The sequence below is a fragment of the Streptomyces sp. NPDC000348 genome, from assembly GCF_042898795.1.
GTDB lineage: Bacteria > Actinomycetota > Actinomycetes > Streptomycetales > Streptomycetaceae > Streptomyces.
Genome location: NZ_JBIAZD010000004.1, coordinates 1 through 57,671, shown reverse-complemented (window position 1 = coordinate 57,671; position 57,671 = coordinate 1). Strand labels below are relative to the sequence as shown.

At 73.5% G+C, this 57,671-nt stretch carries 39 protein-coding genes, 5 pseudogenes and 1 riboswitch (1 of these 45 running past the window's edge); of the genes and pseudogenes, 19 read left to right on the top strand and 25 right to left on the bottom strand.

Features of this window, described 5'->3' with window-relative positions:
• Together ACFY3N_RS09930 and ACFY3N_RS09925 are read left to right on the top strand one after the other, a co-directional pair.
• Positions 1–1,103 carry the 3' portion of an McrC family protein gene (locus ACFY3N_RS09930; RefSeq protein ID WP_390816112.1) on the top strand. It extends 169 nt beyond the left edge of the window, so 1,103 of the gene's 1,272 nt are visible here — the last part of the coding sequence; its start codon lies off the left edge, out of view; it ends in the stop codon at positions 1,101–1,103.
• 36 nt (positions 1,104–1,139) lie between these two features.
• On the top strand, positions 1,140–2,627 hold the full coding sequence (locus ACFY3N_RS09925) for a 3'-5' exonuclease (RefSeq protein WP_390816111.1): 1,488 nt from the start codon (positions 1,140–1,142) through the stop codon (positions 2,625–2,627).
• 244 nt (positions 2,628–2,871) lie between these two features.
• Here ACFY3N_RS09925 and ACFY3N_RS09920 read toward each other — a convergent pair whose 3' ends face one another.
• Positions 2,872–3,222, bottom strand: coding sequence for a trypco2 family protein (locus ACFY3N_RS09920; protein ID WP_390816110.1), 351 nt, complete (start codon positions 3,220–3,222; stop codon positions 2,872–2,874).
• Between the two features lie 91 nt (positions 3,223–3,313).
• Between ACFY3N_RS09920 and ACFY3N_RS09915 the strand changes: the two genes are divergently transcribed.
• From ACFY3N_RS09915 to ACFY3N_RS09890, 6 genes are all read left to right on the top strand, one after another.
• A complete protein-coding gene (locus ACFY3N_RS09915; RefSeq protein WP_390816109.1) occupies positions 3,314–4,636 on the top strand; it encodes a serine protease in 1,323 nt (440 codons plus the stop codon).
• 46 nt (positions 4,637–4,682) lie between these two features.
• Complete coding sequence (locus tag ACFY3N_RS09910; protein WP_390816108.1) at positions 4,683–6,992, top strand: tetratricopeptide repeat protein; 2,310 nt, start codon at positions 4,683–4,685, stop codon at positions 6,990–6,992.
• Between the two features lie 52 nt (positions 6,993–7,044).
• Complete coding sequence (locus ACFY3N_RS09905; RefSeq protein WP_390816107.1) at positions 7,045–8,445, top strand: hypothetical protein; 1,401 nt, start codon at positions 7,045–7,047, stop codon at positions 8,443–8,445.
• Positions 8,442–9,461, top strand: a complete 1,020-nt coding sequence (locus ACFY3N_RS09900) for a hypothetical protein (RefSeq protein ID WP_390816106.1) — start codon at positions 8,442–8,444, stop codon at positions 9,459–9,461. Before ACFY3N_RS09905 ends, ACFY3N_RS09900 begins: the two co-directional genes overlap by 4 nt.
• On the top strand, positions 9,458–10,723 hold the full coding sequence (locus tag ACFY3N_RS09895) for an ABC transporter substrate-binding protein (RefSeq protein ID WP_390816105.1): 1,266 nt from the start codon (positions 9,458–9,460) through the stop codon (positions 10,721–10,723). Before ACFY3N_RS09900 ends, ACFY3N_RS09895 begins: the two co-directional genes overlap by 4 nt.
• Before the next feature lie 142 nt (positions 10,724–10,865).
• Positions 10,866–11,897 carry a hypothetical protein gene (locus tag ACFY3N_RS09890; protein WP_390816457.1) on the top strand — a complete coding sequence of 344 codons (1,032 nt, stop codon included), beginning with the start codon at positions 10,866–10,868 and terminating at the stop codon, positions 11,895–11,897.
• A 171-nt stretch (positions 11,898–12,068) separates the two neighbouring features.
• On the opposite strand, the gene ACFY3N_RS09885 is transcribed toward ACFY3N_RS09890, so the two are convergent.
• From ACFY3N_RS09885 to ACFY3N_RS09865, 5 genes are read right to left on the bottom strand one after another with little or no spacing between them, the layout of a single operon-like run.
• Positions 12,069–12,737, bottom strand: a complete 669-nt coding sequence (locus ACFY3N_RS09885) for an ABC transporter ATP-binding protein (RefSeq protein ID WP_390816104.1) — start codon at positions 12,735–12,737, stop codon at positions 12,069–12,071.
• Positions 12,730–13,761, bottom strand: a complete 1,032-nt coding sequence (locus tag ACFY3N_RS09880; protein WP_390816456.1) for an ABC transporter ATP-binding protein — start codon at positions 13,759–13,761, stop codon at positions 12,730–12,732. Before ACFY3N_RS09880 ends, ACFY3N_RS09885 begins: the two co-directional genes overlap by 8 nt.
• Positions 13,762–13,799: 38 nt before the next feature.
• Complete coding sequence (locus ACFY3N_RS09875) at positions 13,800–14,687, bottom strand: ABC transporter permease (RefSeq protein ID WP_390816103.1); 888 nt, start codon at positions 14,685–14,687, stop codon at positions 13,800–13,802.
• Between the two features lie 50 nt (positions 14,688–14,737).
• Complete coding sequence (locus ACFY3N_RS09870; RefSeq protein WP_390816455.1) at positions 14,738–15,706, bottom strand: ABC transporter permease; 969 nt, start codon at positions 15,704–15,706, stop codon at positions 14,738–14,740.
• Between the two features lie 20 nt (positions 15,707–15,726).
• Positions 15,727–17,316 (bottom strand): ABC transporter substrate-binding protein, encoded by a 1,590-nt coding sequence (locus ACFY3N_RS09865; protein ID WP_390816102.1) that lies wholly within the window; start codon positions 17,314–17,316, stop codon positions 15,727–15,729.
• 202 nt (positions 17,317–17,518) lie between these two features.
• A riboswitch (cobalamin riboswitch) is annotated at positions 17,519–17,878 on the top strand.
• A 29-nt stretch (positions 17,879–17,907) separates the two neighbouring features.
• Here ACFY3N_RS09865 and ACFY3N_RS09860 point away from each other — a divergent pair.
• From ACFY3N_RS09860 to ACFY3N_RS09845, 4 genes are read left to right on the top strand one after another with little or no spacing between them, the layout of a single operon-like run.
• The gene (locus ACFY3N_RS09860; RefSeq protein WP_390816101.1) at positions 17,908–18,618 is read left to right on the top strand and encodes an energy-coupling factor ABC transporter permease; all 711 of its coding nucleotides are present in this window, start codon (positions 17,908–17,910) and stop codon (positions 18,616–18,618) included.
• A complete protein-coding gene (locus ACFY3N_RS09855; RefSeq protein ID WP_390816100.1) occupies positions 18,615–19,076 on the top strand; it encodes an energy-coupling factor ABC transporter substrate-binding protein in 462 nt (153 codons plus the stop codon). The genes ACFY3N_RS09860 and ACFY3N_RS09855 overlap by 4 nt, the downstream gene beginning before the upstream one ends.
• A gap of 6 nt (positions 19,077–19,082) precedes the next feature.
• The gene (cbiQ, locus tag ACFY3N_RS09850) at positions 19,083–19,832 is read left to right on the top strand and encodes a cobalt ECF transporter T component CbiQ (protein ID WP_390816099.1); all 750 of its coding nucleotides are present in this window, start codon (positions 19,083–19,085) and stop codon (positions 19,830–19,832) included.
• Positions 19,829–20,692 carry an energy-coupling factor ABC transporter ATP-binding protein gene (locus ACFY3N_RS09845; RefSeq protein ID WP_390816098.1) on the top strand — a complete coding sequence of 288 codons (864 nt, stop codon included), beginning with the start codon at positions 19,829–19,831 and terminating at the stop codon, positions 20,690–20,692. The genes cbiQ and ACFY3N_RS09845 overlap by 4 nt, the downstream gene beginning before the upstream one ends.
• 30 nt (positions 20,693–20,722) lie before the next feature.
• On the opposite strand, the gene ACFY3N_RS09840 is transcribed toward ACFY3N_RS09845, so the two are convergent.
• A complete protein-coding gene (locus tag ACFY3N_RS09840; RefSeq protein WP_390816097.1) occupies positions 20,723–26,053 on the bottom strand; it encodes a DNA repair ATPase in 5,331 nt (1,776 codons plus the stop codon).
• A gap of 72 nt (positions 26,054–26,125) precedes the next feature.
• Positions 26,126–28,171: an SPFH domain-containing protein gene (locus ACFY3N_RS09835; protein ID WP_390816096.1), complete on the bottom strand. Its 2,046-nt coding sequence runs from the start codon at positions 28,169–28,171 to the stop codon at positions 26,126–26,128.
• A 385-nt stretch (positions 28,172–28,556) separates the two neighbouring features.
• Between ACFY3N_RS09835 and ACFY3N_RS09830 the strand changes: the two genes are divergently transcribed.
• Positions 28,557–29,615: a PucR family transcriptional regulator gene (locus ACFY3N_RS09830; RefSeq protein ID WP_390816095.1), complete on the top strand. Its 1,059-nt coding sequence runs from the start codon at positions 28,557–28,559 to the stop codon at positions 29,613–29,615.
• 15 nt (positions 29,616–29,630) lie between these two features.
• Here ACFY3N_RS09830 and ACFY3N_RS09825 read toward each other — a convergent pair whose 3' ends face one another.
• The 3 genes from ACFY3N_RS09825 to ACFY3N_RS09815 form a co-directional block, all read right to left on the bottom strand.
• Positions 29,631–30,071: a DUF6299 family protein gene (locus ACFY3N_RS09825; protein WP_390816094.1), complete on the bottom strand. Its 441-nt coding sequence runs from the start codon at positions 30,069–30,071 to the stop codon at positions 29,631–29,633.
• A 190-nt stretch (positions 30,072–30,261) separates the two neighbouring features.
• Positions 30,262–30,660, bottom strand: coding sequence for a RidA family protein (locus ACFY3N_RS09820; RefSeq protein ID WP_390816093.1), 399 nt, complete (start codon positions 30,658–30,660; stop codon positions 30,262–30,264).
• Entirely contained in the window at positions 30,657–31,823 is a 1,167-nt protein-coding gene (locus ACFY3N_RS09815; protein ID WP_390816092.1) for an acyl-CoA dehydrogenase family protein, read from the bottom strand. The genes ACFY3N_RS09820 and ACFY3N_RS09815 overlap by 4 nt, the downstream gene beginning before the upstream one ends.
• A 117-nt stretch (positions 31,824–31,940) precedes the next feature.
• Between ACFY3N_RS09815 and ACFY3N_RS09810 the strand changes: the two genes are divergently transcribed.
• The 3 genes and pseudogenes from ACFY3N_RS09810 to cysC form a co-directional block, all read left to right on the top strand.
• Positions 31,941–33,551 (top strand): AMP-binding protein, encoded by a 1,611-nt coding sequence (locus tag ACFY3N_RS09810; RefSeq protein ID WP_390816091.1) that lies wholly within the window; start codon positions 31,941–31,943, stop codon positions 33,549–33,551.
• A 35-nt stretch (positions 33,552–33,586) separates the two neighbouring features.
• Positions 33,587–34,408: a PaaX family transcriptional regulator C-terminal domain-containing protein gene (locus ACFY3N_RS09805; protein WP_390816090.1), complete on the top strand. Its 822-nt coding sequence runs from the start codon at positions 33,587–33,589 to the stop codon at positions 34,406–34,408.
• 130 nt (positions 34,409–34,538) lie between these two features.
• A pseudogene (gene cysC, locus ACFY3N_RS09800) lies at positions 34,539–35,084 on the top strand (adenylyl-sulfate kinase); the annotation flags it as partial.
• A gap of 16 nt (positions 35,085–35,100) precedes the next feature.
• Here cysC and ACFY3N_RS09795 read toward each other — a convergent pair.
• The gene (locus tag ACFY3N_RS09795) at positions 35,101–37,464 is read right to left on the bottom strand and encodes a bifunctional salicylyl-CoA 5-hydroxylase/oxidoreductase (protein ID WP_390816089.1); all 2,364 of its coding nucleotides are present in this window, start codon (positions 37,462–37,464) and stop codon (positions 35,101–35,103) included.
• Between the two features lie 4 nt (positions 37,465–37,468).
• Positions 37,469–38,296, bottom strand: coding sequence for an enoyl-CoA hydratase family protein (locus ACFY3N_RS09790; protein ID WP_390816088.1), 828 nt, complete (start codon positions 38,294–38,296; stop codon positions 37,469–37,471).
• Positions 38,297–38,612: 316 nt separating this feature from the next.
• Between ACFY3N_RS09790 and ACFY3N_RS09785 the strand changes: the two genes are divergently transcribed.
• On the top strand, positions 38,613–39,056 hold the full coding sequence (locus tag ACFY3N_RS09785; RefSeq protein ID WP_390816087.1) for an ATP-binding protein: 444 nt from the start codon (positions 38,613–38,615) through the stop codon (positions 39,054–39,056).
• A gap of 15 nt (positions 39,057–39,071) precedes the next feature.
• Here the strand turns inward: ACFY3N_RS09785 and argF are convergent, their stop codons facing one another.
• The 4 genes from argF to ACFY3N_RS09765 form a co-directional block, all read right to left on the bottom strand.
• On the bottom strand, positions 39,072–40,079 hold the full coding sequence (gene argF, locus ACFY3N_RS09780) for an ornithine carbamoyltransferase (RefSeq protein ID WP_390816086.1): 1,008 nt from the start codon (positions 40,077–40,079) through the stop codon (positions 39,072–39,074).
• 59 nt (positions 40,080–40,138) lie between these two features.
• Positions 40,139–41,362, bottom strand: coding sequence for an arginine deiminase (locus ACFY3N_RS09775; RefSeq protein WP_390816085.1), 1,224 nt, complete (start codon positions 41,360–41,362; stop codon positions 40,139–40,141).
• A gap of 67 nt (positions 41,363–41,429) precedes the next feature.
• Positions 41,430–43,115 carry an HEXXH motif domain-containing protein gene (locus ACFY3N_RS09770; RefSeq protein WP_390816084.1) on the bottom strand — a complete coding sequence of 562 codons (1,686 nt, stop codon included), beginning with the start codon at positions 43,113–43,115 and terminating at the stop codon, positions 41,430–41,432.
• A gap of 68 nt (positions 43,116–43,183) precedes the next feature.
• Positions 43,184–43,408: a hypothetical protein gene (locus ACFY3N_RS09765; protein WP_390816083.1), complete on the bottom strand. Its 225-nt coding sequence runs from the start codon at positions 43,406–43,408 to the stop codon at positions 43,184–43,186.
• A 743-nt stretch (positions 43,409–44,151) separates the two neighbouring features.
• On the opposite strand from ACFY3N_RS09765, the gene ACFY3N_RS09760 reads away from it, so the two are divergent.
• Entirely contained in the window at positions 44,152–45,477 is a 1,326-nt protein-coding gene (locus ACFY3N_RS09760) for a cation:proton antiporter (RefSeq protein WP_390816082.1), read from the top strand.
• 52 nt (positions 45,478–45,529) lie between these two features.
• Here ACFY3N_RS09760 and fxsT read toward each other — a convergent pair whose 3' ends face one another.
• From fxsT to ACFY3N_RS09720, 8 genes and pseudogenes are all read right to left on the bottom strand, one after another.
• A complete protein-coding gene (gene fxsT / locus ACFY3N_RS09755; RefSeq protein ID WP_390816081.1) occupies positions 45,530–50,125 on the bottom strand; it encodes an FxSxx-COOH system tetratricopeptide repeat protein in 4,596 nt (1,531 codons plus the stop codon).
• Positions 50,126–51,205 (bottom strand): AAA family ATPase, encoded by a 1,080-nt coding sequence (locus tag ACFY3N_RS09750; RefSeq protein WP_390816080.1) that lies wholly within the window; start codon positions 51,203–51,205, stop codon positions 50,126–50,128.
• Positions 51,202–52,749: a hypothetical protein gene (locus tag ACFY3N_RS09745; RefSeq protein WP_390816079.1), complete on the bottom strand. Its 1,548-nt coding sequence runs from the start codon at positions 52,747–52,749 to the stop codon at positions 51,202–51,204. Before ACFY3N_RS09745 ends, ACFY3N_RS09750 begins: the two co-directional genes overlap by 4 nt.
• A gap of 227 nt (positions 52,750–52,976) precedes the next feature.
• Positions 52,977–53,234: pseudogene (locus tag ACFY3N_RS09740) on the bottom strand (polynucleotide kinase-phosphatase); the annotation flags it as partial.
• Positions 53,235–53,375: 141 nt separating this feature from the next.
• A pseudogene (locus ACFY3N_RS09735) lies at positions 53,376–55,214 on the bottom strand (recombinase family protein); the annotation flags it as partial.
• A 104-nt stretch (positions 55,215–55,318) separates the two neighbouring features.
• On the bottom strand, positions 55,319–55,495 hold the full coding sequence (locus tag ACFY3N_RS09730) for a hypothetical protein (protein ID WP_390816078.1): 177 nt from the start codon (positions 55,493–55,495) through the stop codon (positions 55,319–55,321).
• Between the two features lie 54 nt (positions 55,496–55,549).
• Positions 55,550–55,948 carry a hypothetical protein gene (locus tag ACFY3N_RS09725; RefSeq protein WP_390816077.1) on the bottom strand — a complete coding sequence of 133 codons (399 nt, stop codon included), beginning with the start codon at positions 55,946–55,948 and terminating at the stop codon, positions 55,550–55,552.
• A 187-nt stretch (positions 55,949–56,135) separates the two neighbouring features.
• Positions 56,136–57,327, bottom strand: a pseudogene (locus tag ACFY3N_RS09720) (IS701 family transposase); the annotation flags it as partial.
• A 240-nt stretch (positions 57,328–57,567) separates the two neighbouring features.
• On the opposite strand from ACFY3N_RS09720, the pseudogene ACFY3N_RS09715 reads away from it, so the two are divergent.
• Positions 57,568–57,671: pseudogene (locus ACFY3N_RS09715) on the top strand (chloramphenicol phosphotransferase); the annotation flags it as partial.

The following is a 57,671-nucleotide window of genomic DNA, read 5'->3' as shown; positions in this document are numbered from 1 at the left end:
GCAGCCGGGTCGGCGCCGTCCGCACGCCCGGCGGCCCGGTCGTGCGGATCATGCCGAAGACCCCGGTGAGCCAGCTGTTCTTCCTGCTCGGGTTCAGCCTCGACCCGGCCCGCGCCTGGCGCGACGGCCGGGAGGGCACCGTCGACACCGGCGCGTACGACGACGTCGTGCCCGCGCTCGCGCACGCCGTGGATCGGCGAATCGACGCGGCGCTGCGGCAGGGGGTCCTCCAGGGCTACCGGGAGGTGGAGGAGTCCGCGCTGGTGGTGCGCGGGCGGCTGCGCGAGGCCGAGCAGATCCGGCGGCACTTCGGCCGCACGCCGCCCATGGAGATCGCCTACGACGCGTACACCGCCGACACCGCCGAGAACCGCATCCTGCGCGCCGCCGCCGAGCGGCTGCTGCGGCTGCCGGGCGTCCCCGGACCCGTCCGGCGGCGCCTGGCCCACCAGCGGGTCCGGCTCGCCGACGCCCTGCCGCCGGTGCGGGGGCAGGAGCTGCCGCGCTGGCAGCCCTCCCGTCTCAACTCCTGCTACCAGCCCGCGCTGCGGCTCGCCGAGGCCGTCCTGCGCGGTTCCTCGCCGGAGCACCGGCCGCCCCTGCCGGGAGCCGAACCGCTCGCCGTGGACGGCTTCCTGTTCGACATGAACAGGCTGTTCGAGGACTTCGTCACCGTCGCCCTGCGCGAGGCCCTGAAGGAGCACGGCCTGACCGCGCGCCTCCAGGACCCCCACCACCTCGACACCGCGGACCTCGTGCGGATCCGCCCCGACCTCGTCGTCCGCACCCGCGACGGCCGCGTCCCGCTCGCCGTCGTCGACGCCAAGTACAAGGTCGAGAAGGCCGACGGACTCCTCAACGCCGACCTGTACCAGGCGCTCGCGTACGCCACCGTGCTCGGTCTGCGCGAGGCGCACCTGGTGTACGCGGCCGGACGGCGGCCCTCGCGCTTCCACGAGGTGCGCGGGACCGCGGCGGGGCCGGACGGACGAGGCGTGCGGCTCCATCAGCACAGCCTCGACCTCTCCCGCACGCCGGAACAGCTCCTGTCGTCCCTCCGGGACATCGCCGGACGGCTGGCCGGAACCACCGCGCACCCGTGACCACGCAACGCCCCCGTGGCGGAAGGAAGGAACCCCATGCCCCGGCTCGCCTTCGCCCAGAGCTTCTGGGACGGCTACGACACCCTGGAGAAGCCGGTCCGAGCCGGAGTGCGCAAGGCCATGGCCAAGTTCCAGGCCATGGGCGTCGCCGAACTCAACGCGGACAAGGGACTGCACCTGGAGTCCGTCGAGAAGGCCCGTGACCCGCGGATGCGCACCATCCGCATCACCGACTTCTGGCGCGGCGTCGTCCTCGCCCCCGACGACGGCAGCGGCACGTTCCTGCTGGTCAACGTCCTGCCGCACGACGACGCCTACACCTGGGCGGCGAAGCGCCTGTACAGCGCGAACTCCGCGACCCGGGCCCTGGAGGTGCGCGACGCCGTCGCCCTGGACGAGCTGACGCCGCTGTACGAGACGGCCGCCCGTACGGCTCCCCGGCTGCTGTTCGCGGACGTCTCCGACGGCGCGCTGCGCGAGCTCGGCATCGACGACCAGGTGCTGCGCGCCGCGCGCTCCCTGGTGGACAAGGCCCAGCTGGAGGCGTTCTCCACGCTGCTTCCCGAGGACCAGCTGGAGGTGCTGCAGTACCTCGCCGAGGGGTTCGGCCCGGAGGAGGTCTACCGGGACGTCGTGGCCGTCCGCCAGCCCGCCGACGCACCCGCCGAGCCGGTCGAGGACCTGGCCACGGTGATCGCCAACACCCCCGCGCGCATCCGCCTGGTCACCGGACCGCAGGAGCTGGAGGAGGTGCTGGAGAAGCCGTTCGCGGCCTGGCGGGTCTTCCTCCACCCCTCCCAGCGGCGCGTCGCCCACCGCACCTCGTACGGGGGTCCCGTCCAGGTCACCGGCGACCCGCACCAGCGGATCTACGACTCCCGGGTGTCGCTCGGCTCCCTGGGCATCGCCACGGCCGGCCGCAGCTTCCGGCTGCGCGTCAACTACCGCTCGACCGAGGAGATCCTCGCCTGGTCGGCGCGGCTCCTCGCGCCCGTCACCGTCGACGCGCTCGAGGGCGAGGGGACGGACTCACTGGCCGGGTACCGCTCCCTGCTGCACGGGCGCCGCCCCCACGCACAGGGGTACGCGACCCGGCAGGAGGAGACCGAGGCCCTGGTGGACCGGGTCCGGGGACTGCTCGACGAAGGTCTGGCGCCGCACGAGATCGGCGTGTGCGCACGCTTCAACCTCTCCCTGGACACGGCCGAGGAGAAGCTGAAGGCCGCCGGCATACCGGTGCTCCGGGTCAAGGGGCAGGCCGCGCAGGGCGCCGAGGGGGTGCGGCTGGCGACGATGCACGCGATGAAGGGGCTGGAGTTCCGGGCGGTGTCCGTACTCGGCGTCGGCGAGGGCGCCGTCCCGTTCGCCCGGGAGATCACCCCGCGCGAGGCGGACCCCCTGCAGCACGACGCCGACCTGCTCCGGGAACGCTGCCTCCTCTTCGTCGCCTGCACCCGCGCCCGCGAAGCCCTGAGCGTGACGTGGAGCGGAGCCCCGAGTCCGTTCCTGCCGCACGTCGCCTGAGCCGGCCGCGACATCCGCGGAGGCCTCCGCCCGCTCCCCCGCCCCATAGGCACCGCACCCGACCCGCTCTCCGCCGGCGGAGGGCGGCCTGACCCCCGTCGCCGCCCCGCCGACCGCTGGGACCGCGTCCCCCACCCGGCGGCAAGACCGTGACGCCGTGTTCGTTCGGACAGCCGCTGGTCGCCTTGTGGGTGACGTCGTGGTCGTGAGCGCCGGGCCGGACGCCGGCCTCCTCAGGGCCGGGTCACCGGTCCCGCAGGAGGGAGCCGTCGGGCGGGGCCGGTCGGTGGGGGGCGGCGTCCTCACGCCCGACCTCGTGGTGGCGGCCGTCGGGGCGGGGAAGGGGTTTGAGGGTGACCTCGACGCGATGGGTGGAGTCGTGGCTCACCGAGCCGCCCAGGCGGGCCTCGACCACGCCCAGGCGCAGGCCCGCCCCGCCCTCGCCGGCCCGGTGGAACTGCACCGAGAACTCCAGGCTGACCTGCTCCACGTGGAACCGCCAGTCGCTCTCCGCGCCCTCGGCCTGGGCCCGCGCCAGCTCCGCGCGCACCGTGCCGATGGCCTCCGACAGACCGATCGGTTCCACGTTCGTCATATCAACACACCGCCACTTTCGGCTGATTGACCGATCCACCCTGCTCACAAGTCTAGGGACGCCCCACGCTGTGCACGTAATGTGAGACGGCATGGGGGAACTGCGCGCGGACTGGAGACTCAGGCTGCGACGGGAGGACGCGCACGGGCCGATCTGCGGTGCCGGCGTGCTCGTCGACCAGTACACGGCACTGACCTGCGCCCACGTGGTGCGCCGGCCGGACGCCGTGATGTGGCTGGAGTTCGCCGAGAACGGCGGGCTGGAACCGGTCCCGGCACGGGTCATGCCGGGTGGCTGGCTGGCGGAGGGCGCCGACGGCGAGGACGTCGCCGTGCTGCGGCTGGACAGCCCCCGTCCGCAGGCGCGCCGCGCCCCGCTGGACACCCGGCTGTGGGGCGGCATGGAGGTGTACGCGACCGGTTACGCGGAGGGCTTCGACGACGGCATGAGCCTGTGGGGGCGGATCGGCGGCGCCAGCGGTGAGCGGGTGCAGCTCGACGCCGTGACCCGGTCGGAGGTGGTGCGGGCAGGCTTCAGCGGCGCCGGCGTGTGCACCCGGCCCGAGGAGGGCCGTCCCGCCCGGGTGGTGGGCCTCGTCGTCAGCTGGCGCGGGGACCTGGGCGCGGCGCTGCCCGAGGACAACCGGCTCTCCTTCTCGTATCTGATCCCCGTCGACCGCATCGCCGAACTCTCCCCGTTGATCAAGGAGTTGAGCAGTCCGGGGGCCTGGGACCACGGCTTCGAGGAGCGGCTGACCCGGTGGTTCGACGACCCGGACGAGGACCCGGTGAAGATCACCGTGGTGCCCCCGGGCAGCGGCAAGGACCGCTCGCTGCGCCATCTGACGCACCGCGCCCACGTCGTCCACCGCGGCGGCGCCAGCCGGCCCGATCTCATCGACCACGCGCTGGACCAGGTCGCCTTCCCGGCCGGTGAGTACCTGGCGTACTGGGACTGGCTGCGCGGCGCCAAGTCCCGGCCCCGGCGGGCGGCCGACCGTGCGCCCGTGCGGCCGGTCACGGTCCTCGTCGACGGGCTCGACGAGGAGCCGCAGCCGGGACCTCTCATCGACGTCCTCGCCCGATTACGGGTGTTCGGCTTCCGGCTGCTGCTCGTCTTCCGCCACGAGGGCGGCCCCGGCTGGACCGCCTCCCGTGACCTGCTCCTGCGGCCCGCGCTCCTCCACCACGCGGACACGCTGCTCGACCGCCTGCGGCGCGCGGAGTTCAGCCGGGCGATACGGCGTGACGTCGTCGACAGCGCCTCCCTCGGCTCCGTGACCGAGACCGCCGACCGGCACCGCGCCACGCGCCGCCTGCTCGACGACGTACGGGACCCGCAGCAGCAGCTCACCCGGCTGCGCGCGCTGATCAGGACCCTGCGCGCCGACCTGAGCCGCTGCGGGGACCGGTGAGGCGGCGCACCGTCCGCACCGGGCGGGGAAGGAGGGCCGCGAGAGGATGACGGCCTGCCCGCACCGGCGTTTCACCGGGGCCCCCTGCGGCGGCACCGTACTGCCCACCGGCTACTGCGCCGTGTGCGGCCGCGCGCGGCACGACCCCGGACTGCCCGGCCTGCCCCGGGACCCCCGGGAACTCGGCCCCCGTGAGCTCCTCGACCTCCCCGAGCGCGAGCCGCGCCCCGCCGGGGAACGCCTCGTCCGTCCCGATGCACCGCCGCGCATCCGCATGAGCTGCTCGTCCGCCGACTGCGGCATCGCCTTCGCCCCGCCCTACACCGAGGGCCCGGTGCCGATCGAGGGGTTCTGCCCGGCGTGCGGCGAGCGCTACTCGTACCGGCCCGAACTCGCCGAGGGCGACCTGCTGCGCGACCAGTACCGCGTCATGGGACCCATCGCGCACGGCGGCCAGGGCTGGGTCTACCTCGCCGAGGACACCCATCTCGGTGACGTCGTCGCCGTCAAGGGACTGCTCAACCGGTACGAGCACGACGGCGCCCGCCTCGCCGACGTCGAACGCCGCAACCTCGTCGCCATCCGCCACCCCCGCATCGTCCAGATCCGCGACTTCGTCGCCCGCAGGGACGCCGGCGGGCAGGTCACCGGCGGTTACATCGTCATGGACGACGTCGGTGACGGCACCCTCGCGAAAATCACCGAGGAGGTCCGGCGCGGGGAGTCCGTGCTCGACATCGAACACGTCGCGGCGTACGGCTGCCAGATCCTCGAGGCCTTCGTCCATCTGCACGCCGACGGCGAACGGGTCTTCGTGTACGGGGACATGAAGCCCTCCAACGTGGTGCACCACCGGGACGGCATCAAGGTCATCGATCTCGGTGGCATGCGCGAGCAGGGCCAGAGCCTGCCGCCCGCCCATGTCACGCCCGACTACATGGCGCCCGAGACCGCGACGTCGGCCGTGCCCACCGTCGCCCACGACCTGCACACCGTCGGCGTCACCCTGCGCGAACTCGCCCGCTGGGCCGTCACCGAGGTGCCCGGCCTCGGCACCGCATCCTTCGACCGGGTCGTCGACCGTGCCGTACGGACCGACCCGGGCCGCCGCTTCGCCGACGCCCGCGAGATGGTCGGCCAACTGCGCGGCGCCCTGCGGGAGATCCGCGCGCTGCGCGGCAAGAGCGATCCGCCGGAACCCTCCGACCACTTCCGGCCGGCCACCCGGCTGCCCGGCGCCCGGCTCGGCACGGTGCCGGACATCGGGCACTGGCTGAACCGGCCCCGCCGCGACCGCTACCAGCCGCCCGTGGCACCGGTCCTCGACCTCGGCACGCCCACACCCGCCGAGATCGCCGCCTGCCTGCCGGTACCCAGGCCCTATCCGGGCGATCCGCAGGCCACACGGTTCGAGGTGAGCAGCGGTTACGACCCCGGCCGGCTCCTCGACCAGGAGGACGAGAAGCCGCCCTCGGTGGAGATCCGCCTGCACAACGTACGCGTCCTGCTGGGCCGGAACACCCGCGGCGACCTGCGGCGCGCCCAGGAGGAGCTCGACACCGCCGACTCCGTCCCCGGACCGTCTGCCGTGCGCCGGTGGCGGCTGGAGTGGCACCGCGCCCTGCTCGCGCTGCGCGGCGCCGACCTCGACGGCGATCCGCGGCGGATCGCCGAGGCCCGGTACCACTTCACCCGGGTCCACCTCGAACTGCCCGGCGAGTACGCCCCCAAACTGGCCCTCGCCCACTGCGCGGAACGGCTCGGCGACGACCCCGCCGGGCCCACGGCCAAGGAACTGTACGAGGCCGTGTTCGCCCGCAACCCCGCGCACGGCGGCGCCGCCCTCGGCCTGGCCAGGCTCGCGCTCCGCGCACGCGACCGCCGGACGGCCATCGACGTGCTCGGCCGGGTCCGGCCGGGCACCCTGGACCACACCGTCGCCCGGATCGCGGCCCTGCGCATCCGCGCGGCCCGGCTGCCCGGCGACGGCGATCCGCTGCCCCTGCCCGCCGAGGTCGACGCCGCGCTGGCCGAACTGCACGGCCTGGTGGGCCGGCGTCCGGGCGACGGGGAACCGGGCCTGTCCGAGGACGAGGCGCTGCGCCTGAGCACCGAACTCCACGAGTGGAAACTCGACGCGGTGCACGCTCTCAGCGACCGGCACGGCTCCCCGGGGAGCGGTGCCGGACGGCTCACCGCGCGCGCTCTGCGACGTCTGGGCGCGCCGGAGCGCGCGTTGCGCGAGCAGCTGGAGTCGCACTACCGGCGGCTGGCGGCACGTCACCAGGAACCGGCCGCCGCCCACGAGCACCTCGTGGACCTCATGCACGCGGTACGGCCGCAGACCGTGTTCTGACCGCACGACCCGGCAGGACGAAGCAGCGCCCGGCGACGAAGGTGAAGGAGCGGTGACGTACGAGATGAGCAGCCCCGACCGGCCGCCGCAGCCGGGCATCCGACTGCACGTCGAACCCGGCGCCGATCCGCGCCCGCACCGGAGCGCGAAGATCGAGGCCCACCTGCGGGTCGACGTGGCCGCCGACGGCGCCCCCACCGACCTGCCCGCGGTCCGGCTCGCGGTGATCATCGCGGTGGACGTCGCCGAGTCCCACCGGGCGGCCGTCCGGCACGCCCTGCCGGCGGTGCTGCGCGCGCTGCCCGACCGCATCTCCTTCACCGTGCTCGGCGGCGGCCCCGAGCCGGTCCGGTGCTATCCGCGGGGCGACGAGGAGTGGGCCGTCGCCGATCAGGGCGCACGGCGCCGGGCCGCCTTCGTCGTGGGCTCGCTCCCGCTGCACCGGGAGGGGCCGCGTCCCGCCGGGTACGCCGCCTGGGTGGCCGCGGCGCGCGCCCTGCTCGTCGGCCGGCCGGTGTCCGTGCGCCATCTGGTGCTGATCACCGACGGCAGCAGCGCCGCCGCCGACGACCGTCTGGAGGAGGAACTGGAGTCCTGTGCGGGGCAGTTCACCTGTGACGTGTTCGCCGTGGGCGCGGACTGGGCGCCCGACCCGCTGCTGACCCTCGCCGAACGGCTGCACGGCACGGCCGAGTTCGTGGACGACGGACTCGGCCGCGCGATCACCGACGCCATCCGGCGGCTGCGCCGGGTGCACACTCCCCGGCTGCCGGTCGAAGTGACCGTAAGGCCCTCCGTACGCCAGGTCTCGCTGAGCGAGAAGGCGCCCCGGCCGCACCGGCTCGGCGGGCTGCCCGAGCCCGGCCGGCCGCACCGCTGGAGCTTCCCCACCTACCAGTGGGAGCAGGGCCGGCGCGACTACCTGCTCACCCTGGTCGCCGACGCCGACGCCGACCCGCTGGAGACCGAGCTGCAGTTCGCCATGGTCTCCGTCGGCGACGTCCACGCGCCCGTCACCGCCCGCTGGCACCTCCCCGGGCAGTCCTCGCCGCCCGCCGCGGCGGGCGGCGACAGCGTGCGCACCCTCAACGCCACCGCCAGGATGCGCAGTGCGCTGCGCCAGGGACTCGTCGCCCTCCGGGAACACCGGCGCGAGAGCGCGGAGGCCCGTCTGGGGGAGGCCGCGCGGCTGGCGGTGCGGTTCGGCACGGACTGGGTGCTGGAGGAGATCCGCGCGGTCGCCCGCATCGAGGACGCGGCCGGCGGGCGGGTCCGGCTGCGCGCCGTCGACGCCGGCGCCCTCGGCCCGATGATCCTGCGCGCCGGGTCCCGTCCCGGCGGGCCCCCGGCCGACGCCGTGGGCGCCCGGCCGGGTCCGCGCTGCGGCGGCTGCGGCACCCCGGCGGGGAGCGAGGCCCGCTACTGCATCGTCTGCGGGGAGAGGCTGCTGTGACGGCCGGACGCGCCGCGTTCCGGCGCCGGTGCTCCCCCGCGGTGTTCTGGCGGGGACGCCTGGGCTCCTGGCGGACCCGCCGGCTGCTGGAGGCGCATCTGGTGGCGCTGCTCCTGCTCACGGCCGTGGCGTCGACCGCCCTGTTCCTCTCCAGCCGTCAGGTCCAGCACGGCGCCGAGGCGCTGGCGTCCCGCGAGGCGCCGGCCGTGCAGGGGCTGGCCGCCAGCCGGCTCGCGGCCCTGCGTGCCCAGGAGGAGGTCGACCACCTGGTGGAGAGGAACCTCATCGGCGTCGTGGGCTCGGGCGAGGCCTACCGGTCCCAGCTCTCGGCCGCCGACCAGGGCCTGTCCCGGATCGCCGACCGCACGGACCAGGACCTCGGCACGGTCAAAGGGCTGCTCGCCACCTACAGCGACTCCCTCGCCCTCGGCACCTCCCTCTACCGCGACCAGCCCCTCATGCGGGAGCTGAGGCTCCGGGAGGCCGAGTCGCTGCTCACCCGCGACACGGTGGGAGTCGCACCGCGTCTGAAGGTGCTGCAGCGTGCCCAGCTGGAGCACGCCGAGTCCACGGCCGCCCTGGGGTGGTGGCAGCGCGCCGGGTGGTGGGTCGCCGAACTCGCCCTGGGCGCGGTGGCGCTGACCCTGCTCTCGGCGCTGTTCGTGCTGCGCGACCGCTGCGGCCGGGACTGGAACCCGTACCTGCTCGCGGCGTTCGTCCTCACCGTGCTGCTCGCGGTGGTCCCGCTGATGACGGCGTACTCCACCCAGGACGGTCTTGCCGGGGTGCTCGGGGAGCTGCGGCGGATCACCGAGGCGTCCTGGCGGAGCGGCTCGCCGGCCGTGGGGCAGCAGAGGGTCACGGAGATGTCGGAGGGCGTCCGGCGGCGACTGGCCGACGGCGCGTGGACCGAATCGGTGTACCGGGGCGCCCTCGTCGGCAGTGTGCTGGCCGTCGTCCTGCCCGCGCTGGGGCTCGGTCTGCGGCTCGACCACGACTACTGGAGGCGACGGTGACCCGGCGGTTCAGGATGCTGGTGTTCGGTGTGGTCATACTGCTGATCGCGGCCGGCGGCATGGTGGTGGTCTGGGCGCAGCACGACGACGAGGAGCCGGTGACCATCCTCGGGACGTGGACCGCCGGGCAGGCGGAGCAGTTCGAGAAGGTGCTGCGGGGCTTCGGCATCCCCTTCCGTTACCAGGGCACCGCGGCCCAGCGGGAGGTGCTGCTCTCCAAGGTGCAGTCGGGCGAGCCCCCGGACATCGTGATCATGCCGGGCCTCGGTGAACTCGCCGAGTACGCCGAGGGCGGCCTCCTGGAGCCGCTGGACGATCTCTACGATCCGCGGGAGTACGGCGCCCCCTGGATGCCGTCCGGCTCGTCCTCCGGGCATGTGTACTGGGTCCCGGTCAAGGCGGACCTGAAGAGCATCGTCTGGTACCGCGAGGGCCGGGGGCCGGGCACCTCACCGGCCCCGCTGGAGAGGTGGTGCATCGGCATGGGCGACGACGGCGCCTCCGGCTGGCCCGGCACCGACTGGATCGAGGACCTCGTGCTGCAACGGGAGGGCCCGGACGTCTACGAGAAGTGGGCGCTGGGCACGGGCGGCGTGAAGTGGTGGCGGAGCGGTCCGGTGCGCAGCGCCTGGGAGGCCTGGGCCGGTCTGCTCCGGCAGGACGAGGCCGCGGCCGGGCGGGCGCTGCTCGCCGACCACCGCGGCGCCCCGGACGGCCACGGACTGCTGTTCGACGGCCCCGCCGGATGCGCCCTGGAGCACCAGGGTTCCTTCGCGCTCTCCTTCTACCGGACCGACGCGCGGCACGCGCGCCTGACGGACTCCGCCCCGCTCCTGCCCGGCGGCGGCCGGGTCCGGGCGCACGAGGTGACCGGCGACTTCGCGGCGCTGTTCGGCGACCGCCCCGAGGCCCGTGAGCTGATCGAACGGCTGGCCTCCCGGGAGGGCCAGCAGAAGTGGGCCGACCTGGCGGACGTCTTCTCGGCGAACCGCCGGGTGAAGCCGCGGGGCGGCGCGGTCGAGGGCGGGATCGCCCGTCGGCTCCGCGAGGGGCCCCGCTGCCTGGACGCCTCGGACGTCATGGCGCCCGCCGTGCGGGACGCCTTCTACGAGGCCGTACTGCTGACCATCGCCAGGGCCGCCTCCGGCCAGGACCCCGGCATCCCCGGTCTCCTCCAGGACGTGCAGCGGGTGCAGGACGCGCAGTCCGCGCCGGGCGCGGGCGGCAGGGCGGCGCCGAGGACGGTGTGCAGTGCGCGGTGAGCGCGTCCCCGGAAAGTCCCCCCGGGCGTACAACCGTTCGGGCCGCTGATCCGTCTTCCCAGTGACCGCTCTGGTCGTATTTCACGAGGAGACCGTCATTCCCGCCATACGCAAGACCTTCACCGCCACCGCCGTCGCCACCGTGGTCCTGGCCGGGTCCGCCGCCTGCGGCACCGTGGAGAACCTGTCCGCCGGGCAGAAGCTCGACCAGGCCTTCGAGAAGCTCGGCAAGGAGCGCTCGCTCTCCTTCGAGCTGGACCTGGACACCGACGCCGCGTCGCTGAAGGCGCTGGACGCCGGGTCGGCGCCCGAGGACGCGATGCCCGAAGAGGTCGCCGAACTGCTCAGCGACGCGCGGATCTCCCTGTCGGTGCAGTCCAAGAAGCCGTTCGAGGAGTCCGGTGAGAAGGACTTCGACGGCATGGCGCTGAAGTTCAGCGGCCCGGACGGCGGCCTGTTCGAGTACCGGATGGTCGGCGACTACACCTACCTCCGTGCCGACCTGGACGCGATCGGGCGGATGAGCGGCAGCCCCATGCCGTCGGCCGACGAACTGCCCGACAGCGCGGGGGCGTTCAAGAAGCTGGTCGCGGGTGAGTGGCTCAAGGTCGCGACGAAGGACCTGGAGGAGACCGGCGAGCAGATGTCGGGGGCGGAGGGCGCCGGGGCCGAGGAGCCCTCGGCGGAGCCCACGCTCGACGCCAAGACGCAGAAGAAGCTCACCAAGGCGCTGCGGCAGGTCATCGCCAAGGAGGTCGACTTCACGACCTCCGAGGGGTCGGACGGCACCGAGCACATCAAGGCCACGGCGCCCTTCCGCACGCTGATGACCGAACTGTCCGACGAACTGGCTCCGTTGGCGAAGGAACTGCCGCCGGGCGCCGAGCTGCCGACGGCCAAGGACTTCAAGGACGCGCCGAACGAGAAGGTCACGGCCGACTTCACGCTGAAGAACGGCGAGCTGACCGAGGTCTCCATCGACCTGGCCAAGCTGGCGGAGAAGGCGAAGGTCAAGAAGTTCGCGCTGGTGCTGCGCCTGGGCGAGGCCGAGAAGGCCACGGCCCCGGCGAACGCCGCCGAGGTGCGGATCGACGAGCTCATGGAGGGCTTCTTCGGCGGCTTCGCGGCGAGCGCGCTCGGCGAGGAGGAGTTCGCGCAGGACATCGAGGGCTGACCCCCCTTCGGGAAGGGTCCGCGCGGCGCGCCGTCCTCCCCGAAGGGAGAAGGCGACCGCCGCCGTCGTCGGCACGGGGATCTGCAGGGGGACGCTCCCGGCCCTCTGCAGCGTCCTGGGACCGTCCGTGACCACCGGGCCCCGCTCGGGCGCACGGTCTCACGGCCGTCATCACGGGAGGCGCCGCCCGGTGATCGTCTCCCAGTGGACCGTGCGGTCGCACCAGCGGTTCAGCAGGGTCCGGTCGTGGCCCACGGCCAGCAGGCCCGCGCCGGTCGAGGTGCGGTAGGCCTCGACGGCCCCGACCAGCGCGGCCGTGGTCGACGCGTCCAGCATCGCCGTCATCTCGTCGCAGATCAGCCAGCGGGGGCGCAGCACCAGCGCGCGGGCGAGGCAGGCGCGCTGGAGCTGGCCGTCGCTGACCTCGTGGGGGCGGCGGGTGAGCAGGTCGGGGGTCAGGCCGACGGTCTCGGCGAGTTCGGCCACGCGGCCGGGGACGGACGGGCGGCGGCCCGTGGCGCGCAGGGGTTCCGCGATCAGGTCGGTGAGGCGCAGGCGGGGGTCGGCGGAGAGGCGGGGCTGCTGGAAGACGACGCCGACGGCGGTGCGCAGCTCGCGCGGGGCGCGGTGGCGCCAGCGGTGTACGGGGGTGCCGTCGAGGATGACTTCCCCGGCGTCCGGGCGGTGGAGGAGGGCGGCGACCCTCGCCAGGGTGGACTTGCCGCAGCCGCTGGGGCCGAGCAGGCCGACGGACTCGCCGGGGGTGACGGTGAGGGTGGCGTCCCGTACGGCGGGGGCGCGACGGTCGTATCCGGCGGTGATGGAGCGCAGTTCAAGCACGGATGTCCTCGGGGGTGGGTGCCGGGGCCGGGTGGTGGCAGGCGACCGACCCGGTGAAGGACGGGAGGGCCGTGCAGGTGTCCGTGGCGCGGTCGCAACGGGGCGCGAAGGCGCAGCCGTCGGGGAGGGCGCCGAGTTCGGGGGGCAGTCCGGGTATAGGGGTGAAGGACCGGTCCGGGAGAGCCTGCAACAGGCCCCGGCTGTAGGGGTGGCGGGGCCCCGGTGTGCCGAAGAAGGCGCTCGCTCCGGTCAGTTCGACGATGCGGCCCGCGTACATGACCGCCACCCGGTCGGCGACGCGCTGCGCCGCCGCGAGGTCGTGGGTGATCATCAGGAGCGCCCGGTCGCCGTCGGCGTCGACATGGCGGCGCAGTTCGTCGACGGTGCGGTCCACCAGGTCGCGGTCCAGGCCGGTGGTGGGTTCGTCGGCCAGCAGGAGGGGTGCCCCGCCCACCAGGGCGAGGGCGGTGGCGGCGCGCTGGGCCAGCCCGCCGGAGAGTTCGTGGGGGTGGCGGTCGAGGTGGCCCGGCGGGAACCCGGCGCGTTCGGCGGCCTGTTCGGCCGCCGTGCGCAGGGCCGTGCGGCCCCGGACGCCGGTGAGCCGGTCGACCGTCTCCTCCAGTTGGGAGCGGATGGTGCGTACGGGGGTGAGGTGGGCGGCCGGGCTCTGCGGGATGAGGCCGATGCGGCGGCCCCGCACGGTGCGGGCGAGGGTGCGTTCGTCGGCGGTCAGCAGGTCCAGGTCGCCGAGGTGGGCGTGGCCCGCGGTCTGGGCGTTGGCGGGGAGCAGGCCGAGGAGGGCTGAGGCGAGGACGGACTTGCCGCAGCCGCTCTCGCCGATCAGGGCGAGGCATTCGCCGGGCGCCACGTCGAAGCGGGCGTCGGTGACGGCGGCGATCCGGCGCCCGCCCGGCAGCAGGAAGCGTACGGACAGGCCGCGCACCGACAGCACGGGAGGTCGCCCGGTCGTCGCGGCGCCGGTGGACGGCGGCGGGGGACTCCCGGCCGTCGCCGCATGCGGGATCGCCGCGTCCTCCACCGACGGTGCGGCAGGTCGCTCGGTCACAGCGTCAGCTCCGATCGGCGGCGGGGGTTGATCCGCTCCCGCCAGACACCGGCGAGGCCGGCGACGGCGAGGGTGGGGACGATCAGGAAGAGGCCGGGGAAGAGGGTCGGCCACCACTGTCCGGCGAGCAGGGAGCCGCGGGCGCCCTGGATGAGGGTGCCGAGGCTGGCGGTGTGGTTGGGCAGGCCGAGGCCGAGGAAGGACAGGGCGGACTCGTGCCACATGGCGTGCGGCACCATCAGGACGGCGGCGAGGCCGGCCTGGGGCAGTACGCCGGGCAGCAGGTGCCGTACGAGGACCCGCCACCGGGAGGCGCCGCCGGAGACGGCCGCGTCGATGTAGGGGCGGGAGCGCAGCGAGAGGACCTCGGCGCGGACGATGCGGGCGGTGGACAGCCAGTGGGTGAGGCCCACGGAGATCACCACCGGCCAGACGCCCGGCCGGAACATGGCGACGACGAAGACGCCGAGCAGCAGGTGCGGTACGGAGGAGAAGGTGTCGACCAGGCGCATGACCGCGCGGTCGGTCCAGCCGCCGAGCGCGCCGGCGGTGGCGCCGACGGCGGTGCCGATCACGGTGGCGGTGAGGGCGGCCACCACGCCCACGAGCAGGGAGACCCGCAGCCCGTACACGCAGCGCAGCAGCAGGTCGCGGCCCACGTCGTCGGTGCCGAAGGGGTGGGACCAGGACGGCGGCAGGAGTTCGGCGGCGAGGTCGACGGCCTGCTGGTCGAGCCGGACCAGCGGCGGCACGAGGAGCACCGCGAGGACCGTCACGGCGAGCAGGGCCGCGCTGACGCGCAGGCGGAGGGTGTGGGTGGAGCGGCGGGCGGTGCCGTGCGCGCGCCACACCGTCTTCGTCACGGCGGTGGTGTCAGCAGCCATGTGGGTCACATCCGTGGGTGTCACGTCCATGGGGGTCACATCCATGGGGGTCACATCTCATTCAGCTTCACCCTCGGGTCGGTCAGTCCGTAGAGCAGGTCGGCGAGGAGGTTTCCGGCGAGGACGGCGGCGGTGGCGAGGGTGGTCAGCGCGGCCAGCAGCGGGAAGTCGACGGAGGTGGCCGCCTCCACGGTGGCCGCGGCGATGCCCGGCCAGCTGAACACGGTCTCCACCAGCAGGGCGCCGGTGATGAGTTCGGGGACGCGGGAGCCGATCAGGGTGAGCACGGGCAGCAGTCCGGAGCGCAGGGCGTGGCCGAGCAGGACGGTGCGTTCGCTCAGGCCGCGGGCCCTGGCGCCGCGCACCGGGTCCTCCGCGAGGGCGTCGCCGACGCCCTGACGGACGTAGAGCGTGAACCAGGGCAGCTGGGAGACGGCGAGGACGCCGGCGGGCAGGATCAGGTGGCTCGTGACCTGGCCGAGGGTGACCCGGTCGCTGCCGGTGTCGGTGAGGCCGCCGGCCGGGAGGACGTCCAGCTCGAGGGCGAACAGCCAGACGGCGAGCAGGGCGGTCCAGAAGACCGGGGCGGCCTCCAGGACGTACGCGAGGGAGGTGACCGCGCGGTCCAGGAGGGAGCCGGGGCGGCGGGCGGCCAGGACGCCGAGCACAGTGCCGAGCAGGACGGCGGCGGCGAACGCGACGGCGCACAGCAGGGCCGACCAGACCAGGCGTTCGCCGATCACCTCGGCCACCGGCTGGCGCATCACGGTGGAGTGGCCGAGGTCGCCGCCGGACGCGGAGGTCAGCCAGTCCCACCAGCGGGCGGTGAACGGCCGGTCCACGCCGAGGTTCTCGCGCAGCCGGTCCAGGGTCTCCTGGTCGGCGCCGAGCGCGGCGGTGCCGGCGTACGCCTTGACGGGGTCGAAGGGGGAGGCGGCGGCGACGGCGAACACGCCGAAGGTGACGACCAGGAGCACGGGCACGGCGAACAGGGCCCGCCGTGCCGTGAGCCGGGCCATCTCTCCCCAGGGGAGTGCGGTCATGCGGCGGGCTGCCAGTCCTCGAGGTTCCACCAGGGGCCGCTGGCGAAGCCGTGTTCGTGGGGTTCGGTCTGGGTGGTGAGGTCCTTCCAGCGGTCGGCGAGGACGTACATGTGGTCGATGTGGGTGAGGAAGGTGTAGCCGGGGTTCTTCACCAGTTCGCGCTGGAGGGTGTCGTAGGCGGCCCTGCGGTCCCCGGGGTCCTGGCTGCGGCGGCCGGTGTCGAGGGCCTCGTCCACGGCCGGGTCGTCGTACCGGGCCATGTTGTTGAAGCCGTCGCCGGCGAGGGAGGAGTGCAGCAGGGTGTAGAGGCCGAAGTCGGGGTCGCCGGTGCTGCCGAAGCCGGCGAGGACGGCGTCGTGCCTCATCCGGGGTTCGATGACCTCCCAGGTGGCGCTCTCCACCTCGACGTCGATGCCGGCCTTCCTGGCGTCGGAGGCGTAGGCGAGGGCGTGGTCCTGGCGGACCTTGTCGCCGGAGGGGTAGTGGAGGGTGAAGCGGGCGGGGCGGCCGTCCTTGGCGCGGATGCCGTCCTCGCCGGGCCTCCAGCCCGCCTCGTCGAGGATGTTCCTGGCCTCGTCGAGGTCCTGGGAGCGCTCGATGTCCTCGGCGAACCAGGGGTCGTCGAGGGGCAGCGGCCCGTAGGCGGGGCGGCCGGCGCCGTCGAGGATCTTGTCGACCATGGCCTCGCGGTCCACGGCGAGGTCGAGGGCGCGGCGGATCGCGGTGTCGCCGGTGACCGGGTTGCCGGTGGGGAGGGTGACGGCGCGGAAGTCGTACGACGTCGCCCGGTAGGTCTTCCTGCCGTCGTCGTCCTCGAAGGTGGCGGCGAGGTTGGGCGGGAGGGTGGCGCCGTCGAGGTCGCCGGAGCGCAGCCGGGTGGCGCGGACGTCGTCGTCGGTGATGATCGCCATGGTGAGCTTTTTCACCTTCGGGGCGCCGCCCCAGTAGTCCGGATTGGCCTTGAAGGTGAGCTTCTCCCCCTTGCTCCAGCCGGTGAGGACGTACGGCCCGGTGCCGACCGGCTCGGTGTTGAAGGACCCGGTGTTGGGGTCCTGTCCGCCCGCGATGTGCTCGGGGACGACGGGCAGCACCGTGCGGGCGGCGAAGGCCGCGTAGGGACGGTCGAGGGTGAAGACGACCTTGTCGTCGCCGTCGGCCCGGACCTCCTCGATGGCGTCCAGTTCGCTCCTGGCGGTGTTGTTGGTCCTGTCGTCCAGGACCGTGCGGTACGTGAAGACCACGTCGTCGGCGGTCAGCGGCTCGCCGTCGCTGAACCTCACGCCGTCGCGCAGGGTGTACGTGTAGGTGCGGCCGCCGTCCGTGATCTCGGGGAGCGCCTTCGCCAGGGCCGGCTTCAGCTTCATGTCGGCGTCCCGGGCGAGGAGCCCGTCGAAGATCTTCGAGTTGCCGTCCTTGCCGTAGCCGAGCAGGGGGCTGAGGGTGTCCGGTTCGGACGGGACCCCGATCACGACGGAGTCGGCGGACGCCCCGCCGTCCGCGCCGCCGTCGCCCGGTGCCGAGCAGGCGCTGACCGCACCGGCCATCGCGACCGCGGCGGCGGCACCCCGTATACGTCGGGTCGTCATCGAACCTCACATCCCTGTTGCCTGAAAATCGTTGTTGCATATTAATTGCAGCAAGGTACTGCCCAGGACGGCGGCCTCCCACTCCCCCGCCCCGGAGGGCGCCACCGCTCGTGTCAAGTGCGCAGATGTGCGCCGGGGTGCGAGCCGCCGGGCGCCGCCCGCGCGCCCCCGGCGGCCGCTTGTCACCGGACCGGAACGGGCACTACTGTCGCCACGCCTTGGTGACGGGAAATCGGTGCGATACCGGTGCGGCCCTCGCCACTGTGATCGGGAAGTCCGGCTCCAGTCCTCGCGGACGGCCACTGGGTCCTAGGGCCCTGGCGCCACATTCCCGTCTGCCGCGCGACGCCTGGCACGCACGCTCGCCACGTTGCCGAATCGCCCACGTGGCTCCGCCACGAGGGCGCTCCGGCGCCTTGCGATCGCACGCGCCAGACGCCGCGCGACCCGCCCTTCGGGCGGACGACGGGAATGTGACGCCAGGGCCCAGGGACCCGGGAAGGCGGAGCACGGGCGGTGGTACCCGTCAGCCAGGAGACCGGCCAAGGCGCGTCAACCATCCACGAGGTGCTGGAGAGGGTCTGCTGAGCCATGCACATTGCCGAGGGTTTTCTGCCTCCGGCGCACGCGGTCGCCTGGGGCGTCGCGTCGGCGCCGTTCGTCGTCCACGGAGCCCGGTCGCTCGTCCGTGACGTCAGGGAACATCCCGAGAGCACGCTGCTGCTGGGCGCGTCGGGAGCGTTCACGTTCGTCCTGTCCGCGCTGAAACTGCCGTCGGTCACGGGAAGTTGCTCCCATCCCACCGGCACGGGGCTCGGCGCGATCCTGTTCCGGCCGCCGGCCGTGGCGGTGCTGGGCACCATCACCCTGCTGTTCCAGGCGCTGCTGCTCGCCCACGGCGGGCTGACCACGCTCGGCGCCAACGTCTTCTCGATGGCGGTCGTCGGTCCCTGGGCCGGGTACGGCCTCTACCGGCTGCTGCGCCGCTTCGACGTGCCGCTGATGGTGGCGGTGTTCTTCGGCGCGTTCGTCGCCGACCTGTCGACGTACTGCGTGACGAGCGTGCAGCTGGCGCTCGCCTTCCCCGACCCGGGGAGCGGATTCCTCGGAGCCCTGGGCAAGTTCGGCTCCATCTTCGCCGTGACGCAGCTCCCGCTCGCGGTGAGCGAGGGGCTGCTGACCGTGCTGGTGACGCGCATGCTGGTGCAGTCGAGCAAGGGCGAGCTGACGCGGCTCGGGGTGCTGGTCGCCCCGGCGGCCGGACGGAAGCCGGCGGACTCCACCGGGGCGGTGGCCCGATGAGCCGCAACGCGAGGATCAACACGCTGCTGCTGGTGCTGGTGGCCGCGCTCGCCGTGCTCCCGCTGGTGTTCGGGCTCGGCGACCACAAGGAGGAACCGTTCACGGGCGCGGACGCCGAGGCCGAGACGGCGATCACCGAGATCGACCCGGAGTACGAGCCCTGGTTCTCACCGCTGTACGAACCGCCGTCCGGCGAGATCGAGTCGGCGCTCTTCGCCCTCCAGGCGGCGCTCGGCGCGGGCGTCCTCGCGTACTACTTCGGGCTGCGGCGCGGGCGGCGGCAGGGCGAGGCGCGGGCGCTGGAGCGGACCGGGCCGCAGGCCGGCCCGGCCCCGGACGCCGGCGGCGGTCCGTCCGCCGCGCGCGACGGCGGGGATGCCACGGCCGGGGGGCGGGCCGGCGACGGGGGCGGCGAAGCCGGTGAGGGCCGCGGGGCCGCGGCACGGCGGCGGGGCTGACGCCACGTGCTGCCGATCGACGCGGCGGCGCACAGCAGTCGCTGGCGCCGCCGTCATCCCGTGGACAAGGCCGTACTGGGGCTGGGGCTCACCGTGCTGGCGATCTCGCTGCCGCCGTGGCCGGGCGCGGCCCTGGTGCTGGTGACGGCGCTCGCGGCGCTGCTCGGCCCGGCGGGGGTGCCGGGCCGGCGGCTGTGGCGGGCGTACCGGGTGCCGCTGGGCTTCTGCGTCACCGGGGCGCTGCCGCTGCTGGTGCGGGTGGGCGGACCGGCCGGGTTCGTGTCCTGGGCCGGGGACGGGCCGCTGCGCGCCGGGGAGTTGCTGCTGCGTACGTCGGCGGCCTCGCTGGGCGTGCTGCTGTTCGCCTTCACCACCCCGATGTCCGACCTGCTGCCGCGCCTGGTGCGGGCCGGGGTGCCGGCTCCGCTCGTGGACGTGGCGCTGGTGACGTACCGGATGAGCTTCCTGCTGCTGGACTCGGTGCGCCGCGTCCGGGAGGCCCAGGCGGCCCGGCTCGGGCACACCACCCGCGCGGCGACCTGGCGGTCCCTCGGCGCTCTGGGCGCGACCGCGTTCGTGCGGTCCTTCGACCGGGCGGCGCGGCTGCAGACCGGGCTCGCCGGACGCGGCTACGACGGCACCCTGCGCGTGCTGGTGCCCGAGGCCCGCGTCTCCGTCCGGTTCACGGCGCTGAGCGTGGCGCTCCTGGCGGCGCTGGCCGCCCTCACCCTCGTACTGGAAAGGCCGTTGTCGTGAGCGAGACCGTCCTGGTGGCCCTGCGGGGCGCGTCCTTCGCCTACGAGGACGGTCCGGCCGTGCTCAGCGGTCTGGACTTCGAGGTGCGCGAGGGGCGCTCGTTGGCCCTGCTGGGGCGCAACGGCAGTGGCAAGACGACGCTGATGCGGTTGCTGAGCGGTGGACTGCGCCCGATCGGGGGCGAGTTGACCGTCGAGGGCCGGGCGGTGCGCTACGACCGCAAAGGGCTGACGGCGCTGCGCACCACCGTGCAACTGGTGGTGCAGGACCCCGACGACCAGTTGTTCGCGGCGTCGGTCGGCCAGGACGTGTCGTTCGGGCCGCTCAACCTCGGGCTGCCCGACGCCGAGGTGCGGGCCCGGGTGGCCCGGGCGCTGGCCGCGCTGGACATCACCGCACTCGCCGACCGTCCCACGCACCTGCTGTCCTACGGGCAGCGCAAGCGGACGGCGATCGCGGGCGCGGTCGCCATGCGGCCCCGCGTCCTCGTCCTCGACGAACCGACGGCGGGCCTCGACCCGGACGGGCAGGAGCGGCTGCTCGCCACCCTCGACGGTCTGCGCGAGGACGGCACCACGGTCGTCATGGCCACCCACGACGTGGACCTCGCCCTGCGCTGGGCCGACGACGCGGCCCTGCTCACCCCGTCGGGCGCGCACACCGGCCCGGCGGCCGACGTGCTGGCCCGTACGGACCTCCTCGCGGCGGCGGGGCTGCGGTTGCCGTGGGGCGTGGCGGTCGGGCGGCTGCTCCGGGCGCAGGGGCTGGTGAGCGGCGCGGCCGCCGGTCCCCGCTCCCCGGAGGAACTGGCGGCCCTGGTGGCCACGTCCACCGCCGGTGGTGACGCGCACGTCCCGTGAGGGCGCTCGGTCGGCCCTCCGCCGGCGCGATCACCGGGGTGCGGACGGCCGGTCGGTGCCCTCCGGGGGCCGCCGGGCCGCGTGCCGGGAGTCCGGGCCGGCGGCCGGACGGCGCGCGCCGGCGGCGCGGACGATGGCCGACTCGACGGCGGCGATGCGGTCGCCGAGGAGGGCGAGGGCGGCCACCGCGCGGGTCAGGGCGTCCTCGTCGGGGCCGGCCGGGGTCCGGGTGCGGACGTGGGCGGCCTTCAGCTCGGCCCAGCGGGCCGACCGGTCGGGGGTGAGGGTGCCGCGCAGCTCGGCGAGCTTGAGCAGGTTCGCCTCGGCGCCGGTGGTGAGGGTCTGGGCCTCGGCCGTGTAGTGGTCGTCGACGACGGCGGTCAGTTCGGCGTCGTTCATGACGGGCTGGATCCGCTGGGCGATCTTGTTCATGTTGCGGTAGGAGCCCTGGAGCCGGAACGGGGGCTCGGTGCGGGCGTCGTCGGACTGGGCGGCGGAGGCGATGTAGGCCGCGTTGACGGTGAGGACGGTCCGGCGGGCGGTGAGGAGGTGGCGCAACACCGCCAGGACGCGGTCCAGTTCGGTGGGGGCGTAGGGGTGGGTGAGGCGGTCGGCGCGGGCCGTGGGGTCGTTCTCGGCGAGGCGGATCAGCAGGTCGAGGTCGGCGCGGTCGCGGGAGGCGAGCGGGGCGAGCACCGGGTGGGCGGTGAGGGCGTTCTCCACGAAGCTGAGCGCGAAGACGTCCTCCTTGCCGGTGAGGACGTCGCCGAGGTTCCACACGTCGGCGCGGTTGGCCAGCATGTCCGGGACCCGGAAGGCCTCGCCGGACTCGGTGTAGGGGTTGCCGGCCATGCAGACGGCGAACCGCTTGCCGCGCAGGTCGTAGGTGCGCGGTTCGCCGTCCCACACGCCTTCCATCCGGCGCGTGGCGTCGCACAGCGGGATGAACTTCTGGAGCAGTTCGGGCGAGGTGTGCTGGATGTCGTCGAGGTGGAGGAGGGTGTTGTTGCCGGCGGCGAGCGCGAAATTGATCTTCTCGACCTCACGGCGGGCGGTGGCGTTCGGCGCCTCGGCCGGGTCGAGCGAGGTGACCGCGTGCCCGAGTGCGGGGCCGCTGATCTTCACCAGCACCAGGCCGAGGCGGTCGGCGACGTACTCCACGAGGGTCGTCTTGCCGTATCCGGGCGGGGAGACGAGCAGCAGCAGGCCGCCGGTGCCGGTGCGGCCGGACTCGCCCGTGGTGCCGAGCTGTTTGGCGAGGCTGTCGCCGACCAGCGGCAGGTAGACCTCGTCGACCAGCCGGTTGCGGACGAACGACGCCATCACGCGCGGCCGGTGGTCGTCCAGGCGCAGCCGGGTGCGCTCGGCGGTCACCAGCGCGGTGCGGCGGCGCTGGAAGGCACGGAAGGCGGGTGCGTCCCGCTCCCTGAACGCCTCGGTGCGGGCGAGGAACTCGTCCAGGCGGAGGGTGAGACGGCGGTCGGTGATCCGGGGGTGGGTGCCGAGCAGGTCCCCCGCCGTGGCGGTCAGGGGCGCGTCGGACGTGTGGCGGGGGACGTCCGGGCAGAGTTCGGCGGCGACGGCCTCGGCGAGGTCACCGGCGGTCACCTGCTCGCCGGTGGCCGCGGCGTACGCGGTCAGCCAGGCCTCGACCAGCTGGCGGCGGGCGGGGAGGCCGGCGAGGGCGGGGAGGTCGTCGTCGTAGGCCCCGGTGGCGACCGTGCGGCGGAAGCCGTCGAGCAGGGCGCGGACCCGGGCGCCGAGGACGAAGCCCTCGGGACCCGTGGTCAGTTCGTCGAAGAGGTACGCGGCGCAGGCCTCCGGACGGACGGGGGCGCCGTCGTCCCAGGCGCGGACGGCGCGGGCGAGTTCCGTCCGCAGCGCGTCGAGGGCGGGAGGGGGTCCGAAGGCGTCGCGGACGCGGGCCAGGGAGCGGGCGCGGCGGGTGAGGTCGGCGCGCTCCCCGGCGGTGGTGCCGTGGGTCCAGTACAGCAGGGCGTGGGCGCGGGCGGCGGGCTCGTGGCGCAGCGGGCCCGCGCCGGCGTACAGGGGCAGCAGGGCGGTGAGGATCGCGGTGGCGTCGTGGTCGTGGACGCCCCGCTCGTACCCCTCGTCGTAGGCCTCCTCGGCGGCCCGGCGGACCAGGGTGGCGAGGTCGTACGTACCGGCCAGGGCCTCGGCGCCGGTCTCGTGCAGCAGCCGGGCGGCGAGGTGTTCGGCGCGGTAGACCTCGGGCGACTCGGAGGGCAGGTGCCGGTTCCACAGGGGGCGGTCGGCGAGGAGGGCGGGGTCGGTGACGGGGACGCGGTAGTCGGTTCCGGTGAGGGCGAGCGCGAGGCCGTCGCCGTGCGGGACGACGGTGAGGTCGAGGGGCTGGGTGGCGACGGCGAACCGGTGGCCGCCCAGACGGACGGCGCGTCCGCCGTCCGCGTAAAGGTCGGCACGGTCGCGCAGGGCGCGGGCGGCCTCCTGCCGGGCGGAGCGCAGTCGGCCGTCGAGTTCCTCCGCCCTGACCCGGTCACCGAGGTCGCGCAGGGCGTCGGCGGTGCGGCGGACCTTGGTGACGAGCGGGTCGGAGGCGAAGTAGGTGCTCACCGCGTCGGCGTCGGCGAGCGTGGCGGAGCGCCGGGCGACCGTCTCCAGTACGCGGTCGGCGGCGGAGGCGAGCTGTTCGGCGCGGCGGGCGCGGGCGTCGGAGAGGCCCTGCTTGCGGGCGGAGAAGGTCTCGTAGATCTCGGTGCGCCGGTCGGCGAGTTCGCCGAGGACGTCGTCGAACTCGGCGAAACGGGACTCCAGGGCCTCCAACTGGGTCAGCGTCCGGGTCAGTTGCTCGTCGCAGGTCTCCGGGGTGTCCGCCGCCGCGAGGGCGCCGGTGACCGTCTGGCCGAGCAGGGCGAGTTCGGCGGCGAAGCCGGCGCGCGCCTCTCCCTCGAAAAGGGTCCGGCGGCGGGTGTCGAGGGTGGCGCGGGCGCGGTTGACGCCGCCCATCGCCCCGGCGATCCGCTCCAGGACGGCCGTGCGGACGGTGGCGTCGGCGATGTCGAGCCCGGCGACCACCTCGGTCACCGTGCGCAGTCCCCCGGCCAGTTCGTCCAGGCGGGCGGCGACCGGGGCGGCTTCGGCGGTGGTGGTGACCGACCCGGCGTCGGCGACCAGTCGTTCGACGTCCGCGTGGTGGGCGGCGAAGGCGTCCTCGCGGGAGAGGAAGGCGATCGCGCGCTGCCCGAAGGAGGCGAGGTCGGCCCCGGCACCCTCGGCGAGGGCGTCGATGCGGGCGTGGTCCGCGTACCGCATGTCCTTCAGGGTCAGCAGATGGCCCTGGGCGTGGCGGAGTTCGGTCAGTCCGGTGACCCAGGCGGCGGCCTCGCGGGGCTGCTCGCCGCGCAGCCGGCGCACCACGGAGGCGATCCGGTCCGCCGCCTCGTCGAGCGCGCGGGCGGCCCGTGCGGTGAGGTCGCGCACGGTCTCGAACTCGGCCAGCACCTGTTCGGCGGTGGCGCGCATCTGCTCCAGCGGAGCGCGCAGGTCGCCGAGTTCGCCGTCGCCCAGCCAGTGGTGGGTGTCCAGGGCGCGCACGCAGGCGGCCGTCAGGGCCGTGTACACCTCGGTGGTGGGGGTGGTCCCGGCGACGGAGCGGGCCAGGGACAGGCAGTCGGAGATGCCGCGTACGAGGTCGGCGTTGCCGACCCGGGCGAGCGGGCCCTCGCCGACGGGCTGCGCGGCGGCGTGGGTGTCGGAGACGTAGGGCGAGTGCCACAGCTGCACGGGGTGGACCCGGGCGGGTTCGTCGCCGTCGGGGCGCAGCAGCGCGAGGAGCCCGTCGTCGAACAGCGCCCAGCCGTGGCAGGCCATCGGGGTGGCGACCGCCTCGCGGATCAGGTTGTACGACAGCAGCAGCGCGCGTCCGCGTCCGGGCGCGTGGAAGACGTACAGCACGTCCTCACCGTGCGGCGAGCGCACCTCCTGTGCGAACTCCATCCCGCTGGTGTCGAGTTCGTACGTCTTGTGGGGGCCGGCGGCGAGGCAGTAGCCGCCGGGGAAGACGATGCCCTGGTCGTCGGGGAGCCGGCGGCAGCCCTGTCCGATGCCGTCGAGGCGGACCACGGACCGGGTGAGGGTGTTGAAGACCAGGTGGCGGTGGGCGGTCTCCTTGTACGGGAGGATCCGCAGCAGGATCAGGGGGCCGACGCGGGCGTGGGCGATCTCGGCGTCGGCGAGGGACTGCAGGGGCTCGTCGACCGGTTCGGTGTGGATGCCGTCGGCGGTGTCGGTGTCGTCGTCGGTCTTGACGGTGAGGGTGCCGCCGAGGGTGTCGACGAAGACCTCGCCCCGCACGGAGACGTGCGGGTGGCGGCCGAGGACGTGGTCCTCCCGGGTGGTGGGCGTCCAGTCGATGTCGGCGGGCGGGGTGCGGGCGTGGTCGCGGTCGCCGCGCGCGTCCAGGAAGACCGCCGACCGGCCGTCCTCCGGGATCGTCCAGCGCAGGACGCGGATGTCGCCGGGCTTCTCGCCGGTCTGGAAGACGGCGAGCAGCTTGCCGCCGGTGCGGCGCAGCCGCAGCAGGCGTGCCTGGCGGTAGTAGCGGTGCAGGGCGGCGAACTCGCGGCGGAAGCCGGGGTCGTCGAGGAGTCCGGGCACGGCGTCGTCGGGGAGGCGGCCCAGATCGCGGTCGTGCGGGGCGAGGACGTCGCCGACCGTGGTGTCGGCCTCCGGACGGGGCCGGGTGTCGTAGCCGAAGAGCAGGACGTCGCCGACGGCGACGATGTCGCGGGGCACGGCGGTGCGGCCGGTGCGCAGCCGCTCGGTGCCGGTGAGGCGCAGTTCGGGGGCGCCGAACTCCTCGGCCCGGCGGTGGTTCAGCGCCTCCGCGCGGCGGGCGAGTTCGGCGGCCCGGTCGGCGAGGCGGTCGCGCAGCACCTGGTAGGCGCCGCCGTCGACCGCCGCGTCGGTCCCGCCCGGCGCGGGCGTACGGGACGGCTCGTGGGGCCCGCCGGCACCGGTCCGCTCACGAGCGGTGTCCGGGCCGGACGCCCCGCGGGATCCGGCCTGTCCGGGCGCCCCACGGGATCCGCCCGGCCCGGAGTCCCCGCCGCGCCCGCCCGGGCCGGATGCCGTCCGGGACCGGCCCCCGTCGGGCGCGCCCTGCGTCCGGTCCGCGCCGGAGGTCACCCGGGAACGGTCCGCGCCGGGCGCCCCCTCAAAGCCGCTCGCTCCGGGCGTGCCGTGGAGGGCGCCGGTCGCGGCAGCGGCGGGCGAGGCGCCGGTACCGGGACGGCCGGGAGCGGCGCCGGTTCCGGGTGTGCCCGGGCCCGGCGTTCCGCGCGGGGCCGGGTTCGTGGGCTCGTGGGTGCCGGTGGTCATGGCTGGCTGCCTCTCGGAAGGTGCGGCCGGGAGCCGCCGTCCCCTGTGCGGCGGCTCCCGGCCGGAGGGTGGTCAGGCCCTGGCGCGGCCGTTCGGCGCGGCCAGCGGTGTGTCCGAGAGGCCCAGCTCACCGGCTTTCTCGATCAGTTCCCTGAACCGTCCGGTGTTCTCACCGCCCTGCTGCATCAGTCGCATCAGCAGCGCGGAGACCGTGAGGTTCTGCACGTCGGCGGTGGAGACGGAGCCCAGGACGCGGCTCAGGTCGTCGGTGAAGCTCGCCGAGCCGTCCAGCCAGGGACCGGCGAGGGCCTGCGCGGTCTCGGAGTGCCGGACGAAGCCGTCCACGCCCTTGCCGAGCGCGATCGAGGAGACCAGCCGGTCGAAGAAGACCGACTCCCCGCCGACGATGTTGATGTCCGCGTTCTCCAGTCCGGTGGCGAGGACGGTGGCCTGTGCCTCGGCGACCTGCCGCTGCACGTCCAGTCCGGCGAGCCGGATGTCCTTCTCGGCCTCCAGCCGCAGCCGGTACTCCTCGTGGCCGCGGGACGCCTCGTCGAGGGCGGCCATCGCCGCCGCCTTCTCGGTGAGGCCGGCCGCCTCCGCCCGGAGCCTGCCGCTGATGGCCTCCGCGTCGGCGAGGGCCTTGGCCCGCGCCCCCTCGGCCTCCGCGCGCAGCCGGGCCTGGGTGGCCTCGGCCTCGGCGCGGCCCGCCTTCTCGATGACCTCGGCCTCCTTGTCGCGGACCTGGACGACGGCCAGTCCTTCGGCCGCGGACTCCGCCTGGACGCCCTCGGCCAGCCGCAGCTTGGCCCGTGCGTCGAGGTCGGCGGTCTTCAACCGGGCCTCGGCGAGCGTGAGTTCCTCGGCGGCGCGGTGCGTGGCGGCCTGCTCGGCGGCCTCGGCGGCCTTGATGTCCTTGACCAGCCGCTCCTGCGCCTCGGCCTCCGCGGCGATGATCACGGCCTGCCGCTGCCGCTCCGCCTCCTCGACCGCGCGCAGCCTCTTGATCGACTCCTCCTGCTCGGCGACCGTGCGGTCCACCGCCACCCGCTCGCGGATGACCTCGGCGATCTCCCGCTTCTCCGCCTCGACCTCCTTGTCGGCGGCGATCCTGGTCAGCTGGGTCTCCCGCTCACGGGCGATGACCTCGAGGAGGCGGTCCTTCTCGATGCGCTCGCTCTCCACGGCGATGACCCGCTCGCGGTTCTTGGCGGCGACGGCGACCTCGCGGGCCTGGTTCTCGCGCTGCACGCCGAGCTGTTCCTCGGTGCGCAGGAAGGCGCTCTGCGCGCGCAGCCGCTCCTCCTCCACCACCCGTGCCGTCTCGGCCTCCTCGCGGGCCCGTACGGTCTCGATCTCCCGGCGCTGCTTGATCTCGGCGTCGGCCTGCCGCCGCTCCAGCTCCAGGATCGCCTCGCGCGCGTCGACGTCCTGCCGGGTGATCTCCTTCTGCTCGTTGCGCTGGGCCTCGTTGGTGCGGACGTGCTCCACCGCCGTCAACTCGGTGATCTTGCGGATGCCCTGCGCGTCGAGGACGTTGCCCGGGTCGAGCTGGGTCAGCGGCGTCTGCTCCAGGTAGTCGATCGCCGCGTCCTCGAGGTGGTAGCCGTTCAGGTCGACGCCGATGACCTCGATGATCCGGTACCGCAGCTCCTCGCGCTTGGTGTAGAGGTCGGTGAAGTCCAGTTGCTTGCCGACGGTCTTCAGCGCCTCGGAGAACTTGGCGTGGAACAGCTCCTGGAGCGTGTCGCGGTCGCTGGCCCGCGCGGTGCCGACGGCCTGGGCCACCTTGATGACGTCGTCGACCGTCTTGTTGACCTTGACGAAGAACGTGATGCGGATGTCCGCGCGGATGTTGTCCCGGCAGATCAGGCCCTCCTTGCCGGCCCGGGTGATCTCGATGGTCTTCACCGAGATGTCCATCACCTCGGCCTTGTGCAGCACCGGCAGCACGACCGACCCGGTGAAGGTCACATCGACCCTGCGGGTCCTGGAGACGATCAGTGCCTTGCCCTGCTCCACCTTGCGGAACAGTTTGGAGACGACGAGCAGGCCGATGAGCATGAGCAGCAGGGCGACGCCGGCGATCACGGCGATGCCCACGGTGGCGGCATCCATGGGACACGTCCTCCTGGGCTGGAATGCGGGCAGAAGTCGGGTGGAGCGGTGCCTCGTCGCCGGGGCGGACGAAGGTGTGGTGGAGGAGACGACGCAGCCGGCGCCGCGGTTCTGCGCCGGGTGCGGACGGTTGCCGTCCGCACCCGGCGCGCCCCCTGCTCACCGCCCGCGTCCGGGGGATGGCACCGCTCCCCTCCGGGTTCCGGTGCCGGACACCTGCCGGTGTCCGGCACCGGAACCGTCCGCGGTGCTCCCCGCGGACCATGCTGTCCGCTCGGGGCACATTCGCGCATTGCCGGTAACCGGCAATGTTCACTAGGGTCTTGATGCCGGTGCGACACAGCCGGCGCGTCGGGGAAGCGTCAGGATTCGGGGTGGGGAAGGCGTGCCGGAACGGGAGATCCCGGAGGAGTATCTGGAGGGCTACGCCCGCATTCTGGCCGAGGTCGCGGCCACGGGCAGACGCCTCACCCGGGACGAGATCGCCTCCCGGCGGGCCCTGGGGGAACGGGCCGCGGAGGCGGGCTTCGGTCTGCGTTCCCTCGTCAGCGCGCATCTGTCCGGCGCCCGCGGGACGTGGCCGCGCGGGGCGGACTCGGCCGACGGCGCGCTCGCGGCCGTCCAGCAGGTCGTGGACGCCTTCGCCGAGGGGTACGAGCGGGCGCAGCGGCTGGCGGTGCGTCAGGAGGAGGCGGCGCGAAGGGAGTTCATCGACGACCTGCTCTACGGCCGCAGCGATCTGGGGCGGCTGGCGGAGCGCGCCGAGCGCTTCGGGCTGCGGCTGTCGCACGAGCACGCGGTCGCCGTCGCCCGGGGTGCGGTCGCCTACGACGAGGGCGACCCGGTGCCGCGGCAGGTGGAGCGCGCCCTGATCTCCCGGTTCGGGAACCGCAGCATCCTGCTCACCACCAAGGACGGGCGGCTGCTGTGTGTCGCGCCCGGGCACCAGGGGGAGGTGCTCACGTACTTCGCCAAGCAGGCGCACGCCGCCACCGACGGGGGCCAGGTAGCCATCGGCCGTCCGCAGTCGGGGCCGGGCGGTGTCGTCCAGTCCTACGAGGAGGCCCTCAACTCGCTGGAGATAGCCGAGCGGCTGGGGCTCGACGATCCGGTGCTGCGCGCCGCCGACCTGCTCGTCTATCCCGTGCTGGCCCGTGACCGCCAGGCCATGGCGGACCTGGTGCACAACACCCTGGGGCCGCTGACCGCGGCCCGCGGCGGTGCCGCGCCCCTCCTGGACACGCTCACCGCGTACTTCGACTCCGGCTGTGTCGCCGCGGAGGCGGCCCGGCGGCTCTCGCTGAGCGTGCGCGCGCTGACCTACCGCCTGGAGCGCATCCACGGACTCACCGGCGCCAACCCGTCGGACCCGTCCCACCGCTACATGCTCCAGACGGCGGTGATCGGCGCACGCCTGCTGGACTGGCCCGCCGGCGAGTCATGAGAGGGGACGCGCGGGTCAGCCCCCGGTCAGGGTGACGTCCCGGTCCTCGGTGGCGTGGACGACGGGCAGCAGGAGGATGCCGCTGGGGCGCAGCTCCATGAGGATGGCCTCGGCCCGGGCCCGGCCCGCCTTCAGGGCGTCGCCGGGCACGGCTGCGCTGTTCTCCCAGCGGTGCTCCTTGCCGTCGCACACCGCGCGGGTGCCGCCGAGGGAGTAGTGGACGCGGGACGAGGGCCGGCCGACCGAGGAGCTGACGAAGACCGGTCCTTCACCGCCGCGGCAGCGGTAGGTACCGGAGAGGCTGACGGAGCCGTCGGCCATCCGGCCCTTTTTGTCCACCGTCACGGACTCCGCGGGGGCGGAGGGGGCGGCCGACGCCGGCGAGGGGGCCGCCGCGGCGAAGCCGAGCAGCAGCGCGGCACCGGCCGCGGCGCCGAGGACGGGGCGTACGGGCATGGGGAACCTCCCGAAATAGTTGGAATGAGAGGTTCCACCAGTACCCGGCGCGGGGGTCCGGGGCCAGTCGTCGTCACCCCTTCGGGGCGGGAGTCGGCCCCGGCCGTCGGGGAACCGTCCCGGGATGGTCCGGGAGCTGTCACGTTTCCCGCCGGCCGGCTCGCGGTCGCCGCATGAGCCGGTCCGCCCCTCAGGGCAGCAGGGCGAAGCCGTCGAGTTCGACCAGGGCCCGTTCGTCCCAGAGGCGGACCACCCCGACGACCGCCATCGCCGGGTAGTCGCGGCCGGCCAGCTCCCGCCAGATGCGGCCGAGTTCGCGGGCGTGGCCGCGGTACGCGGCCACGTCGGTGGCGTAGACGGTGACGCGGGCCAGGTCGGCGGGGGCGCCGCCGGCCGCGCGCAGGGCGGTGAGGAGGTTGGCGAGGGCCCGCGCGAACTGGTCGGGCAGGGTGTCCCCGACCACCTCGCCGTCGGTGTCGAGGGCGGTCTGGCCGGCCAGGAACACCAGCCGGGAGCCGGTGGCGACGACGGCGTGGGAGAAGCCGGCCGGCGGGGAGAGCTCGGGCGGGTCGACGCGCTCGGCGGTCACCGGTCCTCCAGGTTCCTGTACAGCTCCTTGGCGATGATGCCCCGTTGCACTTCGCTCGCCCCCTCGTAGACGCGGGGCGCGCGGACCTCGCGGTAGAGGTGTTCGAGCAGGTGCCCGCGCTGCAGGGCGCGGGCGCCGTGCAGCTGGACGGCCCGGTCGACGACGTACTGCGCGGTCTCGGTGGCCAGCAGCTTCGCCATCGCGGAGCGCCGGGGGACGTCGGCGGCGCCCTCGTCGTACGCCGTCGCCGCCGCGTACACCATGAGCCGGGCGGACTCCGTGCGCAGCGCCATCTCGGCGACCTGGTGGGCGACGGTCTGGAGGTCCTTCAGCTTGCCGCCGAACGCGTCCCGCCGGGCGGTGTGGGCGAGGGTGGCGTCCAGGGCGGCCTGCGCCATGCCGACCGCGAAGGCGCCGACGCTGGGGCGGAACAGGTTGAGGGTGTCCATGGCGACCCGGAACCCTCGGCCGGTCCCGCCGAGCACGTCGTCGGCGGTCACCGGTACGGCGTCGAAGCGGAGGGCGCCGACGGGGTGCGGGGAGAGCATGTCGAGGCGGCTGCCGGTGAGGCCGGGGCGGTCGGCGGGGACCAGGAAGGCGGTCACGCCCCGGGCGCCGGCGCCGGGGGTGGTGCGGGCGAAGACGGTGTAGAAGTCGGCGTCGGGGGCGTTGGAGATCCAGCACTTCTCCCCGGTGAGCCGCCAGCCGGAGCGGCCGTCGGGGCGCGCGGCGAGGGCCGCCGGGCCCGGCCGGCCGGCCGGCTCCGCCGTGAGCGACAGGGCCGCCGCGTCCGAGCCGGCGCCCGGCTCGCTCAGCGCGAACGCCGCGACGACGCTGCCGTCGCCGACCCCCGGGAGCCAGCGGGCCCGCTGGGCGGGGGTGCCGTGGGCGTGCACCGGGTGGGCGCCCAGGCCCTGGAGGGCCAGGGCGGTCTCCGCCTCGGTGCAGGCGTGGGCCAGGGACTCGCGCATCAGGCACAGGTCGAGCGCGCCCGAGGTGAACAGGCGGGACAGCAGGCCGAGGGCGCCCAGTTCGGCGACCAGGGCGCGGTCGACCCGGCCGGGTTCCCCCTTCGCGGCGAGCGGCCGCAGGCGTTCCGCGGCCAGGGCGCGCAGCTCGGCGCACCAGGCGAGTCGTTCCGGTTCGAGCGAGAATGCGGTCATCGCCGGTCCCTTCCCTCGCCGCCGGGCCACTCCCGAGGTTATCGCGGACCGTTGACTGCCGTCACCGACACGATACGCTCCTGATGCGAGCCCACCACGCCAAGGGGGCGAACCGTCATGAATCCACGGGCCACCGCGCACGTCGACACCTTCGCCCGCGACCGTCTCCCGCCGCCCGACCAGTGGCCCGAGCTCCGCTTCGACCTGCCGGAGCTGCACTACCCCGACCGGCTGAACTGCGCCGCGGAGCTGCTGCACGGCCCGCCCGACGGCCGCCCGGCGTTCCGCACCCCGGACGGCGCGATCTGGACGTACGGCGCGCTGCGCGCCCGCGTGGACCGGCTCGCGCACCTCCTCACCGGCGACCTCGGGATCGTCCCCGGCAACCGGGTGCTGCTGCGCGGCCCCACCACACCGTGGCTGGCCGCCTGCTGGCTGGCGGTGCTGAAAGCGGGCGCGATCGCCGTCACCGTACTGGCCCAGCAGCGCCCGCACGAGCTGAGCACCATCTGCGAGATCGCCGAGGTCCACCACGCCCTGTGCGACATCAGGGCCGCCGACGACCTCGCCGGGGCCGGGATCCCGGACCTCTCCCTCACCACCTACGGCGGCGACTCCCCCGGCGACCTGCTGAACCGCCCGGCGCCCGGGACGCCGTACGCGACCGTGCCGACCGCCGCCGACGACGTGGCGCTGATCGCCTTCACCTCCGGCACCACCGGACGCCCCAAGGGCTGCATGCACGTCCACCGGGACGTGCTGGCGATCGCGGACACCTTCTCCCGGCACGTGCTGAAGCCGGTCGCGGACGACGTGTTCGCCGGCAGCCCGCCGCTGGGCTTCACCTTCGGACTCGGCGGCCTGGTGGTGTTCCCGCTGCGGGCCGGGGCGAGCGCGCTGCTCCTCGAACAGGCGCACCCCGCCCAGCTGTTGTCGGCGATCGCCGAGCACCGGGTGTCGGTGCTGTTCACCGCGCCCACCGCCTACCGCGCGATGCTCGCCGGACTCGACGGCCACGACGTCGCGTCGCTGCGCCGCTGCGTCTCGGCGGGCGAGAACCTGCCCGCCGCCACCTGGCGGGCCTGGCACGAGCGCACCGGACTGCGGATCATCAACGGCATCGGCGCCACCGAACTGCTGCACATCTTCGTCTCCGCCGCCGACGAACGGATCCGCCCCGGAACGACGGGGGTTCCGGTCCCCGGCTGGCAGGCGCGCGTGCAGGACGCCGACGGCACGCCCGTGCCCGACGGGGAGCCGGGGCTGCTCGCGGTGCGCGGCCCCGTCGGCTGCCGCTACCTCGCCGACCCGCGCCAGCGGGAGTACGTGCGCGGCGGCTGGAACATCACCGGCGACACCTATGTCCGCGACCCCGACGGCTACTTCCGGTACGTCGCCCGCGCCGACGACATGATCATCTCGGCCGGGTACAACATCGCGGGCCCCGAGGTCGAGGACGCCCTGCTGCGCCACCCGGACGTGGTCGAGGCGGCGGTGGTCGGGCGGCCGGACGAGGCGCGCGGCCAGGTCGTGGTGGCGTACACGGTCCTCGCACAGGGCGCGGAACGCGACGCCGAGGCGCTGCGCGCCTTCGTGAAGTCCGAGCTCGCGCCGTACAAGTGCCCGCGGGAGATCGTGTTCCTGGACGCCCTGCCCCGCACGGCCACCGGCAAGCTCCAGCGGTTCCGGCTGCGCGCCGCCACCGGGAGCGGGGACGACGGTGCGTGACGCCGGGGAACCCCACCCTCCGTATACGACTTAAGATGATCAACGTGTCCGACCAGCAAGTCCCCCACGCTCCGAGATCCCTCATCGTCACGCTCTACGGCGCGTACGGCCGCTTCGTGCCGGGCCCGGTGCCCGTCGCCGAGCTGATCCGGCTGCTGGCCGCGGTCGGCGTGGACGCCCCGTCCGTCCGTTCCTCGGTGTCCCGGCTCAAACGGCGCGGCCTGCTCGTCCCGGCGCGTACCGCGCAGGGCGCGGCCGGGTACGAACTGTCGCCCGACGCACGCCAGTTGCTCGACGACGGCGACCGGCGCGTGTACGCCACCGATCCGCCGGAGGACGAGGGCTGGGTGCTCGCCGTGTTCTCCGTCCCGGAGTCCGAACGGCAGAAGCGGCACGTCCTGCGCTCCCGGTTGTCCGGCCTCGGCTTCGGCACGGCCGCCCCCGGCGTGTGGATCGCCCCCGCGCGGCTGTACGAGGAGACCAGGCACACCCTGGGGCGCCTGCGCCTGGACGCCTACGTCGACTTCTTCCGCGGCGAGCACCTGGGGTTCGCCCCCACCGCCGAGGCGGTCGCCCGCTGGTGGGACCTGGACCGGATCGCCGAGCAGCACGAGGCGTTCCTGGACCGGCACGCGCGGGTGCTGCGCGCCTGGGAGCGGCGCACGGACACCCCGCCCGAGGACGCCTACCGCGACTACCTCCTCGCCCTGGACTCCTGGCGCCACCTCCCCTACGCCGACCCCGGTCTGCCCGCCGCCCTGCTCCCCGCCGGCTGGCCGGGCACCCGCTCGGCGGCCGTCTTCCGCTCCCTGCACGAGCGGCTGCGGGACGCGGGGGCGGCGTTCGCGGGCCTGTAGCGGCCCGGCCCCGGGCGAGCGGTCCGGCTCCTCCTCAGCCAACCCTCAGCTCGTTCATCCCGTCTTCTCACCTTCCTCGCCTAGCCTCCCTCACGTCGTCAGGCGGACGGGGAGGAGAGGACGGTTGCGCATGACCACCACGGCGAGGGCCCGGGGGGCCACCGTCTGGCTCACCGGGCTGCCGAGCGCGGGCAAGACCACCGTCGCCGGACTGCTCCGCGACCGGCTGCGGGCGGACGGGCGCAGGGTGGAGGTCCTCGACGGCGACGAGATACGCCGCTTCCTCACCGCGGGCCTCGGCTTCTCCCGGGCCGACCGGTACGCGAACGTGCGGCGCGTCGGCCTGGTCGCCGAGGTGCTGGCCCGCAACGGCGTGATCTGCGTCGTCCCGGTCATCGCCCCGTACGCCGACAGCCGGGAGGCGGTGCGCGCCCGGCACGCGGCGAGCGGGACGCCGTACTTCGAGGTGCACGTCGCCACCCCGGTGGAGGTCTGCGCCGCACGGGACGTCAAGGGCCTGTACGCCCGTCAGGCCGCCGGCCGGCTGACCGGGCTCACCGGCGTCGACGACCCGTACGAGCCGCCCACCGACCCGGCGCTGGTCCTGCGCACGGAGTCGCAGACCCCGTGGGAGTCGGCCGACGCGGTCCACGCGATGCTGGCGGAGCACGGGCTGGCCCGGCGGGCGGGGCTCATGACGTCCGGGGTCGGCCTCCGAGGCCGAGACGAGGTCTGGGGGCGTCGGTGCGACCGGTCCGGGGCCGTCCGCTGCCCGCCCGGTACGGTGCCGGCCAGACCGCGCCCGGACCCTCGTAGCCCTGTTCGGCCGCCGCGTGGAGCGTCCAGTGGGGATCGTAGAGATGGGGGCGGGCCAGTGCGCACAGGTCCGTGCGCCCGGCCAGGATCAGGGAGTTGACGTCGTCCCAGGAGGAGATCGCGCCGACCGCGATCACCGGGACGCCCGCCTCGTGCCGGATCCGGTCGGCGAACGGGGTCTGGTACGAGCGCCCGAACTCCGGTTGCTCGTCGGCCACGACCTGCCCGGTCGACACGTCGATCGCGTCGGCGCCGTGCGCGGCGAAGGCGCGGGCGATCCCGACCGCGTCCTCGGCCGTGGTGCCGCCCTGCGCCCAGTCGGTGGCGGAGATCCGGACGGTCATCGGCCGGTCGCCGGGCCACACCGCGCGCACCGCGTCGAACACCTCCAGCGGGAAGCGGAGCCGTTTCTCCGGTGAGCCGCCGTAGGCGTCGGTGCGGTGGTTGGTGAGCGGCGAGAGGAAGCCGGAGAGCAGGTAGCCGTGGGCGCAGTGCAGTTCCAGCAGGTCGAAACCGGCCCGTGCGGCCCGTACGGCGGCGGCCGTGAACTGCTCCCTCAGGTCGGTGAGCCGGGCCCGGGACAGTGCGCGCGGCACCTGGCCGCCGGGCCGGTACGGCAGGGGCGAGGCGGCGACGAGGGGCCAGTTGCCGTCGTCGAGCGGCTCGTCCATGCCCTCCCACATCGGCTTGGTCGAGCCCTTGCGGCCGCTGTGGCCGAGCTGCACGCCGATCGCGGTGCCGGGCGCCTGCGCGTGCACGAAGTCGGTGATCCGCCGCCACGCCTCGGTCTGCCGGCCGGTGTAGAGACCCGCGCAGCCGGGGGTGATGCGCCCCTCGGGGCTGACGCACACCATCTCGGTCATCACCAGTGCGGCCCCGCCCAGCGCGCGGGCGCCCAGGTGCACGAGGTGGAAGTCGCCGGGGACGCCGTCGACCGCCGAGTACATGTCCATGGGCGAGACGACGACCCGGTTGCGCAGGGTCAGTCCGCGCATCCGGAACGGGGTGAACATCGGGGGCGTACCGGGCGGGCAGCCGAACTCGCGCTCCACGGACCGGGTGAAGCGGGCGTCGCGCAGCCGCAGGTTGTCGTGGGTGACGCGGCGGCTGCGGGTGAGCAGGCCGAAGGCGAACTGGCGGGGCGGCTGGGCGAGGTGGAGGGGCAGGTCCTCGAACCACTCCAGGCTGGCCCGGGCCGCGCGCTGGATGGAGGCGACGACGGGCCGGCGTTCCGTCTCGTAGGCCGACAACGCGGCCTCCAGTGAAGGCTGTTCGTCCAGGCACGCGGCCAGCGCCAGCGCGTCCTCGACGGCGAGCTTGGTGCCGGAGCCGATGGAGAAGTGCGCGGTGTGGGCGGCGTCGCCGAGGAGCACGACGTTGCCGTGCGACCAGCGCTCGTTGACGACCGTGCGGAAGGTGGTCCACGCCGAGTCGCCGGACTTCAGCGGGCGTCCGCCGAGCGCGCCGGAGAAGATCTTGGCGCAGCGCTCCACGGACTCCGCCGCGTCCGCCCCGTCGAATCCGGCGGCGCGCCACACCTCCTCGCGCATCTCGACGATCACGGTGGAGGAGCACTGGTCCTGCGGCCCGGAGGGCCTCGTCGAGGGGTGGTGGTCGGGCGACGGGCGGGCGTACGGGTAGCCGTGCAGTTGCATCACGCCGTGCTCGGTCTCGGCGATCTCGAAGCGGAAGGCGTCGAAGGCGAAGTCGGCGGCCAGCCAGATGTGGCGGCAGCGGTGCGCGGTGATCCGGGGCCGGAACACGTGGGCGAACGCCTCGCGCGTGCCGCTGTGCACGCCGTCGGCGGCCACCACCAGGTCGTACGTCTCCGCCAGCCGGGCCGGGTCGGGCGCCTCGGCGTGGAAGCGCAGGTCGACTCCGAGGGAGCGGCAGCGCCCGTGCAGGATCTCCAGCAGGCGGTGCCTGCCGAGGGCGGCGAAGCCGTGCCCTCCGGAGGTGTGGCGGGTGCCCCGGTGGACGATGTCGATGTCGTCCCAGCGGACGAAGTCCCTCTGCAGGGCCGCGTGGACCGCCGGGTCGGCGTGTTCGATGCCGCCGAGGGTCTCGTCCGAGAGGACGACCCCGAAGCCGAAGGTCTCGTCGGGGGCGTTGCGTTCCCAGAGGGTGACCTGCCGGTCGGGGCCGAGGCGTTTGAGCAACGCGGCGGTGCAGAGGCCGCCGGGGCCTCCGCCGATGACCGCGATGCGCCGGGGGTGGGGCGTTCCGTCGGTCGAGGGCATCCCCCTACCTCCCCTGCCATGCCGGAGGGCGCTTCTCGGTGAAGGCCGCGTGGAACTCGGCGTAGTCCTCGCCGTTCATGAGCAGGGCCTGGGTCGAGGCGTCCAGTTCCACCGCTGCCGACAGGGGCATGTCCAGTTCGGCCGTGAGGAGGGCCTTGGTCTGGGCGTGGGCCAGGGCGGGTCCGTCGGCGAGGCGGCGGGCCAGGGCTCGGGCGGCCTCGTCCGCGCCGCCCTCGTCGGCGAGTGCGCTGATCAGGCCGAGGCGTTCGGCCTCCGGTGCGCGCACCGTGTCGCCCAGCATCAGCAGCCGGGTGGCGTGGCCCAGGCCCACGATCCTCGGCAGCAGGTAGGCCGCGCCCATGTCGCCGCCCGACAGGCCGACCCGGGTGAAGAGGAAGGCGAAGCGGGCACTGGGGTCGGCGACCCGGAAGTCGGCGGCCAGGGCGAGGACCGCGCCGGCGCCCGCCGCCACTCCGTGCACCGCGGCGACCACCGGGAACGGGCACTCCCGTACCGCCCGCACGACCTGGCCGGTCATCCGGTTGAAGTCGAGGAGCCGGGCGGTGTCCATCGAGAGGGTCGCGCCGATGATCTCGTCGACGTCGCCGCCGGAGCAGAAGCCGCGCCCCTCGCCGGCCAGCACCAGGGCCCGTACGGCCCGCTCCCGGGACAGCTCGGCGAGCAGGTCGCGCAGGTCGGCGTAGGCGCCGAAGGTGAGCGCGTTGAGCTTGTCGGGGCGGGCGAGGGTGACGGTGGCGACGCCGTCGGCGAGGTCGACGCGCAGATGCTCCCAGCGGGCGGTGCGCGCGGCGGAGCCGGTGAAAGGACTCATGAGGGCGGCCTCCTGGGGCGGGCACTGCGCTGCTCAGTGAGCTCTGCCCGACGAATTTATCACCTTTCTGCGACTGTCGTCACGGGTGCGCGATACGCCGTTCGGGCGCCGTCACGTCCATCACCTTCGTCACGTCCGTCACGGATCGTCGACAGGCGGGCAACAGGCGGAGCGGACGGGCGCGCAGGGGCGTTGACGTGGGTGAACCGCCTGTCGCCGGGGCCGGACGCCCCGGACGGCACCCGGGCCCGCCCCCGCGAAGGGCGGCACCGGGCGCGCCGTACGATGGTCAGCTGAAAACAGGAGCACCCGCTCCATGAACGGACCCGCCGTGCACGAACTCCCCGCCGCCCCCACCTCCTGGCGCGTCGCGCTGCCGCACACCACCGCGGCGGTGCCGGTGGCGCGCGCGCTGATCCGTACGGCGCTGGCCGAGCGGGAGCACTCCGCCGACTGCGACACGGCGGAGCTGCTGACGGCGGAACTGGTGGCCAACGCCGTGGAGCACACCTCCGGGAACGCCCCGATAGAGCTGGTGGTGCGGCTGCTGCCGGCCGGCTTCCAGGTCGAGGTGCACGACGCCGACCCGGAGCCGCCCGGCGACCTCACCCGTCCGGCCCGCGGCGCGCCCGACCCCTGGCAGGAGCACGGGCGGGGGCTGCTGCTGATCCGCACCCTGAGCTCGTCCTGCGGCCACCGCCCCACCGAGTCCGGCAAGGCGGTGTGGTTCCGGCTGCCGGGCCAGCGGCGCCCGGTCTGAGCGGGACGCGGGAGCTCAGGCGAGGGTCGCGACCAGGACGGCCTTGATCGTGTGCATACGGTTCTCCGCCTCGTCGAAGACCACCGAGTGCGCCGACTCGAAGACCTCGTCGGTCACCTCCAGGGAGGTGAGGCCGTGGGTCTCGAAGACCTCCCGGCCGACCCGGGTGCCGAGGTCGTGGAAGGCGGGCAGGCAGTGCAGGAACCGGACGTCCGGGTTGCCGGTGGCGCGCAGCACGTCCATGGTCACCGCGTACGGGGCGAGGGCCTTGATCCGCTCGTCCCAGACCTCCTTGGGCTCCCCCATGGAGACCCAGACGTCCGTGGCGACGAAGTCCGCGCCCGCGACGCCCTCCGCGACGTCCTCGGTGAGCGTGACGCGCGCCCCGCTCGACGCGGCCAGCTCCCGCGCCCGGTCGACGATCCCCTGGGCGGGCCAGTAGGACTTCGGGGCGACGATCCTGACGTCCATGCCCAGCAGGGCCGCGGTCACGAGGTAGGAGTTGCCCATGTTGAAGCGGGCGTCGCCGAGGTAGGCGAAGGCGATGTCCGTGAGCGGCTTGGCGCTGTGCTCGGTCATCGTGAGCACGTCGGCGAGCATCTGGGTGGGGTGCCAGTCGTCGGTGAGCCCGTTGTAGACGGGCACCCCCGCGTACGCCGCGAGTTCCTCGACCTTGTCCTGGCCGTCCCCCCGGTACTCGATCCCGTCGTACATCCGGCCCAGCACCCGCGCGGTGTCCTTCACGGACTCCTTGTGGCCGATCTGCGAACCGGACGGGTCGAGGTACGTCGTCGAGGCGCCCTGGTCGGCGGCGGCCACCTCGAACGCGCAGCGGGTGCGCGTCGAGGTCTTCTCGAAGATCAGCGCGATGTTCCTGCCCCGCAGGTACCGGTGCTCGGTCCCGGCCCGCTTCGCGGCCTTCAGTTCGGCGGCCAGCTCCAGCAGGCCGAGGAACTCCTGCGCGGTGAAGTCCAGCTCCTTGAGGAAGTGGCGGCCGGCGAGGGCGGTCGGAACAGTCGCCATGGGGTGCTCCAGGGATGGGGGACACGAACCCTTGGAAGTCTATACGAACTTTTGTATTTCTATACGGCGTCTCGCTGGACGGGACAGCTCATGCAGCGCGGCCCGCCCCTGCCCCGGCCCAGCTCGCTGCCGGGGATCTCTATCACCTCGATGCCCTGCTTGCGCAGGTGCGTGTTGGTGGTGGAGTTCCGCTCGTAGGCGACGACGACGCCCGGTTCCACGGCGAGGACGTTGCAGCCGTCGTCCCACTGCTCGCGCTCGGCCGCGTGGACGTCCTGGGTGGCGGTCAGCACCCGGATCTCGCTGAGCCCCAGCGCGGCGGCGATCGCGCGGTGCATGTGCTCCGGCGGATGGTCGGTGACCTTCAGCTCCTTGTCCCCCGCGCCCGGTTCGATGGTGTACGAACGGAGCATGCCGAGGCCCGCGTACTGGGTGAAGGTGTCGCCGTCGACCATCGTCATCACGGTGTCCAGGTGCATGAAGGCGCGTCGCTTCGGCATGTCGAGCGCGACGATGGTCCGGGCGGAGCCGGCCGCGAACAGCTTGTGCGCGAGCATCTCCACCGCCTGCGGGGTGGTCCGCTCGCTCATCCCGATCAGCACCGCGCCGTTGCCGATGACCAGCACGTCCCCGCCCTCGATGGTGGACGGGTAGTCGGCCTGCCCCTCCGACCAGACGTGGAAGGGCTCCGCGCGGAACAGCGGGTGGTGCCGGTAGATCGCCTCGAAGTGCACGGTCTCCCGCTGCCGGGCCGGCCAGCGCATCGCGTTGACGGCGACGCCGTCGTAGACCCAGGCGGAGGTGTCTCGGGTGAAGAGGTGGTTGGGCAGCGGGCCGAGCAGGAAGTCGTCGAGCTCCATGGCGTGGAAGCGCACGGAGGTCGGCTCCGGGTGCGCGTCCAGGAACTCCCGCTTGGTCATCCCGCCGATCAGCACCTCGGCGAGCTCCGGCGCCGGGAGGGTCTCGAACGCGGCCCGCAGGTGGTCGGTGGCCAGCGGGCCGTACTCCTTCTCGTCGAAGACGCGGTCCAGGACGAGCGCGCGGGCCGCCGGGACGTCCAGCGTCTCGGCGAGCAGGTCGCCGAAGAGGTGGACGGCGACGCCGCGGTCGCGCAGGACGTCGGCGAACCCGTCGTGCTCGGCGCGCGCCCGGCGCACCCAGAGCACGTCGTCGAAGAGCAGGGCGTCCTTGTTGCTGGGGGTGAGCCTTTTGAGCTCGAGGTCGGGCCGGTGCAGGATGACGCGGCGGAGCCGGCCGGCCTCGGAGTCGACGTGGTAGGTCATGCCTTTCATCCTGACCGTCCGGGGGCGTGTTCACCCCTGCCCCCCGGGTTCCGGAAATCCGCTTCCGTCAGCCGCGGCGCCCCGGCCCGATCGACTCGGGCCGGGCCAGCAGCCGCCGTGCTTCGGGCCCGCGCTCCAGTCCCGCCCGGGCGACGATCCACCCGGCGAGGAGGTGCGGGTCACCGGGATCGCGGGCCAGGTCCTCGTCGTACCCGACGAGCGCGGCGGCGGCGTCTCCGGCGGCCAGGTGCTCGTCGGGGGTGCGGGCGTCGGCGGGCGGGCGGGCGAAGGCGTGGGTGCGGAGGTCGGGCCAGGGGGCGCGGTCGGGGCGGAAGCGGAGGGGGCCGCCCGGGAGCCCGGGCGGTGCGGACGGGGCGACGTTGCGCAGGCGCCACTCGGTGCGGTGCAGGGCGGCGGCGGTGCGGGCGCGGTGCAGGGCGGCCGGGGGCACGGGCTCGCGCAGCCAGGTGTCCAGGGTCCGGGCGAGACCGGTGACCAGGGCGTGCCCGGTCCCGGTGAGGCGTCCGCTGGTGAGCAGGGTGCGCACGACGAGCCGGCTCTGCGTGCGGCGCAGCGCGAAGTGGTAGGCGGCCGTCTCGGCGTGCTCCGGGTCGGACAGCCGGTCCCGCCAGAAGCCCGCGACGCCGGTGAAGGCGTAGGCGCCGTGCAGCAGACCGGTGAGGTGGCGCGGGTCGGGGCGCCACGGGGCGTAGTAGCGCTCCGCCCGGTCGTCGCGCAGGAGCGGGAAGAGGTGGATCAGGGCGGCGAGCTTGCTGTGCTGGAACTCGTGGACCAGCGTCTCGGCCAGGGCGAGCGGCGAGGAGGGGCGGGCGATGACCATCGCGCCGTAGGAGTCGCCGCTGGACGCCGACACGCGGACGTCGGGCGGCGGCGGGGGCAGCAGGCCGGTGCGGGCCCAGGGGACGACGGCCCGGATCACCGCGGGGTCGAGCCGTCCGGGGCCCGCGCCCTCCCCGGTCGCGAGGATCGCGACGGCCTCGTCGAACAGCCGCTGCCAGGCCACGGCCTCGTCGGCGTCCAGCCGGGCGGGCGGTACGGGGTCGTCGAGGTCGCGGTAGGGGTCCAGGTCCTCCAGGGGTACGGCCACGGGGCCGACCGTGAGGGTGCGCAGGGGGAGCCAGCGGGTGCCGTCGGCGGGCGGCGCCCCGTCCACCGGCACGGGCGCGGGCCGGCAGGTCAGCGTCGTCCGCCCGCCGTCGCGTCCCGGCCCGGTGAGGGTCAGCTCTCCGGCGCGGGTGCTCGCCGTGCCCGCCGACAGGCCCGCCGCCCCGTCCGGGAGCCGGGCCAGTCCCAGGCCCGGCAGGTGCAGCGCGCCGTCGTCCAGCGGAACACGCAGGACCGTTTCCGTGCCGGCGTGCAGCGAGGCGACCACCGCGAGGGTGTTCAGCCGGGCCGCCTCCGCCCACAGGTCCGGCCCGGTCGCGGTGCCGTGCACCCGGCGCAGCATGTGCGCGATCCAGGCGCCGGTCGTCGGGGCGAGCAGCAGCCGCTCGGCCGGCCCGGGCGCCCGCTCCGCCGCCTCCTTGAAGGCCCGCCAGGCCTCCGCGACCGGGGTGAGGGGAGTGGGCAGGTCCCGGAGCCGCTCCAGCAGGGTGCGCAACAGCAGCAACCGGCGCGCCCGCTCACCCTGGTCGAGGAAGGCGACGGCCTGCGCGGAGTGACCGCCGGCGGCGAGTTCCGCGAAGAGGGGGGCGGGCATGCGGAACGGGCTGAGGTGCCGCTCGCTGTTCATCACCGGGCCTCCGGTCGGTGGGCGGGCATACGGGAACCCGATGGGGTGCTCCCGGCACGGCGGGGCTGTTACTCGGCCCGCCCCGGCTCGCTGCCCCCCTTGATGCCGCTGCGGGAGCGCAGGACCTCTACGACCAGACGGGCACCGGAGTCGAGGGGAGCGAGGCCGTCCACGGCGGTCAGGGGCAGTGCCGCGAGATCCGCCAGGTCCGACTCCCGGACAGGAGCCCCGGCCGCGAGGACCGGCTCCCGGGCTGCGGCTCCGGCATTGCGCTGAGCGGGCGGCTGATGCAAGGTGCGTCCCCCTTCTCGCACGGTGGCACGCGATGCCCCGTGTCCTTGGATTCATCATGGCCATGGAAGACCGCATAGAAAACCGTACGATCACGCCACCCGATCATCATCAATCGCGCGGACCTTGAAGGTGATCGGTCCTCCCGCCCTGCTCGGAGAACGGCCGGGAGAGGCCTTCGAGGCCGGCCGCGCCATGGCACACGTCAGCCTGTGACGAGGCGGATTCCCGGGACGCGGGAGCCCTCGGCGGCGTCGGCCCCCGCCGTTCGGCGGGACCTGCCCACAGCGGGCCCACCGGTGAAGCGGCCCGACCGGGACGGCCGGCGTACGGCGACGGGTACCGGCCGCCGGCCGACGGGGGTGTCCCGGTGCACGTGGGACGGGACCGGCGGACGCCGGGTACGGCAGAGCACGGCCCGCTTCCCCGGGGGCCGCGAGACGTACCCGTACGGCCGGAAACAGTCCCTCCGGATCAGCGGCCCAGGAGTACGGTGCGCGCGACCGCCGAACCCGAGGGCGCGTCGACGGCGCACGGCAGCACGGGCGGCGGACGAACGCATCCGGGTCCCACGACCGGGCACGACCGCCACCCGTGTGCTTCCCGTGACTCGGGTCAAGCGTGTGTACAACATCCGATGCGCCGTCAGATCACCTTTATCCTGGGAGAGTTGGCTTCGCGCAAGCGTGCGACGCCCCATCGGCGGCCGCTCGGCCGGCCGAAGAACCGGACCACAGGGGGACACATGAGCCCTGACGCGCTGATCGCGCACTTCGTGGGGGCCTCGGCCCTGATCCTGGTGGCCGCGCACGCGGCGGGCTGGGCGGCACGGAGGCTGGGGCAGCCGTACATCGTCGGCCAGCTGACGGCGGGAATAGCGCTCGGTCCCTCCCTCCTCGGCAGTGCGGCGCCCGGCGCGTACGCGGCTCTGTTCCCCGAGGAGATCGGTACGGCCCTGACCGGCTTCGCGCAGTTCGCCCTGGTGGTGTTCCTGTTCGCGGTGGGCTACGAGCTGGATCTGAAGCTGCTGGGCGACCGGGCGCGTACCGCGGTGACGGTGGCGCTGGCCTCGTTCCTGGTGCCGATGGCGGTGGGCAGCGGGTGTGCGCTGCTGTTCTGGGACCGGCTCCGCGCCCTCGGCATGCCGCGCGATCCGTCCCCGTCGATCGTGGTGTTCGCCGGGATCGCCCTGTCGGTCACGGCCGTCCCCGTACTGACGGCCATAGTGCGGGAGAACGGTCTGACCCGTACCGTGCCCGGCGTGGTGGCGGTCTCGGCCGCCGGCCTGCTCGACGTGGTCTGCTGGACGGTACTGGCCGGGGCGTTGCTGGAGAACGGCGGCGACCACGCGCTCGGGTGGCCGTGGCGGGTGGTGATCACCGCCGGTTTCCTCGCCGTGACGCTCCTCGCGGCCCGGCCGGTGCTGCGCCGGCTGCTGTGGCGGACGCGTATGGAGCCCTCGCTGCGGATGGCGCTGCTCATCGGCTTCGCCCTCGGGTCGGCCTGGGTGACGCACTCCCTGGGACTGCACGTGATCTTCGGTGCGCTGCTGGCGGGCCTGGTGGCGCCCCGCGAGCCGGACGACACACTCGACCCCGATCTGCTGCGGTCCCTGCACGACGTCAGCTCGCTGCTGCTCCCGTTCTTCTTCGTGATCTCGGGTCAGGCCGTCGTGCTGAACGGCATGGGGGCCACGGGATGGGCCGCCGTGCTGGTGGTGACCGCCCTGGCCGCGGTGACGAAGATCGGCAGCGGTGCGGTGGCGGCCCGGCTGGGCGGCCTGAACCGGCACGACGCGCGCACCGTGGGCATCCTGATGAGTGCCCGCGGTCTCACCGAGCTGATCGCCCTCGACGCGGGCCTGCACGCGGGCCTGCTGAGCGACCGGCTCTACAGTGTCCTGGTGTTCATGGCCCTGGCCACCACACTCTTCACCCAGCCGCTCCTGCTCCTGACGCGCCGCCTGGCCGAACGGCATCCCAGCGGGCGGACGGACGACCCGGCCGACCTGCCGCCCCCGCCCTCCGAGCGGGACGGCACACGCACCGCCCCGGTGGCGGATCCGGGCTGACACCGGGCCGGGGCGGCACCCGCGCCGCTCCGGCCCGGCCCGTGCCGCCCCGCTACAGCGGCATGGGGGCGATGTCGCACTCGATACGGCGGCCCAGGCGGGCCGCCTCCAGCCAGGGGTGGTCGGCACGGACCACCCGGGTGAAGCCCTCCACCGCCTTGCGCCGCGTCCGGTCCGCCTCCGCGCCCCGGCCGAGACCGCGCAGATCGAGAGCGAGGTTCGCGGTGCAGGACAGGGTCAGCGGGTGTTCCGCGCCGGCGGACACGGTGAGTCCCGCCAGATTGGCCTCGTCGATCTCGTACGCGCGGTCGAAGTCCAGCCGCGCGTAGGCGGTGTTGGCCCGGCCGATGTCGACGGTCCGGGTCATCACGTGCTCGGGTCCCAGGGTCGCCACCAGTCTGCGGGACGCGTCGTCCTCCAGCTCGGCGGCGCTGTCCAGAGCACCCGCCATGCGCAGGGTGGCTGCGAGATTCGCCTTGGTCAGCAGGGTGTACGCGTGGTCTTCGCCGAGCAGCGACGCGTAGCGCCGTGCGGTCTCCTCGCCGAGCTCGCGGGACTTCTCGAGGTCTCCGGCGAGGCGTTGGTCGACGGAGAGGTTGATCGCCGTGGAGAGCGAGTCGGCCTGGATGGGGCCGTAACGGGTCACGAAGTGGCGCAGGGTCTCCTCGGAGAGCTTCAACGCCTCGTCGAGCACCCCGTCCCGGCGCAGGCAGACGGCGAGGTTGCGGGCCACGCGCAGGGTGAGCGGGTGCTGCTCGCCCATGGCGGTGCGCGCCCTCCGGTAGACATCCTCCTGGAAGGTCCGGGCGCCCGGGTAGTCACCGCTCTCCCGCATGTCGATGGAGAGGGCGTTGAGGGTGTTGAGGGTGAGGAAGCTGCTGGGGCCGAAGAGCGATTCGCGCTGCCGGGCGTTCTCCTGGTCCAGGGCCAGCGCCTCGTCGAACTGACCGCACAGACGCAGGTCGACGCCCCAGCTGTGGGTGGCCCGCAGGGTGGTCTGGTCATCGGGCCCGAACCTGGCGCGCGCCAGCTCGGTGGCCTCCTTGCCGAGGTCCCGGGCCTCCGTGAACCGCCCCTGGTAACGACGCGCGTCGGCCATGGTGCACAGCGAGTCGACGAGTTCCTCGGGGTCGACCTCGATGCGCCGGGAGACCTGCAGGGCCCTCTCGGCCAGGGGGATGGCCTCACCGAACTGGCCGACCTGGAGCAAGGTGAAGGCGAACGTCTTCGCGATGCGGATGACGTGGCTGTCCTCCTCGCCGGACGCGGCGAGCCATGCGCTCCATGCCTCCCGGGCGAGGTCCGCGGCCCCTTCGTGGTTGCCCCAGTAGTAGAGGAACAGCACGGTCTCGTAGACGAGGTCACGCACATACGTGTCGGTGCTGGTGACCGCCTGGGAGGCGAGGATGTGCGGCAGCAGCGCCTGGTAGGAGGGCCATTCCTGCGACGAGGCGAAATGGCCCAGTTTGGCGGCGGACAGCAGTTGGTGGGCGGCTTCCCTCATGCGTTCGCGCTGGTCGGGGCCGAGTTTGGCGAGGAGCACCGTCTGCAGCAGGCGGTGCATCTGCAGGGTGTCCGTCCGCGGGTCCGTCTTGATCAGGGAGAACTGGTTGAGGTCGCGCACGGCCCGGCTGAGCTTGACCGACTCCCGCAGCAGGGGGTCCACCTGTGGCGTGATGTTGACGCCCCGGCCACCGCGCAGGATGGACCGCGGAATGGGCTCGGGAGCCATGCTGGCGCAGATGTCGAGGAGCTGACGGGCGCCGGGGTTGTTCTCCTTGATCCGCTCCAGCGAGATGTCCCAGGCGGCGGCCACGGAGACGGGGTAGTCGGGAGCCGGATCGAGGTCGAGGATCTCGGGGCTGCGTTCGGCGAGCAGGGCGAGGTACTCCTCGACGAGCATGCCGGTGACCGCTCGCCAGGCACCGGCCTGCTCCACCGCGAGGGGCAGGTCGCCGAGGGCGTCGGCGAGACGGTCGGCGTCCTCGGTGGAGAGGTCGGGGGAGCGCTTCTGGAGCAGCTCGATGGACTCCTCGCGTTCGAACACGTTCACCGGGAGGGGGGTCGCCACCCGCTCCCAGGCCCGGTTCCGGGACGTGACGATGACCTTGCCGGGGCCGCTGGTCGGGAAGTACTGGCGGACCACGTCGATGTCCTCGGCGTTGTCGAAGACCAGCAGCCATCTGTCATGGGGCTCACCGGAGCGCAGCGCGTCCAGGACGGCCTGGACCGACGTGTTGGCGGTGCCCTCCTGCCCCGGCTGGGCGACCCCCAGCCGGGTCGCGAGACCGGCGAGCGCGGTCAGGATGAGGCTCTCGTGCTCCGCGGGAATCCAGCAGACCACCTTGTATTCGTGCTGGTGGGTGTAGATGTACTCCAGGGCCAGCTGGGACTTGCCCACGCCACCGAGACCGTGCAGCGCGTGCGGCAGCACCGCCGCCGTGTCCTGGGCGCCGAGCTGCTCCTCCACAGCGCTCAGCAGCGCCTGGCGGCCGACGAACGAGGTGTTCCTGAGCGGAACGTTCACCATGATGGCCGGCGTCGTGGTCGGCGTGCTCTGCATGAGCTGCTCAGCCTCCGGGGCTTCGTTTGGGGTCTCGGTCACCAGGCTCGGCAAGGGGTCTCCAGGTGCGTCGCGAACGTCCGACGCTGGATGCCTCCCGCCCTGGTCGTCGGTGGACTCGCCGCCGTCCGGGTGTTTCGGGTCCCGGGAGGACTCCGCGACCCCCCGTCCGGCCGAGTCGGGCAGCAGCCCGGACACGTCGGGCTCGATGCGGTTCGCCCGTTCGGAGTAGGGGCCCGAGAGTGCCCGCATCACGGCGAGTTCACTGCGCAGCCAGCCGCGCTCGGCCGGGTCGGGCAGCGTGGTGCCGACCGGGTCGCGCAGGGCCGCGCGCAGCGCGACGCCCCGCTCGCCGGCGGCCGGCAGGTCGCCCACCACACTGACGGTGCGGGCGAGTTGGGACCGGGTGGTGGTGGCGAGCAGCGCCTCACGGACACCGTCGGCGAACTCGGGGCGGCCCTCGCCCCCGCCGTCCCAGTCGATCAGTCCGCCCATGAGGATCTCGGCGAGGTGGTCGGGCCCGGTCTCCGGCATGACCCGGCGCCGCAGCTGTTCCACCAGGTCGAAGTCGAACGGGACGGCGGCCAGTTGGGTGGCCAGACGGCGCGCCGCGGGCGTGGCGAGCGTGAAGAAGCGGCGTACCGCGGCGGCCGCGGCGCGTGGGAGGCGCGGGGCGCGCAGACCGGGGGCGGGCGCGCCCTTGGTGAGGGTGCCCGCGAGGACGACCGGCAGGTCGCGGCGTACTCCGCGTTCACCGGTCACCAGGTCGGCCCAGGCGGCGACGGAGCCGGGTTTGAGGGAGAGCACCGGGACGGGCAAGGCGTCGTCGGCCGCCTCGGGCAGCGGGCGCAGAGGGTCGGGGCCACCTGGTGGCGCCCGGTGTCCGAGGCAGTCGTTGGGCATGCCGAAGCCACCGGCCTCGAGGACCGCCGGGTGGGGGTAGAGCGAGGTGCGGTGGCGGAGGTGGGGCGGGAGCAGATGGACCAGCGCGGTCGGGCCGGAGCGGGCGAGCCGGCTCAGCAGGGTGTCGGCGGCGGGGGCGGCCCAGCCGTGGGCGAGTCCGTCGGTGACGGCGAGGAAGACCCGGCCGCCTCGGCCGTCGAGGAGCTCGGCCGGGTCCGCGACGGAGCCTCCGCTGGCCCAGCGCAGGATGGCGGTGCCGGTCCGCGGGAGGGTGGCCCGGAGGGTGCGGACGCTGCGGAAGGCGCCGCTGTGTTCGGCGGCCTCGGCGAGGGCGGCCACCGTCTCCTCCCAGATACGCATGGTGGGCGCGTCGTCGGCGAGCAGTACCAGGTCGAACGCGGACGTGCGGGCGGGACGGAGGAACGGCATCCACATGCCGTCGACGAGTCCCTGCTCGGCGGTGGTCTCCTCGTCCAGTTCCAGGGCGTCGCGGGAGGGAACGCGGCGGGCGAGCTGGTGCAGGGCGCGGGCGAGCAGGGCGGTGCGGCGGCCGGGGCCGTACTGCGGCAGGTTAGCGTCGGGCAGCAGGGGGCGGCCGACGTGGAGGGTGGCGGTGCCCTCGGGGTGCGGTAAGAGCCCGCCGTCGGCGAGGAGCGGGCCACGCGCCGGGGCGGGGGCGCCGGCCGCGCCCACGGAGGTGGACGGTCCGACCCGGCCCGGGGTGCCGGCCCGGTCGGACGGGAGCCGCACGAGGGGCGCGGGAAGGACGGAGCCGGTCGTGGGATCGGCCGGATCCGCATGCCCGGAGGGCGTCGCGGGCTCCGGTTCGTCCTCGGTGCGGGGTGGCGCGGCCGTCTTCACGGCGCCCGCGGCCGGACGGATGGCGTCCGGGTCCGGCGCCGCTTCGGGTCCTGCGCCGGCGGGGCCGCCGTGGCGGTTCCAGTACGCGGCGAGCCACACCGCGTCGGCGACCTCCTGCCACCGCGGTGACTCCCGGTCCTCGCCGTCCGACCGCAGGAGCGGCTGGTCACCGGTCAGGGCGCGCCGGAGCGGGGACGCGGCGGCGGAGCCTTTGACCTCACTCGCGCATGCGACGGACTCGGGGGACGCCGAAGGAGGCGACGCCCCCGATTCGGACCCGCCGTCGCCGGATGCGCGCTCCCTGGGAAAGCCGTTGTCCATTCAGCGGCCCTTCGCGAGGTCGCGGAGCAGCATTTCCACGAGCTTACGCCCGTCCCCGTCGACCTGGAAACCACCCATGGTAGTGATCTGGACAGCGTTGAGTAACTGGTCCAGGGAGTGCGTGCCCCCGGCCTGGACTCGCTGGAGGAAGAGGTCCACCAGGTCCTCGCTGTGCCGTGGGCGCTCCCCGAGGTGCCGGCCGACCATGGCGAGGAGTTGTTCGCGGGTGGGCGTACGGAGCTCCAGGGGCAGGCAGCGCCTGCGGAACGCGGCCGGGAACTCCCGCTCCCCGTTGCTGGTGATCACCACGACGGGGAACTCCCGGCACTCGACCCGCCCTCGCCGCAGTACGGCACGGACGCCGGGGTCGCTGGTGTGGACGCTCGCGGTGTCGGCGGCGTCACGGACCAGCTCCGGGACGTCATAACTTCCGTTCTCCAAGACGTGCAACAGGTCGTTCGGCAGGTCGATGTCGCTCTTGTCGAGCTCGTCGACGAGAAGCACACGGGGACGATCGTAGGGCAGCAGAGCGGTCCCCAGTGACCCGAGCGTGATGAAATCACCCAGCACGGGGCGGACTTGACGGACGGTCAGGGAACTTCCGGTGTCCTCCGCCCCGTCGGCACCGGGTGCCACCACGTCCCGCAGTCCCGCCTGCCAGGCGGCGATGGCCTGGGCACGCCCCATCGCGTCATGGACGTACAGGCCGTCGCGCAGGGTCGTACGGCTGACGATGTTCCACTCCAGCACCCGGCCGAGCCCCAGTTCCCGCGCGATCACATAGGCGAGAGTGGACTTGCCGATTCCAGGTGGGCCGGTGATCAACAGCGGCCGTCGCAGCAGCAGCGCGGCGTTGACGGTGTCGATCTCGTCGGAACCCAGTTGCGGGGTGACCTCACCGGGGCCCAGCCTGCGCAGCGCTCCGTCCGGGTCGTCGGGCGGAGCGGGCTGGAGCGGGGCGCCGCCGAACCTGCGCCAGGGCGGGGGCTCGGGCAGTTCCACGGGGGCGGCGGGGGGCCGGCCGGTGGCATGGAAGATCCGCCAGGCGTCCGGGGCCGTCTGCTCCTCCTGCGCGGTCATGCCGGTGCCTCCTCGGTGGCGAGATCGCCGTCGTCGGTGTGGATGTCGACCAGCCGCGTCGGATCGTCCCAGAAGAAGGCGATGTGCCGCCCGAGCAGATCGGGGCTCTGGGCGGGATCGACGGCTTTCCTGCGCAGCCGGTGAATGGCCATGGGGATCTGCGCCGCGATCGGTACGGAGGCGAACACCGCGGTGACGACCTCGCGCCGCTCCTCGACGAAGGCGCCCCGGCGGTCCCATATGGCGAGGGAGATGCCCTCCGCGATGGCGGCTTTGAGCGCCTCCAGGGCGGGCGTGTCGGCGGGTGCGTCGAGTACCACGGCGGTGCGTCCGGACTCCCCGGCGAGCGCGGTCTGCCAGGCGTCGAGCCGGTGGGCGTCCGCACCCGTCCAGCCGTGCACCGTGACGCCGTGCTGCCGCAGTCTGCGCCAGCGATCGCGCCACTGCTGCCGGACCACCGCGTCGTCGGTGCGCATCCGCTCCAGACTGCGCAGGTGCACCCCGTACTTCAGGGCGAGCGGCAGCGGCCGGCCGTGGCCGATTGTGAACCTCAGCCCCGCCACGTCGTGATTGAGGAGGTCGTAGGGAAGGACGAACTCGACGTACGCCGGCCGCTCGCGTCCGGCCGGGTCCTGATCGAGCGGGGCGGACCAGAGCCGGGCGCCCTGCCGGAGGGCGTGTTCGACGGCTTGGCCGAGGCCGTCCAGGGTGGTGGTGGCCGGCTCACCGGGCTGCGGGTCCCAGTGGCCGGGAACGGTGTTCAGCCAGGGGCGTACGACGATGTCGCCGGACCCGTCACGGGCGGGTTCCACGGCGACGATGAGACAGCAGGGGATGTCCGGATCGTCGGCGGCCTCCCGGCGGACGCTCCGGCGCCGGGCCACCGCCGCCGTCAGGCCCGAGCGCCGGGCCCAGCCGTCGACCCATGTGCGGAGGGCTCCGCGGTGACCGGGCGATGCGGCGAGGGAGGCGGCCACGTCGACCAGGAGCACCGCGGGTGGTAATCCGTCCGGCTGCACGTTCCATTCCAGGACGTGCGCCAGGAGCTGCTCGGGCGAGAGTCCGGCGGGCAGGTAGAGGCCGTTGAGTTCCTCGGCGAGCCTGTCCCGCAGCCGCGCCGCGGACAACTCTCCCTTGGCGTCGGCCAGCAGGGCGTGCGCCGTGCCGGTGTCGTGGCCGGAGAGCGGACCGGGGAGGGAGGCGGCGGCCGGGGGCGGCGCGGCGGGGGCGAGCAGCCGCTCGAGTTCGTCGGCCGGCGCGGCCCCCTCGAAGAGCTCGACCACGGTCACCAGTACGCGTTCGCCGCCCGCCACGTTCAGCGCGGCACGCACCATGGCCACGACGTCCTCACGGAGCCGGATGCCGCGTACGTCGACCGTGCGGGCCAGCTGTTCACCGAGCACGGTCGCGAACTGGACGCGTCCCTGGGCGTCCTCCATGCAGCTCAGTTCGCACAGGGTGTTGGTGAGCCGGGACAGCAGTTCCAAACCCTGCGCGCGCGGCACCCCGCCGTCGGGACCGCCGGGACCCTCACCTTTCTCCACCGACTTCTCCCCCATGAGTCGGTTCGCCTGCCTGACCGACCTGCGAAGTTAGCACGGCACCTGACGGTTAGCCAGGGACGTGTGAGGCACGGAGGAACGAAGTCCGGCCGAGTCCCCCTTACGGGTGGCACTCGGCCGGATTCATTCACCACCGATGCGGCACGTGCCCGTCACAACCGCGGGTCCACCGGTTCCGACTCCAGGGCCAGTACGGCGTGGCCTCAGGCCCGGCCGGAGGTGCGGCCGTGGTACTTCTCCGGCAGTCCGGCGTGGCAGACCACCAGCCGGCCGCCGTCAAGGACGTAGTAACTGACCAGCCCGTCGGTGAACTCCCTTACCTCGGCGCGGAACTCCCCGCTCTTGATGTCCATCTGCCCGACGGTCTCGGCGAGTCCGTGGGTGTGCTGGACTTTGCGGCCCCTGAGGTGACGGCTGAACTTGTTCTCGTGGTTGCCGGGCACGCACAGCGCGTCGCCCGACTTCACCGTAGGTGTTTCCGCAGGTGATTCCTCGTGCCGGATGTGCAGAATGCGCGGCTCCACGCGGCCCTCAATCTTGAGCGGCGGCAGCACGGGCATCCCCGCCGGAAGGGTGCCGTCGTTGGGGATGACCTTCATGATCTCGTCCCACACGCCAGCGCGAAGCCAGCGGTTGAACCGGGAATGCACGGTCTTCCACAGGACATCGCCCGACACCTCGATTCCGTGCCAGCCACACCCGGTGCGTGCCTTGAACAGAATGCCGTCGACCACCGCGCGACCGTCGATGAGGCGGTGGTTCGAGGGCTCCCAGGCCTTGACGACCGGTTCCACCAGGGCCCACACCGCATCGGTCAGCGGGGGTGGCACCAGCCGCCCGGAGTCGGCAAACCACTTGGTGAGGGTGCAACCCTTGTTGGTCTTGCGCTCGGGCCTGGCACCCATGACCGTGACGCGCACGTCCAGCAGCGCGAGGATCTCGCCCTGTTCCTCGGGTGTCATGTCGGCCAGTCGCGTGCGCGCCAGTTCGGCCAGCGCTGCGAGGTCGTTCGCGCGCTGCTCGGCGGCCTGGGTCTCCTCCATCCAGCACTGCGCCTCGTCACGCAACTCCTTGAGCTTCTCCAGCTCGGTCTTGGCATCGGCCAGCTCCTCGTTCAGCAGCTCGACGGGCAGCCCTGACCGCATGTAGACCTTGATGGCGTTCTTGATGGACTGCTCACGTACGGCAACCTGCTGACTGAGGTCGGTCACCCGCGCGCGCTGCGCATCCTGATCGGTGTCAGCCATGCCGACCCACTCAGCCACCATCGCCCTGAGCTGCTCAGGGTCACCCAGAAGCTTCACAACCTCGGCCCACACGGTGGCCTCAAGTTCAGCCGCCGGGATCTGCGGGTCACTGCACGTCGGACCGTTCGCGTACTCCTCCTGTCGGCCCTTGCAGCGGTACCAACGGCCCGGGCCCTTGTGGCGCTTGCCGCCGATGTAGTGCTTGCCGCACTGGGCCGTGACACGCTTCGACAGCGGGTAGACCCCGGCCTGTCCTTTGGGCTTGCCGGAAGGTTCGCCGACAGTCGCCTTCAGGTCGGCCACCTCCTCCGGCGTGAAGATGGTGTCCAGCGGGATGCGAACGGTTTCGCCGTAGAGCGGCTTGCCCTCCTGGTCCAGCTTGGGCCCTCGGCCGTTCTTCACCTCGATGTTGCGGAAGATGAACACGGCTTCGAGGGTGGCCGTGGACATCAACCGCTTGCGCAGGTTCTGATGCGACCAGGACCGGCCCGAGCGGGTGAACAGACCCTCGGCGTTCAGGCGGGTGGCGGTGGCCCGCATGTTGAGTCGCTCGATGACCAGCAGCTCGCGCGCTCGGCGCAACACCTTGACCTCGGCCGGGCACAACCTGAGCCGGGACAGGCCCTTCTTGCCCTGGTCCTCGATCTCGTACCCGAATGGGGGCGGACCGCCGACCCAACCGCCCTCCTCGGCCTTCTCCTGCAAGCCGCCCTGGGTGCGGTCCCGGATGAGTTCCCATTCGGTCTCGGCGTAGTTGGCATCCTCGCGCATCTTCCGGCGACCCTCGGCGGTGGTGTTGTCGTAATCGCCCTGGACCACCGCCACGAACACGCCGATTTCCTCAAGACTCCACACCCACCGCCAGAACGCCCGGCCGGTGCGACCGATGGCGCGGCCCTCCTTCACGACGACGATGTCGAAGGGGCGCGGCTTGCTGTGGGCGTCCTCCATCAACCGCTTGAGGTCGGGACGGTCGGCGGCCTCCAGCGATCCCGAGATGCCCTCGTCCACGTAGGTGCCGACGTGCTTCCACTCCTTCTTGGCGATGTAGCGGGTGGTCCGCTTACCTTGGTAGTCGATGCCGTAGCCCTTGGCCTGGTCCTCCGTCGACACCCTCAGGTAGTCAACGGCCCGGAGCTGGCCACCCGCCAACACACGCTCGATCACCCCGGTGGCGATGGCTGTGGTTTGCTGGTTCATAGCTGGGTTTTCTCCTCGTGGTTCTCAGCGTTACGGCCCGGCCGGGGGCGCCACCTCGGCCGGGCCCATTCGTCTTAACGAGTGAAGTCGTCGATGCAGTCGGCCTAGATGAAATCGCCGGTAATCTTGTCCACAGCCACCTCGCGCACCCGGAGCTGGCAGACGCGGGGGTCTGGCACGTCCTGCCGGGCCTTGTCGGCGAGCTTTTGGATCTCGTCACGCTTGAAGGACTGGGCGGTGACCACGCGGCCCTGCGCGTTGCGGTACTGAATCTTGAACACTGGGGCTCTTCTCGGAGCCGGGCGGCCTGAGCCGCCCGGCGAGGGCGGGGTCGGTCAGCCGATGACCGTGAACTTGGTGGCGGTCTTGACCGCGCCCTTGGCGTCGGTGTAGGTGAAGGTGTTGCCCTCGACGATCCCGGTGCGCTTCCAGCGGCCGACCTTGGCGGTGACCTGCTTGGGGGCGGCCTTCTTGGTCTTGCGCTGCTCGACGCGGGCGGCCTTGTTCCGAGCCCGGGTGATACCCGCCTTGACCGTGTAGCCGAACGGGAACTTGGCGGTCAGCGACGCGGCCTCACCGCTGGTGCGGTGGCCGTCCTCGGCGACCCGGGTGACCAGCTCGCCAGCGGCACCGGCCTTGATCAGGAACAACTTGAGCTTGGCGTCGTGGCCGGGGGCGAGCTGCCGCTTGGTCTCCAGCCTGACAGCCGGTGGTCCGGCCGTCCTCCAGCTCAAAGCGGCTGCACTCGCAGCGCGTGGGCTCGGCGGTGGCGGCCTGGGCGGTCTTCGCGGCGGTGGTCTTGGCGGCCATTTTCTGTCTCCCTGATTAGTACTCCAGCCGTAGATGTGATCTTCATGATTGAAGGGCGGCCTGGCGTCGGTAGTGGCTGCGTTGGGCGCGGGCTTGGTGGCGTCGGCGTCAGGTGGACCAACGCAGTCGATGGGCTAGGTCACGGGTCGGCCGTGCGATCAGGGCGGTGAACAGGCGCTGGATCTCGTTGCAGGTCAGCGGGATCCAGCCCGTTCGGCCTGATCCCGTCGTTGGCCAGGGCCTGGTCGCGGCGTTCGTGGGCGGCCGTGACCGCGCGGAAGCCGTGGGCGAGCAAGGCCAGGGTGACCCAGCGGTGCCAGGAGTCCCAGCGGCGGATCTGGTGCTCGTCCAGCCCGGCCAGGGTCTTCGAGCTCTGGCACGTCTCCTCGATCGTCCAGCGGCTTCCGGCGACCTTGACGAGGGTGGACAGCGGGACCGGGCGGGGCGCGTAGCAGCGGTAGTAGGCGAGCTCGCCGGTGCGGCGGTTGCGGCGGATCAACAGGTGCTGATGGCCGGCCAGGCCGGGGGCGGTGATGGCGATCTGGGCCCAGTCGTACCAGCGGTGGCCCTTCGCACCGCGTCCGGCGGACAGCTTCTGCCAGGCCCACTTGGCGATCTTCTTGGCCAGGTGGTCGGTGCGCTGATCTCCGGCCGAGGCGGGGACGCGGTGGGTGCTGGAGACCGCGAGTACGTAGCCGAGCTGCCGCCGCTCCAGGGCGGCGCGCAGGTGCGGGTTGTCGCCGTAGACCTCGTCGCCGGCCGCCCATGCGGCCGTAACTCCGGCGTCCAGGGTGTGCTCGATCATCTGTCGGGCGAGCTGCGGCTTGGTGGCGAAGCCGACGTCGTTGGGGACGGCGGCCTGGCCGCAGCGGTCCGGGGCGCTCGTCCAGGACTTGGGCAGGTAGAGCGCGCGATCGATGGCGGCGTGTCCGTGGCGGGAGGTGTAGGTGAGGTAGACGGCGACTTGGGCGTTCTCGATCCGCCCGGCGGTGCCGGTGTACTGGCGCTGGACGCCGACGGTGCGGGTGCCCTTCTTCAGGTCGCCGGTCTCGTCCATCACCAGCACGGCCTGGTCGTCGGCCAGGTGCTCCAGAACGAACGCGCGTAGGTCGTCCCGCACCAGGTCGGCGTCTCACTGGGCGCGGCCGAGCAGGTGCTGCAGACCGTCGGGTGTGGCGTCCCTGGTGTGCTCGGCGATCGTCCAGCAGTTCTTGCGCGGCAGGTCAGCCAGCAACCCGAGCACCAACTGCCGGGACCGGAGCCGGGGCTCGACCCGGCTGAATCGTCCCGCGATCTGCTCCATCAGGCCCTTGAACATCACCCGCCAGCGGGCAGGCACTACGCTGTGACCTGCGACCACCGCTTCATCGTCAGTCCACACACCTCACGATGATCACCGGTGGCCGCAGCCGTCTCCGCACCAGGTCCCACCAACTCGATCACACTCCATGTTTTGATCGGGGTCTCTTGCGAATCCCGCTGGTCGCCGAGATCCGCTGGAGATCTCCTGAGCGCGGCGCCGGCAACGTGTGATCATGCCGATATGGCATCCGGTCGGATCATTTTCCTCAATGGCACCTCCAGCTCGGGGAAGTCGAGCATCGCCAGGGAGCTTCTGGACATCCTGGACGATGGCGTCTTCTTCCA

What these genes read in the sequence shown, in the direction of transcription:
- ACFY3N_RS09925 (WP_390816111.1), top strand. Translation starts at nt 1,140, where the DNA reads ATGCCCCGGCTCGCCTTCGCCCAGAGCTTCTGGGACGGCTACGACACC.
- ACFY3N_RS09920 (WP_390816110.1), bottom strand. Translation starts at nt 3,222, where the DNA reads ATGACGAACGTGGAACCGATCGGTCTGTCGGAGGCCATCGGCACGGTG.
- ACFY3N_RS09915 (WP_390816109.1), top strand. Translation starts at nt 3,314, where the DNA reads ATGGGGGAACTGCGCGCGGACTGGAGACTCAGGCTGCGACGGGAGGAC.
- ACFY3N_RS09910 (WP_390816108.1), top strand. Translation starts at nt 4,683, where the DNA reads ATGACGGCCTGCCCGCACCGGCGTTTCACCGGGGCCCCCTGCGGCGGC.
- ACFY3N_RS09875 (WP_390816103.1), bottom strand. Translation starts at nt 14,687, where the DNA reads ATGGCTGCTGACACCACCGCCGTGACGAAGACGGTGTGGCGCGCGCAC.
- ACFY3N_RS09870 (WP_390816455.1), bottom strand. Translation starts at nt 15,706, where the DNA reads ATGGCCCGGCTCACGGCACGGCGGGCCCTGTTCGCCGTGCCCGTGCTC.
- ACFY3N_RS09865 (WP_390816102.1), bottom strand. Translation starts at nt 17,316, where the DNA reads ATGACGACCCGACGTATACGGGGTGCCGCCGCCGCGGTCGCGATGGCC.
- ACFY3N_RS09860 (WP_390816101.1), top strand. Translation starts at nt 17,908, where the DNA reads ATGCACATTGCCGAGGGTTTTCTGCCTCCGGCGCACGCGGTCGCCTGG.
- ACFY3N_RS09855 (WP_390816100.1), top strand. Translation starts at nt 18,615, where the DNA reads ATGAGCCGCAACGCGAGGATCAACACGCTGCTGCTGGTGCTGGTGGCC.
- ACFY3N_RS09840 (WP_390816097.1), bottom strand. Translation starts at nt 26,053, where the DNA reads ATGACCACCGGCACCCACGAGCCCACGAACCCGGCCCCGCGCGGAACG.
- ACFY3N_RS09835 (WP_390816096.1), bottom strand. Translation starts at nt 28,171, where the DNA reads ATGGATGCCGCCACCGTGGGCATCGCCGTGATCGCCGGCGTCGCCCTG.
- ACFY3N_RS09825 (WP_390816094.1), bottom strand. Translation starts at nt 30,071, where the DNA reads ATGCCCGTACGCCCCGTCCTCGGCGCCGCGGCCGGTGCCGCGCTGCTG.
- ACFY3N_RS09815 (WP_390816092.1), bottom strand. Translation starts at nt 31,823, where the DNA reads ATGACCGCATTCTCGCTCGAACCGGAACGACTCGCCTGGTGCGCCGAG.
- ACFY3N_RS09810 (WP_390816091.1), top strand. Translation starts at nt 31,941, where the DNA reads ATGAATCCACGGGCCACCGCGCACGTCGACACCTTCGCCCGCGACCGT.
- ACFY3N_RS09805 (WP_390816090.1), top strand. Translation starts at nt 33,587, where the DNA reads ATGATCAACGTGTCCGACCAGCAAGTCCCCCACGCTCCGAGATCCCTC.
- ACFY3N_RS09795 (WP_390816089.1), bottom strand. Translation starts at nt 37,464, where the DNA reads ATGCCCTCGACCGACGGAACGCCCCACCCCCGGCGCATCGCGGTCATC.
- ACFY3N_RS09790 (WP_390816088.1), bottom strand. Translation starts at nt 38,296, where the DNA reads ATGAGTCCTTTCACCGGCTCCGCCGCGCGCACCGCCCGCTGGGAGCAT.
- ACFY3N_RS09785 (WP_390816087.1), top strand. Translation starts at nt 38,613, where the DNA reads ATGAACGGACCCGCCGTGCACGAACTCCCCGCCGCCCCCACCTCCTGG.
- argF (WP_390816086.1), bottom strand. Translation starts at nt 40,079, where the DNA reads ATGGCGACTGTTCCGACCGCCCTCGCCGGCCGCCACTTCCTCAAGGAG.
- ACFY3N_RS09775 (WP_390816085.1), bottom strand. Translation starts at nt 41,362, where the DNA reads ATGACCTACCACGTCGACTCCGAGGCCGGCCGGCTCCGCCGCGTCATC.
- ACFY3N_RS09770 (WP_390816084.1), bottom strand. Translation starts at nt 43,115, where the DNA reads ATGAACAGCGAGCGGCACCTCAGCCCGTTCCGCATGCCCGCCCCCCTC.
- ACFY3N_RS09760 (WP_390816082.1), top strand. Translation starts at nt 44,152, where the DNA reads ATGAGCCCTGACGCGCTGATCGCGCACTTCGTGGGGGCCTCGGCCCTG.
- fxsT (WP_390816081.1), bottom strand. Translation starts at nt 50,125, where the DNA reads ATGGACAACGGCTTTCCCAGGGAGCGCGCATCCGGCGACGGCGGGTCC.
- ACFY3N_RS09750 (WP_390816080.1), bottom strand. Translation starts at nt 51,205, where the DNA reads ATGACCGCGCAGGAGGAGCAGACGGCCCCGGACGCCTGGCGGATCTTC.